The organism is Dyadobacter sp. 3J3 (assembly GCF_009801115.1).
In the GTDB taxonomy this organism is placed as follows: Bacteria; Bacteroidota; Bacteroidia; order Cytophagales; family Spirosomataceae; genus Dyadobacter.
This window is the reverse complement of record NZ_VTOL01000004.1, coordinates 288,358-346,028: the sequence shown is the minus strand read 5'-3', so window position 1 is coordinate 346,028 and position 57,671 is coordinate 288,358. Positions and strand designations below refer to the sequence as shown.

Sequence of the window (57,671 nt, the reverse complement as noted above, 5' to 3'; positions counted from 1 at the left end):
ACCGATCCAAATTAATCTTTCAAGGTTTTCACATCAACTTTTCGAAGAATTTCCTTTTTGTCAAACAACAATCGCCAAAGTGCAAAGGAAGGTGTTTTGTCGGCCAGACAAGTTTTACAAATTTGTAAATCAGCCGGAACATTGTATACAACCGTTGTATCGTTAATGGGCTGAACATTATCGCTTAATGACGAGGCGTTACTTTTTGCACTGTATAAATATGCCTTCAAAAGCTCCGTTTCTTTTTTATCAAGTTTTGCATTGGTTGTATCATCAGAACCAAGTAATGATATTTTGACTCCGTATTTTTTTTCCAAAGCACCGATAATAGGAATCTCTGATGGATTCTTACAAAGTTCGGCGGCCTTTTCAGGATTTTTCAATAAGGCTTCTTCCAGAGATTTCTGCGCCAGTTTTGAAATTTTCTTTCCCCATTCATCAACCGTATAAATAAGCTGAGTGTTGGTTACACGAATGATTTTCGATGCCTTTATTTCATTGGATAATTCCTTTGTATTTTCAACACGCGTATTGTTGCAACCAAACAAAAGCAATCCAAAAGCCAGAGAATATAGGATACGATTCATTTTATTTTTTATAAGTTAAACAGATAAAGGAATTTTAAAAGCAGATTTCAGTCAAAAAAAACCGCCATTCTCTACTTTTATTCTTCAACGTTAAATACAACTTTGTAATTCAAAACAGACAACGAACGTACGAAAAACATTCTTCAACCTAAAATGCGTATCTTTGTCGCCCGAATATGCAATGCCAAAAGACATTAACGCGATATGCTAGATAAATTAGAAGCCATAAAAGAACGTTTCGAAGAAGTTTCGCAACAAATTATACAACCTGAAATCGTTTCCGATTCTACGAAATATTCCAAACTGAGTAAGGAATATAAGGATTTGGGAAAGATTGTTGAACAATATACAATTTACCAAAAACTTCAGAAGGATATCGCAGGGACGAAAGATATGATCGTCAACGAAAAAGATGAGGAACTGCGCCAAATGGCAAAAGAAGAATTGGACGAATTGCTTCCTAAAATGGAAGAAATGGATTCAATTATCAAAGAGTTGTTGATTCCGAAAGATCCTAACGACAGCCGGAATATCATTCTCGAAGTAAGAGGCGGAACAGGCGGAGATGAAGCGGCGATTTTCGCCGGAGATATCTTCCGTATGTATCAGCGTTTCTTTGAAAAAATGGGATGGAGATCTTCTATCATGGACTTCACGGAAGGTACAAATGGCGGTTATAAAGAAATTGTCTGCAAGGTTGAAGGCGACGATGTATATGGAAAAATGAAATTTGAGTCGGGCGTTCACCGTGTTCAACGCGTTCCGCAAACAGAATCTCAGGGAAGAATTCATACATCCGCTGCCTCGGTAGCCGTTTTACCGGAAGCGGAAGAAGTTGACGTTCAAATTAATATGAATGATGTCCGGATTGATACATTTATGTCGTCAGGTGCTGGTGGACAGTCGGTTAACACAACTTATTCTGCCGTTCGTTTGACTCACATTCCGTCTGGATTGGTTGTTAGCTGCCAGGACGAACGTTCACAATTGAAAAACAAGGAAAGAGCTTTGGGCGTTTTACGTTCTCGTCTTTATGAGATCAAATTGAAAGAACATAATGATGCGATCAGCTCGCAACGTAAATCCATGGTAGGTAGCGGCGACAGATCGGACAAAATCAGAACATACAATTATCCTCAAAGCCGGATCACGGATCACCGTATCGGTTATACAGTTTACAATTTGCCTGCCGTTATGGAAGGTGATATTGGGGAATTTATTGAACGCCTGCGTATTGCGGAAAACGCGGAAAGAATGCAGGAAGGCGAAACGATGTAATTTCAAATATTTAGCTCCATAGGAGCTTCCTGTTTATAGCAATAACATTTGTTCTCCAAGGTTCTGGATCCTTCGGAGCCTCCTGAGAATATTCGTGAATTATTGACCTAAAAAGGAAAGAAGCAAATTACAGGCGACTCCTAAGGAGTCAGGATTCCGTCACGAATATTTGCTTCTATAAACAGGACATCCCTATGGGATGGATTCGCCGATTTGAAATATAACAAAAAAATGTAAAAAGGCTTAAAATGATAAGAACTCATTTTAAGCCTTTTTACATTTATAACCACATTATTTACTTGTATAAAGCTGCTTATAAGTCTTCGCTTTGTAATCTTCAAAAGACTCTTTCTTGTTGTAATTATCTCCAAAAAAAGTGATCACTTCATGAAATTCCTTTGCTTTCATATAACCTGGTAAAGGCTGGATCATTTGAAATTTGTCGTCAAGGAAAACCGTTGTTGGAAAACTTGGTTGATTGTTTTTAAGCGCCAAAGCCATTTGGTGAATTCCTTTTTGTCCTTCTGCAATAAATTCAAACTTTTGATTTCCGAGGGTTATAGCCTCTCTTTGTTCCGCATTCAATTTTACTGCGTAATATTTTTTGTTGATATAATCGATTACCTCGGCATTTTTATACGTTTCCCGATCCATAACCTTACACCAGCCACACCAATCTGTGTAGACATCCACCAGCACTTTGCGCGGTTCCTTCTGGATTTTTGCATAAGCTTCCTCAATCGTGATCCATTGAATTTCCTCTGCTTTTTTATTTACAACATCGGTTCGAAAGCCGCTTAATGTAATAAAGAGGATAAGAAAAAAAGTAATTGCGTAAGCTGATCGTTTCATGATTTTCTAGTATACATTTTTTTAAACGCAATTTTTAAACAAATAATTTTTTTCTGAATTAATATCAGTCAATTTTATATTTAAATTTTACCATCACACATATTCGGTTGCTGATGATTTTTCTGGTAACCTTAAAAAGATATCAATCGTGAAAGTAAATAAAGTTATTCCGCTTATCCGAATTTTTGATGAAGCAAAAGCAACTGAATTTTACGTAAACTGGCTTGGATTTACCGTTGATTGGACACATGAATTTGGCTCAAATTCTCCGCTTTATTTACAAGTTTCAAAAGACGAAATTATTTTGCATCTAACCGAACATCATGGTGACTGTACACCGGGAAGTAAAGTTTTTATAGACTGTGTGGGGTTGACAGAATATCATGCCGAATTAATTGAAAAAAATTACCGGTTCAATTATCCTGGATTAGAAGAAGCTCCGTGGAACGCAATCACCATGGAAGTCATAGACCCTTTTGGAAACAAATTACTTTTCAGCGAATCTAAAGAGTAATCTTTTAGCCACGGATGCACCGCGGCGGACCGTGAATTTTACACGAATAATTTTTAGAACATTCGTGAGAAATTTGTGCATTCGTGGCAAGTTTATTTTTTTATTTTGTCTTTTGAAAAAGAAACAAGTAATCCTCCACTTATAATAAGTGTCATTCCTACTAACGTGGCAATCGTTGGAACAGCCTCTCTCATTAGAAATCCAAATACCAGCGCAAAAAGAATATTAGAATAACCAACTGCTGCAATACGTCCTGCTTTGTCGAAAGTGAAGGATTGTGTCATCATGATCTGGCCTATCATGGCTGTAATGCCAATGGCCAAAAATCCAAGCCAATGCTGCCAGGTAGCCGGCCATTTGAAAGTACCTATCAGAAAATCAAGCTGATCATTTGGGAAATAGGTGCCGATAATAATTGAAAATATTGGCAAGACAATTCCACTTAACATAAAGGAAAGTACGATTGCGCGGGTATCATAAACTTGGCCTAACTGACGAATGGCCAGATAAGCAACGGCCGTTAATAATGCATTTCCTAAACCGATGACGTGATTTCGCACCGACATGGAAAGATCCGGGCGAAAAACAAAAAGAATTCCGGCGAAGCCTAGTACAATCGCAATCCATTCCGTGAGATTTAACTTTTCCCCAAGAAAAAGCCAGGATAAAAAGGCCAGAAAAATCGGATAAGTATATTGATAGGTTGAAGCGCGACCTAAGCCAAGATTTTTAATTGCGTAAAACAGCAAGTATAAAGAAAGCGTCCCAACCACTCCGCGAAAGATAAGCAAGCCCAAGCGACCACCTTTTTGCTTCATCGGTCGCTTTAAAATGCTTGTGCCTATAAATAAAACTCCGATAATGTTCCGAAAGAAAACCAGCTGGACAATATGAAAATCCCGGCTCAGCCATTTTGAAATAGCTGACATAAAGGCAAAGAAAAAAGACGCTCCCAGCATCAAAAGAACACCTCTTTGGGGCGCAGTAAGAGAAAAACGGTTCGCGATGCGGGTTACCAAATTGTCAGAATTTTAAGTAAAGATAACGCATGCGATTTTAAAGAAACGCCGTTTTTGAAAAAACGATTATATGACGCTTCTATAATTTCATTAACTTTGCCAAAGTTTTTGGTGCCAGAAGTTGAATCAAACCAACAATATGGCTTAATAGGGAATCCCGCGAAAAACGGGAGCTGTCCCCGCAACTGTAAGTCTTACGAAAAACTGATCTCATCTGCATAACCACTGTGAAAACGGGAAGGTACAGGATCAGCGAGACAAGCCAGGAGACCTGCCTGAAACATTCAGCGTTTTGATTTTCGGAGGAAAAATCATTTAATCGTTTTCTATGATGATCTTAAAGTTTTACGGTGCATAGCGGCCAAAATCGCTTTTATCTATTGCTGTTGATTCTGCTGGCCAATGCTTTCGGGAATCAATTAATGGCTCAAAAGGATTCAGTTCATCTGGATCCTGTGACTGTTTATGGTTATGCGCCCGAACGTTTTATGAGCGGATTGAAAGTTCAGAAAATTGATTCTGTTACGATGGAACAGTTTCGGTTTAGAAATATTACAGATCTACTTTCGTTGAATACCCCGATAATCATAAAAAATTACGGCCCCGGACAATTAGCAACCGTAGCATTTCGAGGAACTTCTGCAAATCATACAGCCGTACTCTGGAATGGCCTGAATGTAAATTTACCCACTTTGGGACAGACTGATTTTTCAACAATCCCGGTTGCCGGATTTGATCAACTATCGGTTCAATATGGTTCTTCTGCCAGTATTGTCGGTACGGATGCCGTTGGTGGAAGTATTTTATTGGGAAGTACGATGCCGCAGGCAGGCTTGCAAGTGCTGATAGGGCGGCAGCAGGAAAGTTTCCGAAATAACCAAACGCAGGCGACTATAAAATACGGAACAAATCTCGCTAACAAATGGATTTTTGCCGGAAAGACGGCTGCTTATGATGGTAGAATGAATAATCATTATCCCTATACCGAACGAAATAATAAAAGAATGATCCCTTCTGAAACATTCCAAAAAGGTTTGGTTCAGGATTTATATTTTACCAGAAACAAACATCAGTTATCAGCTCATTTCTGGCTGACGGATAACCAATTAACCAACAATCCTGAAAATCTTACGGGCCGGGAATATACCGCAATCAAATCGTATCGTACGATGATCAGATACCAGATTGAAAACTGGACAGTCAGAACTTCCTGGATTCGTGACATTATTGATTACGCAACAGGCGATTATTCAACGCTGGATCATGCCGTTACGGATCGAATTGGTGCAAGGGTTGAGCGTGCTTTTGAGTGGAAAATCGGGAATTTAGGAAACATTCAAATGCAGGTGGGTGGAGAATTTACACATTATAAAACTCAGGTTGTTAGTTATGAGAAACCCGTCATTACGGAAAATCGTGAGGATTTATTTCTCTTAACACGTTGGCAGGCGACTTCAAAATTATTGGTTTCCGTCAATCTTCGTCAGGCTTTTGTCACAGGTTTTAATCCACCATTTACACCTTCGCTTGGTGCTGAATATCGTTTAATTCAAACCAGTATAAATTCTTTAAAAATCAGAGGATCCGTTGGCCGAAGTTACCGAGTTCCTACGCTGAATGAGCGTTATTGGAAAAGTCTCGGTAATCCGGATATTCGCCCGGAAGATGGTTTTAACAAAGAAATTGGTTTGGAAGGAAAACATATTTTCAATGCGATTCACTCATTTTCAGCCAGTATTACAACTTATCATAACCGTATAAATAACTGGACTTACTGGAATCCGGCAAATAATTTCCGCGTGGAAAATCTGCAATTGGTCGTCGCGAGAGGTATAGAAACACAAATTGGCTGGAAAGGGAACTGGTCGCTTTGGAAAGCAAGTGGAAATATTAACTATGCTTTTACAAAAAGTACGCAGGAAAAAGTTTATGATGCTTACGCATCTGATATTGTTGGAAAGCAATTACCGCACATTCCTTTTCATTCTGGAAACGTTACCATTTTTGTACAATATAAAGGCTTTCGTCTAACGGATCAATTACAATTTGTTTCAAAAAGATATACTTTATCAGATCATGCGCAGTCTTCGCAGGGTTACATTTTGGAAAATATTCTTCTGGAAAAAACATTCAACTGGCGTGGAACCGGAGCGACTTTTCAAGGCAGAATCAATAACGTAGGTAATTCTTTTTACCAATCGATTAATGGAAATCCCATGCCCGGACGTAATTTTGCCATTAGTTTATTAGTTTCTTTAAAAACATCAGACCATTCGATATAAAATTATCATCAACACGACTAAGAAAATAAATATTTAAATGAATACCTTACTTGTAAAAACAATGAAAAAACAATTATTAAGAATTCTGACAATATCCTCTATATCAGCAATATTATGGTCATGTAATCAGAGCGACCCTATCCCAAAGGGTAGTTATGTTCAGGGAGTTTTTGTACTTAATGAAGGTAACTTCACACAAAATAACGGCGGAGTTTCCTTTTTTGCTCGTGAAAATACAACTGCTGACGCAGATGTTTTTTCCCTGGTGAATGGCAATGCACTTACTGGTGGCGTTCAAGGTTATGATATTGCAGGAGATCATGGTCTGATTCTGGTTGATAATTCCGCAGCTGGCCAGGATAAAATCCAAATCGTGAATGCCAATACTTTTGCATCCGAAGCTACAATTACCACGGATATTGAAAATCCACGTGATGTTGTAGCCGTAACAAACGATAAAGCCTACGTCACTTGCTGGAGCACACTTAATTCAGATTATTCTTATCCGGTTGGCTATGTTGCTGTTATTGATTTGGCGACTAACAAGGTGACCAAAAAAATCAGCACGGATAAAGGTCCTGAAAAAATGATTTTCTCAAAGGACAAAGTTTTTGTTGGTGATTACTCTTATAGCGACGGGAACAAACTTACCGTTATCAGTACTTCTTCCGATGCAATTTTAAGCAGCATTACTTTCAAATCCGCTCCCAACCCAATCGGAGTTGATGTTAATGGGAAATTATGGGTACAGGCAGGAATCGAATTATTTCGTTTGAATACAGAAACTTATGCCATTGAAACGACATTAAAAATCGGAACGGATGTAACCAAAACACCAGGTAATTTTGCTATGTCCTCCGATCTTTCAACAATCTATTTTGTACTTTCTTATTCGGATGCAAGTTATGTAAGCCACGGAGCTACATACAAATTCTCAATTAATGACACACAGATTAACGTAACAACTCCTTTTATAAACAGAATTTTCTCAGGTTTGGCAGTGGACCCAACCCAAGGATTAGTTTACGCGGCTGTTACTCCTTCTTATTCACAAGCTGGTTACGCTGTTCGTTACCGCGGAGATGGTACTTTGGTAGATTCTGTTAAAGTAGGTGTTGCTCCAACCGGATTTTACTTCAAACAACTTTAATTTTGTTGAATCCGATAAAATAATTTGATCAAAAAAATAAGTCAGCCTTTTCAGGTTGACTTATTTTTTTAGTTATTAAACTTAATTTTAATGTGATTTTCTTACTTGAAAAACCCTAATGGATCAGGAAGTTTTGCTTTCAAAAGTTCTACAAATTCAATATTCAACTGGCTGAAATCAAGCATTCTTCCTTTGTGAAGGCGTTCCCAGGATTTCTCCGGCTCATTGCGATTATAGTAAACCAATGCAAGATTATATTGTCCCAAAGCATAGGTTGAATCCAGCGCAACGGCTTCTTCCAATAACTTATTAGCCTCATCAAGATCGTCCTGCTGTTTGTTCATCGCATAAAGTTTCAGATCAACTGTGGAAAGATCCACCAGCAGCGGAACATTATTTGATTGCAGATTAACGCCACGGCTTAACATCCGTTTTGCATCCACCCAGTTTTCTCTCTGATAGCAAACTACACCAAGTCCCCAAAAGGCCTCTACATTTTTATCGTTTAGCAAATTCGCAAGATTGAAACGATAACAAGCTGTATCCAAAGATCCTTCCTGTAAATACTCCCAGGCGCGGGCCGAAAAAAAACTGCTGGCCTCAGGTCTGCTTGAAAATGATTTATCGCAATCACTTAAAAATTTAATTTCTTCGTCAATCTGCTCAGAGCTTTTACTTTCTTCTCCAAACAACGGCACTACACGTCTTTCTTTTAATTCCAGCGGTCTTCTGTGTGAAATATTGGTATCAGAAACAGGTGCCGCACTCGCCAAATGTTTTTCCTGGGCGAGCCCGAGAACAGGTATTAAAAGAGCAAACCAAATAACAACGGATTCTTTCATAAAATAAAAATAGAGAAACAGGTTTTTCTATTGTCCAAGTTAAACGGAATTATTGGATATCGTATTGTATTCTTATCGTTTACTTCGCTTTGTAGCTGTCTTTCTACGGCTTGTGTCTTTGCCCTTCGAAGTAGTTTTTGGTTTGAAAAGATGCGCATTCTTTTTTTCATGAAATGCACCCAGGAACGTAGGATCCTCATTTCTTTTCTGGCTATCAATTTCACGAAGCATCATTTGACTTTCATCTACTGGTGTTTTGGCAATTTCCAGTTCTTCCGGCAATTCAGCGCGTGGAATTTCCATACGAATCATTTTTTCAATTTTCGCAATGTGATATTCGTCAGCAATGGTCATAAAAGTGATCGCCTGTCCAAGCATATTCGCCCGTCCTGTCCGCCCGATTCTGTGAACGTAATCTTCATATATCAAAGGAACATCAAAGTTGATCACATGACTTACTTCAGTGATATCAATTCCCCGGGCAACCACATCAGTCGCCACCATTACCCGAACAGATCCTTCTTTAAAAGCATCCATCGCATTTGTCCGCGTATTTTGTCCTTTATTGGCATGAATCACACGAAGTTCGTTTTCTTTTACAACACCGTTCAAAAGATAGCTGTGCACTTGCCCTGCGACTTCACGGCTTCGCGTAAAAATCAACACGCGCTTAAAACCTTCCTCGTCTTTCAATAAACTCGAAAGCAAATTAATTTTTGTACGGAAATTTGGCAGTTCGTAAAGCACTTGGGTCACTCTTTCAGCCGTTGTAGCCTGCGGCGTTACTTCAATCCGGGTAGGATATTCCAAAAATTCAAAAGAAAGCTTCTCCACCTTATCCGAAAAAGTAGCTGAGAAAAGCATATTCTGGCGTTTGGTAGGAAGAATTTCCAGAAAACGACGAATCTGCGGCATAAAACCCATGTCCATCATTTTATCGGCTTCATCCAAAATCATGACATTAATATTCTTCACCACGATTTCCTCCTGTAAATAGAGATCCATAAATCTCCCAGGCGTAGCGACGATAATATCCACGCCTTTCCGGATCGCATCTATTTGCGATTTTGGTCCAACTCCTCCAAAAAGGACAACGGTGCGGATATCGGTATATTTACTCAACTCGTTAACAGCCTCTGCAATTTGCATGGCCAGCTCACGTGTAGGAGCCAAAATTAATGCACGCGGATCGTGTCCCTGTGCATATTTTATACGCATCAGCAAGGGTAAAGTATATGCTGCGGTTTTGCCGGTACCCGTCTGCGCGATCCCTAATATATCCTGTCCGGCTAATGCTAAAGGTATTGCCTGTTCCTGAATGGGTGTGGGCTCCGTGTAGCCTGCTTCTTCAATTGCATTGAGTAATTGACGGTTAAGCTTAAATAGCTCAAATTTATTTTGCGTAGTTTGCATCGCACAAAGGTACGAAAACTAAAATCAGGTTCCATATTTTAAGCTTTTATAGCTTCATCAACCATCGCAGACGAGCCCACATAAATTGCAGAACGCTGGTGAAAATCTGAGGGAACTATGTCCAGAATATCCCGGAAACCATCGCTTGCCTTTGCTCCCGATTTCTCTGCAATAAACGCCAGCGGATAACATTCATACAATAATCGCAGCTTTCCTTTTATATCTTTTGTAGTAGAAGGATATAAATAAATCCCGCCTTTTAAAAGATTCCGATGAAAATCCCCCACCAGAGAACCGATATATCTGGCGCTGTAACTTTTTAATTTACAATTAGTTATATATTTCTGTATCGATTCGGGATAACTATTATAATTTCCTTCATTGACAGAATAAATTTTTCCGTCGGACGGAGAAATAATGTTTTTATGTGATAAAATAAATTCGCCTATTGACTGGTCGTAGGTGAATCCGTTTACATCATCTCCTGTTGAATAAACCAGCATGGTAGAAGAACCATACAGAATATATCCCGCAGCGATCTGCTTTCTCCCGCCTTGTAAAAAATCATTAATATTTGCCGGGGAATTAATTGGTGTAATACGGCGGTAAATGGAAAAAATTGTACCGATTGAAACATTTACATCAATATTGGACGAACCATCCAGCGGATCCATCGCTACCACATATTTGCCGTGATCGTTCCCTGTATGGATGATATCCTCATCTTCCTCTGAAAGAATAGCGCATACTTCTCCCCCATTTTTCAGTGCTCTTATAAAACGGATATTGGCAATAATATCTAGTTTCTGCTGATTTTCACCCTGCACATTTTCTGTTCCGTTTGCACCTGTTACATCGATCAGTCCGGCTTTATTAACTTCCCTGTGAATGATCTTTCCACCCAGAGCGATGTCTCTCAATAGTTGCGAAAGTTCTCCCGTCGCATATGGGAATGCACTTTGAGAATGCATAATAAAACGGTCAAGCGTAACACCCACCGGCAAAGCCAGTTCCTGAGCAGTTTTTGATTCTGAAACACCCATTTTCTAAATTTTCAATAAGTTGTGAGATGTGAAAGGCAGTATGACTTAATCAAATCTCATACTCTTTTCGGACAAATCAACATGATTTTAACTATATTTTCAAAGTAGAAAATAACCAATATACGTCATTCAGGGTGAATCGTTTATTAGATCGTCGGAGAAATTTATTTTTTATTATATAACCCTTTTTATGTTAAGTGACGGAACACAGAACAAGGGCCCAGTGATCGTTTAGCGAAAGTTCTTGGTTTTGTACAAGGAGAAAGCACTCCTGCTTTCTTTGTTCGCTTTAAAAATGTAATTTAGTTACTTCAAGTAAAAAAATGAGATAATGGATTGGATGTTAGTTTTAATCGGCATACTTATCATTGGGTTTGGAGGTTATATTTGGCATTTTAAGCAAATCAATTTGTTAAGTAACGTGCCCAGAGGAGCTCGCATTATTGATAAGGACAAAGCTGCTCGCCTTGGTGGCAGCTATTTGATTTTGATTGGAATCTGTTTTCTGCTGTTCGGCTATGTGGTAAAGAATTTATCTAGTGCAGTGATTAGTATTGTTGTGGCTTGCTTTATTCCAATTAACATGGTTGTTTTAGTTTCTTACCTGGTAGCGCAAAGCAAAAATATGAAATAAGGTCTCATAAAACCTCGGTTTAATGAGACCAGTATTGGTCGTGATCTAAAGGCCTTAAAACCGCTCAAAAGTGTTTTAAAATGTTATCTCACAAATCAAAATATAATTTTATAGTTGCCGTGAGTTAGTGAGACTCCCGGCTAACTTTTCCCATCTCTTTCACGTCTGCGGTTGCAGCAAGTTGAGCATTAATGTCCCTTTTAGCTCTGACCTTCAATTGCCTTTGCATCTGACAATATTTAAATCGGTATCGAGTAAATCAAGGAAGTATATTTTTATCCTCATTAGAAAACTTAAATCAACTTTCCTGTTTTGTAACGTTCGGGACCAATTGCTTTTAAACACCGGCTGAAAGTCGCGCCCGTCGTTCCTAAGTATGTAGCGATGTAATGATCCGGAATTCTTCTGAAAACAGAAGATGGATGATTGATATAATATTCAATGCGCTGCTCTACCGATAAGTATTTAAAAACCTTCACTTTATCGGTAAAATTGATAAGATGTTGTTCCAGTAATTTCACAGCCAGGCCAGCCATAGTTACATCTTCTTCAATCAGTTTTCGGTAAGCGTCATAGGAAATGGAATATACAATGGTGTCTTCCAAAGTTTCTAAAACCTCGTTTGACAACTTTTGTAAAAAGAAACTTTCCGCAATGCAAACAATATCACCGTCAGAAACCAGTAATGATGTAATGTCTTCCGAACCCCGTAAATAATAAGTCCTCATAACGCCTTTGTCAATAAAATAAAGCGACGGACTTATCTGCCCCAAATCCACAAGTACTCTGCCTTTTGGAATCATAAAGGGTTTAAAAGTCTCCTTGATCCTGTCTTTTACCGAAGGTGTTAACACAAATTTTGACCCTTCCAGCATTCTTTGCAATGGTTTTATACTTTCCATTCATCAATCCGACTGAGCTGTGAGTTTTTAAAAATTGTTCTGCAACAAGTGAAAATATTGTCGTAGAACAACACGAATCCTTGTCTTACGACAAGTTAACATTTTATAGTATGTAAGTTACTTTGTATTGGATTAAAAGCATAGAGCAATCTAAATTTTTACTATCTATTTCAAAATCACTACTCACTAAAATCGCCAGGTTATGAAAAATTTATTATTGAAAATAACATTTTTAATTTTGCTTAGCTTCAACGGTTATTGTCAGGATAAAGGAAAAAGTGAAATCGGAATTAGCGCGGCAATATTGCCGACTGAAGATGTTGTCAATGAAACGCTGGTCCGGATTGTTGATTTATTTTTTCCGAGTCATCGGCATGTAAACGTGGACAACGTTTCGGTTTTTGGCTCGTATAAATACTTCGTTTCTGAAAAAATTGCGGTAGGTGGAACAATTGGCTACAACAGCAGTGCGAAACCATTTAATTACGAAACCTGGAACAGGCGTTATGATGGAATCAAAGTATTAACTGTTGCCGGAGAAGGTTCTTTTTATTATTTGAAAAGACGGGATATCAGTTTATACGCACTGAGTGGAATGGGCTATTTCATTGTTCCCTCTGACAATGACAATACGAATTATCCAAATTATAACAACTTTGGCATAACCATGCAATTAACGCCGATTGGTGTAAGATTTGGCAAAAAATTCGGTGGTTTTGCGGAGATAGGTTATGGTTATAAAGGTTTGGTAAATATGGGTATTAATTTGAAGTTATAGAAAAAAAACAGCGCTGAAACCAAAAGGAAACAGCGCTGTTTTTATATAACTTTTGATACTATCCAAGTCTTACCAAAGCTTCTTTCAGCGTCACAATTTTCGCCTCCGCATCTGTCATTTTTTGCCTTTCTTTTTCAACAACATCAGCATTTGCATTTTGAACGAAACGTTCGTTTGAAAGTTTTTTAGCGACAGAATTCAGGAATCCTTCTGTGTATGCCAGTTCTTTCGTCAGATTTTCACGTTCCGCCTCAACATCAATTTCTCCTTCCAGATTAATAAAGAATTCGTCAGAACGTATAAGAAATGACATACCTGGCGCTTGCTCCGAAACGAAATTGATTTCCGCCACATTAGCCAGTTTTCTCACCAATGCTTCCAGACCTTTATAAAGTTCGGGCTGATCAGATTTAACAGCCAACGGTAACTCAATTTTCGGACTAATATTTTTTGTATTTCTTAAATTCCGAACCGCAGAAATCAGCTCGAACAGAATCTCAAATTCACCAAGAAGATTGGTATCAACCGACCCAACGGTTGGAAAATCAGCAACACAAATACTTTCTTTTTCCTGACGCTCACGAATATTCTGCCAGATTTCTTCTGTAATGAACGGCATGAATGGATGCGCCAGACGCATCAGTTTATCAAAAAATTCAAGCGTTGCTTCAAATGTTACTGCGTCAATCGGTTGTTCAAAACCCGGCTTGATCATTTCCAGATATTGAGCGCAGAAATCATCCCAGATCAGTTTGTAAACTGAATTGAGAGAATCAGAAATACGGAATTTGGTAAAATGATCCTGAACTTCGGCCAAGGTTTGATTCAGTTTACTATCAAACCATTTTACTGCCAAAGTTGATCCTTCCGGTGCTGAAAGCGAAGTATCAACAGTCCATCCTTTAACCAGACGGAATGCATTCCAGATTTTGTTACAGAAATTCCTTCCCTGCTCAATCAGTTTTTCATCATAGGGCAAATCATTTCCTGCCGGCGAACTGAACAACATTCCGGTACGAATTCCGTCCGCGCCGTATTGTTCAATCAGGTCAATCGGATCAGGAGAATTCCCAAGCGATTTGGACATTTTCCGCCCTTGTTTATCTCTAACAATTCCTGTCAGATAGACATTTTTGAACGGATAAGTTCCTCTGTATTCATAACCGGCAATGATCATACGCGCTACCCAGAAGAATAAAATTTCAGGAGCAGTCACCAAATCATTTGTCGGATAGTAATAATTTATTTCTTCGTTATCCGGTTTTTTTATTCCGTTAAAAACAGAAATCGGCCATAACCACGAAGAAAACCAGGTATCCAGAACGTCCGCATCCTGTGTTAAATCTTCTTCGGTTAAAGCAAAAAGCTGATATTCATGCTGCGCGATATGAAGCGCTTCATTTTTCGTTTTGGCCACGATAACCGTTCCGTCCTGCAAGTAAAAAGCAGGAATACGGTGTCCCCACCAAAGCTGACGGCTGATATTCCAGTCGCGCACGTTTTCCATCCAGTGACGGTATGTATTTTTGAATTTTGGCGGAATCAGCTGAATTGTATCATTCATTACATTTTCCAAAGCTGGCTTGCTCAACCGGCTCATTTTCAAAAACCACTGCTCCGAAATCCTTGGTTCAATGACCGCGTTGGTGCGTTCCGAATGACCAACGTTGGATTTATATTCTTCACTTTTAACCAGATTTCCTGATTCTTCAAGCAATTTGACAATTTTCTTACGAGCCACAAAACGGTCTTCACCAACCAGAATCTGCGCTTTTTCATTCAGCGTACCGTCTTCGTTCAAAAGATCGATGATCGCCAGATTGTGTTTTTTACCTAATTCGTAATCATTTGTATCATGTGCAGGCGTAACTTTCAGCGCACCGGTACCGAATTCCATTTCCACATATTCATCCGCGATTACATCAATTGCGCGGTTGATCAATGGAATAATTACCTGTTTTCCAATCAGGAACTGATAGCGTTCGTCATTTGGATTCACACAAATCGCAGCATCCGCCATGATCGTTTCCGGTCGGGTTGTCGCAATAATAATTCCTTCGCCTTCTGCACCACCAACCAGATCATACCGGATATAAACAAGTTTCTGATTGACTTCTTTTGTAATTACTTCCTCATCAGAAACGGTCGTACGCGCCTGCGGATCCCAGTTTACCATACGGTGGCCACGGTAAATGTCTCCTTTTTTATACAAGTCAATGAAAACATCCATCACAGAATCATAAAGATCCGGATCCATCGTAAACGCCGTACGATCCCAGTCGCAGGATGCACCAAGTTTGCGTAATTGCTGTAAAATAATGCCGCCATATTTGTGCGTCCATTCCCAGCAATATTCCAGAAATTCGTCTCTTGAAAGATCCCTTTTGTTGATTCCACGTTCTTTCAACATCGCCACCACTTTCGCTTCCGTAGCAATAGACGCGTGATCCGTTCCCGGTACCCAGCACGCTTCCTTACCTTCCATCCGCGCCTTACGGATCAAAATGTCCTGAATTGTATTATTGAGCATATGCCCCATATGCAAAACTCCTGTCACATTTGGTGGCGGAATTACAATGGTATATGGCTCTTTATCAGGATTTGGCTTGGAATTAAAATATTTGTTTTCGATCCAGTAGCTATACCATTTATCTTCTATCTCTTGCGGCGCGTAGGTTTTGGAGATCATTCTTTTTGTAAAATATGGGCGTTGTTAACAATTTCAGTCTTAAAAAGAATGGCAAGTTATCACTTGAAACCCATATTTTCACGTGATTGATAGCAGATTAATGCTTACCGTGATAATTTTTATGCCTCAGAAGGAGCAATTGGAAGCCATATTATAAACGTACTCCCATGACCTGGCCTGCTGTGCACATTGACCGTTCCTTCATGGGCATCCACCATTTTCTTCACATAGCTCAGCCCAAGACCGAAACCCTTCACATCGTGTACATTTCCGGTTGGAACGCGATAAAAAGTTTCAAAAATACGCTGGATTTGTTCTTTACTCATTCCTAAACCGTGATCAGTTATGGCAATAGATATCCCGTTATTTTCATTTTCCGTCCTGACTTTCAGATGCAGTTTTTCGGGAGAATATTTAATGGCATTATCGACCAGATTGTTCAGTACATTGGAAATATGCAGTTCATCGCAGGAAATTATTTCACAGACCGCTTCAAATTCCAGATCAATTTCTCCTTCTTTCTGCTCAATCTGAACGCTTTGACTGTTCAGTACTTTTTCTATCAGATCATGAATATTCGCCTCGCTCCTTTTTAATTTTACATGACCTTTATCCAAAAGTGCCATTTGTAAAACCTTTTCAACATGTGTTCCGAGCCGTTTATTTTCTTCCCGGATTATTCCCAGATAACGCGTCATTCGTGGTGAAGCAGCACTCCCGGGTGACATCGAATTTTCCTGCGCCATATCTGCAGCTAACGCTATCGTCGAAATTGGCGTTTTAAATTCGTGCGTCATATTATTGATAAAATCATTCTTGATATCAGAAAGTTTTTTCTGATGCAAAATGGTTGAAACGGCCATATAAAAACAAGCCATAATCACGATGATCAAAATACCCGAACCGCCAAACATGACGCCCATATTACTCAGGATATATTTTTGTTGATCGGGAAAAAAAACAAACAGTAAATTATTCCCCTGCAAGGTTTCATTCGGAAAAAGTGATGCTTTGTAAGACCTTTGCTGCCATTCCGAAGATTTCAAACTGGCCGTTGAAAATACCAGTCCATTATTCGCATTTCCCTGAACAGCAAATTCATAGGAAAGTGTAATACCATTTTGGGCTAATTCTTTTCTTAACAAAGTATCAAGCAAAAACCGGTTTACACGCTCCTGGATCGGCCTTTTGGTATACATCAGATCCTTCATTACTTCACGAAGCAAATCGGCTCTGTCCAGATCCTGGGATTTTCCGTTAATGAGTGGTTTAGTTCCAGCGAGCTGCGGTGATTTTTCAAGAGTAGGCTTAGCTTTTCTGTATAAAATCTGAGAATTTTCTCCATTTTCTCCATCCGAGGATTGACTTTTCCCAGTAGATTTCTGACCCGGAAAAGCTTCCTGAAAAGCAGTTCCCAATTTCTTTTCCTCTTCCAGTCTTCTACGCATAAATTCATCCATTCCTTCCGCACCAAATCGTTGGGCCTGAAAAAATTCTTCAATAATCTGCTGCTGATGATCAAGAGTGACCCGAAGGTTTGGACTTAATACATCAGAAGGTGCTGCTTCGGTAGAAAACTGATAATGAATTTCATCTCCATTAGGGCCAATAAAAATCTGAACATTTGGTTGAGGCAAAACCGCAGAAACTTGTTTCTTTTCTTGTTTTGAACCCGTTTTTTTAACCGGCATTTCTCTGAGCTGGGTAATACGGTTTAATTTATCTTTCTGTTGTTCAGTTTCTATACGCTGTTGAAGCAGATACATCATTTCCTGTTTTTCAAGCCGATGCACCACTTCCTGGACCGATTCCGCTACTTTCTGGTTAAACTGTTCATTACGGATAACAATGGCTTCGCGGATCCAGTACCACTGAAAACCGATAAGCCCGATAAGCGCCAGGCACATTAACCCGATAATAATCTGAATTTTCCGTTTCGTCATTTTTATTTATTTCTCGATGCACCGCTTTCTATGCAACACCGTGCCTTTTTTCTGCGACTTTATTATGTTGAACAAATTTACTGCATCCGGAGTAGCCGTTTCTTTTTTTAACAAAATTTAACAGCCTGTCTTTTAAACAAAAATTAAATTTGTAATTATCTCAAAAACAAAACAATAGAGCATTATGAGACATACATTCCTTTTACGCGCCGCTTTGTCTTTATTCGTTGTAACAAGTCTTTCAGCTGCTGAAAAGACTTTCGCTCAATCCGAAAAAGATGATCACAAGAAAACTTCCATTCGTATTAAAGTAACGGAAGATAAAGACGGAAAATCAAGAAAGATTGAAAAAAATTATGAGCTGCCTGATATGCCCGGACCGGAAAGGGAGAATTTTGTTGACAAGGCGATTGATTCCATGAAGCTTGATCCGGATGGAAAAAAGCAGGTTACTATTACCGTTGATGATGGAAGAGGAAATAAAAATGTCCAGCGTCGTGGTAAAATGCAGAAAAGACAAAATGACAATCATGATGAATTTGCTTTTAATTTCAGAAACGATGACCTGAAAGATTTCAATCTTAACTTCGATGAACTGCGTAACCAGACAAGAAATCTTGAAAGAGAGATTCGTCCGAAGGCAAAAATCATGATGCGTGACATGGAAGATTTTGGAAATCGTATGGGTGATCGTGTGGGCGGTTTTTGGAATAATGAAATGGCAAAAGCATCTACGGTTAAGGAATTAAATGTTTACCCAAACAATCCCGACAATGGGATTATGAATCTTCGTTTTTACGTTCCCCAAAAAGGTGATGTACTTGTAACGATCTCAGATACAAAGGGAAAAGAAGTTGGCAAAAAAGAAATCAAGGATTTCAGCGGAGAGTTTGTCGGACAGATCGACATTAAGAAAAATACAAAAGGAACACTTTTCGTAACCGTTACGCAGAATGAAGACGGAGCCGTAAAGCGTGTAGTTCTTCCCTGATTTTTTGAACATTTTTACCCCGGCCCTCTTGATTAGTAATAATTAAGAGGATTTTTTATTGGAAAAAAACGAGATAATTGAACTGACATGTATTAAGTAATTGTAAATTTGCACCCAAACCATCTTATTCTCCGAAATTTATTTCATTAAGCAATATGCTGAATCTTATACTATTTGGTCCTCCGGGTGCTGGAAAAGGCACGCAAAGTGAGAAAATTATAGCACAATACAAGCTCATTCATCTGTCTACCGGAGACTTACTTCGTTCTGAAATTCAGGGCGGTACCGAACTAGGACTTCGTGCAAAAACCTTAATGGATCAGGGTTTACTGGTTCCGGATGAAGTTGTGATCGGGATGATCAACAATAAATTGAAAGAACACAAAGGGTGTCCTGGTTTTATTTTTGACGGATTCCCACGCACCGTAGCACAGTCGGAAGCGCTGGATGCTTTGCTGGAAAGTTATGGCGAAAGTATTTCTGTGATGGTCGCACTTGTGGTTGATGACAATGAACTTCTTACCCGTTTGTTAAATAGAGGAAAAACTTCGGGCCGTCCTGACGACCAGAATGAAGAACTGATCAGCAAGCGCATCCACGAATATAACAACAAGACAAAACCGGTTGCTGACTATTATCAGGCACAGGGAAAATATATTGCGATAAATGGTATCGGAGAAATCGAAACGATTTTTGAAGGAATCACCGGAGCGATTGAACAAGCATAATCTTATTAAAAAAGGTGTGGACAGCCATGGTTACAAAACCCGGTTTCTACACCTTTCTTCTGTAAATACATCAACGTAATTACACTTCTCATTTCAATTTAAGTAAAAAACGGCAGCAGGGTATGGCATCTTCAAACTTTATAGATTACGTAAAAATTAATGTTCGCTCTGGCGCAGGTGGTGCGGGAGCCTTACATTTTCGTCGTGAAAAACACGTCGAAAAAGGTGGGCCGGATGGTGGAGACGGAGGCCGTGGCGGACACGTCATTTTAAAAGGAACAACTCAGGTCTGGACACTTTTACATTTAAAATATACAAAACACATTCGCGCTTTTGATGGCAAAGGTGGTGAAGGCGGAAGAAGAAAAGGTGCGGACGGAAAGGATATTATCCTGGAAGTTCCGTTGGGAACAATCGCAAGGGATGTGGAAACGGGTGAGCAGCTTGTAGAAATCACCGAAGACGGGCAGGAAGTTATTTTGATGAAAGGCGGACGTGGCGGATTGGGAAACGATCACTTCAAATCATCAACAAACCAGACACCTCAGCATGCACAAACAGGAGATCCGGCTATTGAATCCTGGATTATTCTTGAACTGAAAGTGTTGGCAGATGTGGGTCTCGTTGGTTTCCCGAATGCCGGAAAGTCAACTTTGCTTTCTGTTGTTTCTGCTGCACGGCCTGAAATTGCAGATTATCCGTTTACAACGCTTGTTCCTAATTTAGGCGTGGTTGATTACCGTAATTATAAGTCGTTTGTAATGGCTGATATTCCGGGAATTATCGAAGGTGCTTCACAGGGAAAAGGTTTGGGACTAAGGTTCCTCCGACATATTGAAAGAAATTCGATACTTCTCTTCATGGTGCCTGGCGACAGCGAAGATATTGAAGCTGAATATAATACGCTTGTAAATGAACTTCAGTTATATAACCCATCTCTTTTAGATAAAGAACGTCTTCTGGCTATTTCAAAAGTTGATATGCTTTTGGAAGAAGAGCGGGAAGAGCTTGTCAAAAAATTACCACAGGGAATTTCTACTACGTTTATTTCTTCGTTGACCGGAGAAGGAATTGACCAATTAAAGGATAGAATCTGGGAATTACTCAATGATTCCACAGCCGCTAAATAAATTTCTGAATTATTTTATTTTGAGAGGCAACCTTTTGTACCCACTTTTGTGTCCAATAGGTTAATTCCAATTGATTTTTTTTTCATGAAACACTTTTTACGATTCTTTTCTTGCTGGGGGTTACTGGTCTGCTTATGTTCCTTCACGGCAACGGCGCAAATTTCAATAGATTATCCTTCCAACAGAGCTATTTTTCAACGTGATAAAAATAATTCCGCGACGATTTATATTGCCGGAAATTATACACAGATCATAGACCGCGTTGAAGCCAAACTGACTCCAATTAACGGCGGATCTCTCATAGACTGGCAAACCATTCAGTCAAATGTTCAGGGGGGAGTGTTTTCCGGAAGCATTGATGCAAAAGGAGGATGGTACCAGCTTGAAGTTCGCGGCTGGAATGGCAGCCAACTGGTTACCTGCCCGCCATTGGACCGGGTTGGTGTCGGAGAGGTTTTTATGATTAGTGGTCAGTCAAATGCCGGCCAGATAAATCCTGAAGATTCTAAAGGTATCACCGGCCCCGGCGCCAACGATGACCGGGTTAATTGTGTCAATTCAAACAATGCCAACAATCCCAATACGGATTTATCGTATCCGCAGTTTTCACATTTGAATGCTGATACGTACATCGCTCCAAGAGGTAATTTCGCCTGGTCGTGGGGGAAACTTGGAGATTTATTGGCTAGTCGTCTTGGTGTACCAATCTTGTTTTATAACAGTGCCTGGACTGGTTCTGCTGTAAGAAACTGGCGGGAGAGTATAAATGGCACAGCTTATAACATATACAACGGAGCACCGTACCCTGTTAATGGAGCCCCTTATGGAAACCTTCGTTCTGTAATGCAAACCTATGTTCCCATCACAGGTATCAGAGCTGTTTTATGGTTGCAGGGAGAAGCAGAAAATTTTGCCGGCACATCCACAAGTTCCTATGCGGCTGACCTGACGAAGGTTATTGAAACCAGCCGGAATGAATCGGGAAAAAGTCTTGCCTGGATGGTCAGCCTGACTTCATACAGTAATACCACTGGTGTTTATGCCAATGCAATTAACGGCCAGAAACAAGTTATATCCTCTGTACCTAATGTGTACATGGGGCCCAATACTGATGTAATCCAGATTCCAAGAGATGGAGGACCAGACGGTGTCCATTTCACAGGAAACGGATTAAGCCAGTTGGCTGATTCCTGGAATACGACGCTCAATGATGCTTTTTTTGCAAGCTCTACACCGTTTAAAGGAGTAAGCCCATTGATGGTTTCTGCCTCCTGCGCTGGTAATGGCAATATGAATCTGGCTGTAAATACAGGGGGATATTCTTCGGTAAGATGGAGTAATGGACAGTCGGTAGGAAATATTCAGGTTGGAAATGGTAATTACAGAGCTCAGGCCCGGGATGGCAATCAAAATATTATATTTTCTCCCGAAGTAAAATTCAACCAGACAATTCAACCAGCTCAGCCAATTATTACGCTTGAAGGAAGTAATCCTGTTTGTAAAGGAAATACAGCTGTGCTTATTGCAAACACTTCTTCCAACATTCAATGGAATACGGGGGCAACCAGCGACAGGATCAATATTACAGTCGCAGGCGAGTATTCAGTAACAGCCAGAAGTGCTTATGGCTGCCAGTCTACCTCGGCGAAAGTCGCTGTTAATGTTCTGACATCTCCCCTTCCCGATAAGCCAAGTATTTCCGCAGCCAGTGCACTTACTTTTTGTGACGGAGGTTCGGTCAATTTGAAATCAAGTTCAAACGTTAAAAGTGTATGGTCCAACGGATCAAACGATGGCACTATTTCTGTAAACTCTTCCGGTGAATACCGGGTAAAGGCTCAGGACAGTTTCGGCTGTCTTTCACCGGATTCCGATCCGGTGAAAGTGAAAGTTAATGCATTACCAGCTAAACCTGTTATTTCATTGAATCGCTCCCCTCTACTTTGTGAAGGAGAAAATATTACCATGACTTCCAGTTACGACAATGGAAATACCTGGAACACAAATTCGACATCAAAATCTATAACCGTCAACGTTTCCGGAGTTTTCAGTCTGAAACAAAAAGATGGTAACGGGTGTGAATCTACCTCGGATGTCGTTACAACCAAGGTGAATCCACTTCCTGCAACGCCGACGATTGCATCCTTACGCCCTACAACTTTTTGCGACCGTGACTATACCACACTTAGGGGCAGTGAATCTTTTGCTTATCAGTGGAGCAACGGCGCTACAAATCGCGAGGTGGAAATTCGTAATTCCGGAAATTATACACTTTCTGCAAAAGATGATAATGGATGTTTATCACCTCCAACGTCTGCTATCAAAGTTGTTGTAAATCCTCTACCTCCAAAACCATCCATCGCAGCCAGTGGGCCCACAACTTTCTGTGCGGATGCGAGTATCAACCTCACGGCAAACGACGCAGCCAAATATATTTGGAGCACAGGTGCCAGCACCAAAGCGATAACAACCAATACATCGGGTGACTATTCGGTTAAAACAATTAATGAGTTCAGCTGTTTTTCGGATCCCTCGGATGCAGTGAAAATTCAGGTTTTGGCTTTACCGCCAGCTCCACTTGTACAGGCATCAGGTCCAACTTCATTTTGTGATGGAGACGCTGTAACGCTGAGAGCGTCAAACGGAGCTTCGTTTTTCTGGAACACCGGCACAACTAACAGTTCATTAACCGTTAGTAAATCAGGAAGCTATTCTGCTCGTGTAAAAGATAATCAGGGTTGTTTTTCACCTTATTCTCCATCTGTACTGGTGGATGTGAAACCTTTACCTTCGAAACCTGAAATTCGTCAAATAGGTACATATACTTTATTGGCAGAAAATAATATTAATGACGGGGATCACGTATGGCAATTTAATGGCACAAATTTATCTGAAACCGGTGCAACGTTGAAAGCTATTGAAACAGGACAGTATGTAGTAAATAATACCGTTATCTACAGTCCTGTACTGACATGTTTCTCAGCCTTTTCAGATCCTTTCGTGTTTACGATGGATCCTTCGGGAGAAGAAGTGAGCGTATATCCTAATCCTAGTGATAACGGATCATTTACGATCGAAACCATCGCTAATATTAAAAATGCAACCGTTCAGATCTATGATCTCAATGGCCGTCTTCTGCGAACCTATCCTGCCCAAAACTTTAATGAGCGAAGGTTTATCAATCTGTCACCCATGGCAAATGGGACATACATCATGTCAATACGTGCAGAAGATTATAAAAAAACGAAAAAAATAATGATCAACCAGTAAAAACTGATCAGTTACAAAAGAGAACAGAAAGTCAGCTTTCTGTTCTCTTTTTTTTATTTATTTTCATGTAATTTAGCAATCTGAAATACGTTTTCTTTGCAAAAGGCACACTAAGTCAATATGGTACTGCGGGATATTTTATTTTTACAGCCCTTATTTATTCAGTAACATCGAAATAGACAATATTTTAATACAACATCAATTAAATGCCCTGAGGATAAAAGAAGTACTTCAAAAGCCAAACTAATATTTTAAATTTGCCAGAATTTTGGCCTCAGGCTCACACTATTTATAAATTTATTCACGGGAATAATGCTTAAACATATACTAATGCTTGATAAACTTTTTACTTCTTATTTTCTTCGGGCCTGGCTGTTTCTTACTTTAATCCCTTTAGGCTTAAGTGCCCAAATCAAAATTACCTCCCCAGTAGAAAGAGCCGTTTATCAGCGTGAAATGAACGGACAAGCTACTGTTTCAGTTACAGGAAATTTTACAGTGCCAGTTGATAAAGTTGAAATTCGTGCAGTACCCGCTGCTCCGGGACAGGCTGTTGATACCTTCTCTGCATGGGTCCTTTTGCAGGACAAACCGGCAGGAGGTGTTTTTAGCGGCACTATCCGGCTTTTGCAAGGCTGGTACACTTTAGAAGTAAGAGGATCTAAAGATGGCAAACTGGTTGGTCCTCCGTCAGTAATTTCCAGAATGGGTGTCGGAGAGGTTTTTATAATCGCAGGCCAGTCAAATGCACAGGGAATTGATTACACAAGCCCTCCGGCAACGGACGATAGAGTTAATTATATTGATCAGGACAATTCAGTAAACTCGGTAAATAATCCGCCCTATCCAATTTTCAAAAAAGTAGATTCCAAGATAGTAACCATGGGGCCAAGAGGAAAAGGAGCCTGGTGCTGGGGAATATTGGGCGATTTGCTTACCAAAAAACTTAACGTCCCTGTGTTGTTTATCAATACTGCCTGGGAAGGAACCGCAATCAAAAACTGGCAGGAAAGTAGTCAGGGATTGAAAACCCAAAATTCTTTTGGATTTATTTATCCCCCGCAAATGCCTTATGGAAACCTCAGAATTTCCATGCAGAACTATGGCAAAGAATTTGGTGTTCGCGCCATATTATGGATGCAGGGAGAAACCGATACTTATCCGCTCGCAACTACTTATGATGATTACAGAACGCGTTTGCAGGCATTAATAGACAAACTTAGCGCAGATATCGGAGGGCCTGTGACCTGGGTCATTGCCCGTACTTCAAGAATTGCCAATGACAGTGGCGCATCCATTACAAGTCCGGCTGTTATAGGTGCACAAAATGCCGTAATTAACCGTATTTTCAGCTCTGCATATCCTGGCCCTGAAACGGATGCGTTATTTCCGCAAAGAGCAGATGGAACCCACTTTGCAGGAACTGCTGGCGTAACGATTCTTGGAAATGCATGGAATGACGTTCTTTCAAATAATTTCTTTGCAACCGTAAGCCCACTTGCACTGGCACCCGTTCCGATATTGACAAGTGTTTGCGGCTCTAATAATACTTCACTCGTTTTGAGCTTGCCGGAAGGATATTCATCTTATTCATGGCTGCCGGGAGGTTCCACAGGAAGAACCTTAACAGTAACAAATCCGGGAGAATACAGCGCATTGGTAAAAGACGCTTCCGGGAATATTGTACATAGCCAAAAGCTGGTGGTTGAATCATCCATCAAACCAGTTACACCAACGATCTTACAGTCTGGCTCGCAACAGGCTTGTGCGGATTCAGCGTTTACGTTTTCAGTAAACGGGAATGATGCATATAGCTGGTACAAACAAGGGACGACAGCAGTTCTGGCAACAGGTTCAGCTTATGCGGTATCCGAAGCCGGAAGCTTTTTAGTAAAAAGTCAGAATGTATTCGGGTGCGTTTCTGATAACTCCGCAGTTGCATCACTCATTATACGTCCGGCACTTCCAAAACCAACCATTACAAAATCAGGACCTTTTACGATTATGGCTTCTGTTTCACAAGCTGGCCTTAATGAGCAATACGACTGGAAAAGAGGTGAGAAAATTTTATTAAGCCATTCCAATATTATCAAAACCGATACTTCCGGTAAATATGCGGCCCGTGCAAAAGTGAATTACACATTAGGAAGTAATTCCAAGACCTGCTACTCAGCATATTCAGATTCGGAAGAAATTGTAACAAATGAAAAAAATGACGTTGTGATTTTCCCGAATCCAGGATTGGTTGATGAACTTTACATTGAGTCGCGTGACAACATGAAAAATGCAGAAATCACGGTTTATGACATTTCAGGAAGGATTGTGATCACACAAACACAGGATTTAACAAGCCGTGTAAGAATTCAGGTTAAAAATCTTTCAACAGGTAAATATATCATTCGCGTGAAAAACGATGAAGTTGATTTGAAGAAACAAATTATGATTAAATAAATATTTTTTCTTTGATATTTACTAAATAAGCCATGAGCAATCGTGGCTTATTTAGTATGATACTAATTTGGTAAAAGAAAAAGTAAAGAATTTGATTGATAAATTTGCAAAGGCTAATTTTGACAGTAATAATGGTTTCCCAATTTGCAATCTTCCGGGTTGTCAAAAGCAGACCACAAATTGAAATCCAAAATCAATGAATAATAACTATCTTCCTTCGGACTATTTACCCATTATTGTTCAGTTTCTTCTGGCTGCGGGATTTATTGGCGGCACGATGATTGTAACGCATATGATCGGGCCAAGCCGCAAAAGCAAACTCAAGGACGATCCTTTTGAATGCGGGATTCCATCTGTTGGGGATGCAAGAACACCAATCTCCGTTAAGTACTTCTTAATAGCTATTTTATTTGTACTTTTTGACGTTGAAGTGATTTTCATGTACCCCTGGGCAGTCAATTTCAAACAATTGGGAATGTTTGGGTTTGTAGAGATGTTGTTGTTTATGGCATTACTTCTTTCCGGGTTTTATTACATTATCCGCAAAGGCGTTTTGAATTGGGAAGAGTAGATTATAAATCATTGTAATCAAAAAGGTTATGAAAGAAGTAACAATAGCGGAAGCACCGCAAGGACATAGCGGATCAGGATTTTTTGCAACATCATTTGACGAAGCAATCGGTCTTGCCCGGAGTTACTCCCTGTGGCCATTACCATTTGCAACTTCTTGCTGTGGTATTGAATTTATGGCTACCATGGGTGCTCATTATGATATATCACGTTTCGGATCGGAACGTCCAAGCTTTTCACCACGTCAGGCAGATTTGCTTATGGTGATGGGGACTATTGCTAAAAAAATGGCCCCTGTCGTTAAGCAGGTTTACCTTCAGATGGCAGAACCTCGTTGGGTTTTGGCTGTTGGGGCTTGTGCATCAAGCGGTGGGATTTTTGATACATACAGCGTTTTGCAGGGAATTGACAGAATTATTCCTGTTGATATCTATGTACCTGGCTGCCCTCCCCGTCCCGAACAAATCATTGACGGATTGATGGGAATCCAGAAACTGGCTCAAAACGAAAAACTTCGCCGTAGAAATACCGACGAATATCAGGAACTGTTAGCATCCTACAACATACAATAATTACCTATGCTAAGCAATCAGGAAGTAGCCGAAGAGCTATTAGGGAAATTTGGTGATCAGGTATTTGACTTCGAGGAGCCTTATGGAATGCTGACACTCTCGACAACCCGGGAACAAATTATTCCGGTCCTTGACTATTTGAACAAGCATAAAAATTACCAGATAAACTTCCTTACGGATTTGACAGGTGTGCACTATCCTGACAATACCGACAAGGAATTTGCTGTTGTTTATCACGCGCACAGCTTTATCCATAATTTCAGGATCCGTATTAAGGTTTTCATCGCCGAAGCAGATATTCATATTCCAACCGCAACGGTACTTTACGCCAGCGCAAACTGGATGGAGCGTGAAACTTATGACTTCTACGGAATTCTTTTTGACGGTCATCCCAATCTGGTACGTATTCTGAACATTGAGGAAATGGATTATTTCCCGATGCGTAAGCAATATGCGCTTGAAGATGCTACACGTGAAGATAAAATTGATGCGCTTTTTGGTCGATGACCCTATCAGGAAAAGAGTAAGTTATGGCAGATATCGAATTATTACCGCATAATGTTCCAACTCAATCAGAATTACCTGAATTGATAGAGGAACTTACTACCCTAAACCTTGGTCCTACCCACCCGGCAACCCACGGTATTTTTCAGAACATCCTGCAAATGGATGGAGAAAAAATCGTTTCCGGCGAACAGACCATTGGTTATATACACAGAGCTTTCGAAAAAATTGCTGAAAGACGTCCGTACTATCAGCTGACTACGCTTACCGACCGCATGAACTATTGCTCGTCGCCAATCAATAATTTTGGATGGCATATGACGATGGAAAAGTTTTTGCAGATAGAAGTTCCAAAACGTGCGCAATATATCCGCGTCATCATGATGGAGCTTGCCCGTATTTCGGATCACCTGATTTGTAATAGTATTTTGGGTGTGGATTCGGGTGCGTTTTCAGGTTTCCTTTACGTAATGCAAAAACGTGAGGATATTTATGAAATCTACGAAGAAGTCTGCGGTGCGCGTCTGACAACAAATATGGGACGTATCGGTGGTATGGAGCGTGACTTGTCAAGTACAGCGATCCGTAAGATTCGTGAATTTATCACGACATTTCCACCCGTTTTGCGTGAGTTTGAAAAACTGATGAGCCGTAACCGTATTTTTATGGACCGGGTTATTAATGTTGGACCAATTTCACTGGAACGAGCACTTTCATACGGTTTTACAGGACCAAATTTGCGTGCAGCCGGGTTGGATTATGACGTTCGTGTGATGAATCCTTATTCGTCTTATGAAGATTTTGATTTCAGCATCCCTATCGGACAAAGCGGTGATACTTTTGACAGGTATAATGTACGCATTGAAGAAATGTGGCAAAGTCTGAAAATAGTAGAACAGGCTTTGGAAAATCTTCCAGTTGGCCCTTATTTCGCTGATACCCCTGAATATTATCTTCCTGCTAAAAAAGAAGTTTATAGCAATATGGAGGCACTGATCTACCATTTTAAAATTGTAATGGGAGAAATAGATGCGCCAATTGGGGAAGTTTACCACGCAGTGGAAGGCGGAAACGGAGAACTTGGTTTTTACATGATCAGCGATGGTGGAAGAGCTCCTTATCGTTTGCACTTCCGTCGCCCGAGTTTTATATATTACCAGGCCTTCCCTGAAATGTGCAAAGGAAGCACGCTTTCAGATGCTATTCTTACAATGAGTAGCCTGAACGTTATTGCAGGAGAATTGGACGCATAAAATCAGATTGATTATTTGATTTTCAAAAGATCGCATTAGAAATGACTGAAACACCAAATCCCGTTGCGTTTACCCCGGAACGACTTGCGAAAGTAAAAGAAGTAATTACACGTTATCCGGAAGGTCGCCAAAAATCGGCCTTACTTCCTGTTTTACATATTGCCCAGGAACAATGGGGGTGGGTTAGCAGTGAAGTGATGGATTACGTTGCTGAAATATTAAGTATCGAACCGGTAGAAGTTTATGAGGTAGCATCATTTTATACGATGTATCACCTTGATCCGGTTGGGAAACATGTAATTGAATATTGCCGTACGGGCCCTTGTTGCCTGATGGGTGGTGAAGAAATATATGATTATCTGAAACAAAAACTGGGTATTCAGGCGGGAGAAACAACGGCTGATGGTCTGTTTACGATCAAAGAAGTAGAATGTCTTGCAGCTTGTGGCTGGGGACCGGTTTTCCAGATTCGTGAGCAGTTCTACATGAACCTGACCCGCGAACGTGTTGATGAGATCATTGAAGAGTTGAGTAAATAAGCCTTTTATAAGCTGAAAATAGTATTCTGAAAATGGCTACAAAAATATTAACGGAGCATATCAATGTTCCAGGTATTGAAACCTTCGAGGTATACCGCAAACAAGGCGGTTATGCTGCTGTTGAAAAAGCAATAAAAACCATGTCCTCGGAAGAGGTTGTGGAAGAAGCTAAGAAATCCGGTATACGCGGACGAGGTGGTGCAGGATTTCCAATGGGGATGAAATGGGGCTTTTTGGCAAAACCAGAAGGGGTTCCCCGTTATTTAGTTTGTAATGCTGATGAATCAGAGCCTGGTACTTTCAAAGATCACCACCTGATGAAATCGATTCCTCACTTACTTATTGAAGGAATGATCGTTTCCAGCTATGCTTTGGGAGCGAATAAGTCTTTTATATATGTTCGTGGCGAACTTATGTATGTGATCAGAATCCTTGAAAAGGCCATCGAAGAAGCGAAAGTAAATGGTTTTTTGGGTAAAAATATATTAGGAAGCGGTTATGACCTTGAACTTGTCGTTCAGTCAGGTGGTGGCGCTTACATCTGTGGAGAAGAAACTGCCTTGCTGGAATCCTTGGAAGGCAAAAGAGGAAATCCTCGTAACAAACCACCATTTCCTGCGGTAAAAGGCTTGTATCAAAGTCCAACGGTGGTAAATAACGTTGAATCCATCGCGAATATGCCCTGGGTTATCAACCATGGTGGTGATGCTTATGCTGCCATTGGAATTGGTCGCAGTACTGGTACGAAACTTATTTCTGCTTCGGGTCATATTCAAAAACCCGGCGTTTATGAAATCGAATTGGGACTTGGTGTTGACGAATTCCTTAATTCAGATGAATATTGTGGAGGTATCCGCAAAGGACATTATTTGAAAGCATTGGTCGCCGGAGGTTCCTCAGTTCCTATTTTACCTGCACATTTGATTACAAAAACAGCAGCTGGTGAAGATCGGTTGATGAGTTATGAATCACTGTCTGACGGCGGTTTTGCAACTGGAACCATGATGGGCTCAGGTGGTTTTATTGTTTTTGATGAAACAGCTTGTATCGTTCGTAATACCTGGAATTTCTCCCGTTTTTATCACCACGAATCATGTGGACAATGCAGCCCTTGCCGTGAAGGTACAGGCTGGATGGAGAAAGTTCTTCACCGTATTGAACATGGTCACGGAAGTTTGCATGATATTGATCTGCTTGTTGATGTGGCTAAAAAAATCGAAGGGAATACAATTTGTCCGTTAGGTGATGCAGCTGCCTGGCCAATCGCCAGTGCAATCCGTCATTTTCGCGAGGAATTTGAATGGCATATCAACAGCCCGAAAGAAGCTACCCAGCCAGGTGCTGTATTTATGGGTGCTGTATTGGCCTGATTTTAAGAGGTTAAAATACCAAATGTCCTGTTTTATTTATTCTTTTAAAACAGGATCGGATATAGATTAAGTAACTAAGACGATTATTGAAGTCTTGATATGGAAGAAGTAAAACCTCAGTTAATAAAAATAACTTTCGACGGCATTGAGGTCGAAGTGGAACCGGGAACTACCATCATGCAGGCGGCACGTAAAATTGCCGAAGCAGATGAGAGCCAGGGACATTTGGTACCTCCTGCCATGTGTTATTACAAACCGCTTCCGACATCAGGCGGTAAATGCCGTGCTTGTCTGGTTCGTGTGGCCGCAGGTTCTGCAAAAGATCCTCGTCCGATGCCTAAGCTGGTTCCGTCATGTATTACGCAGGTTCAGGAAGGAATGATCGTTGAAAATACAACGAATCCGTCTGTACTTGATACGCGTAAAAGCATTGTTGAATTCCTGTTGATTAACCATCCGCTTGACTGTCCGGTTTGTGACCAGGCTGGTGAATGTCATCTTCAGGATTTCTCTTTTGAGCACGGTTCGGTAAAAACACGCTACGAAGAAGACCGCAGAACTTTCGACAAAATAGATATTGGACCATTTGTTCAGCTTCACATGACACGTTGCATTTTGTGCTACCGTTGTGTTTACACAGCTGACCAGATTACAGACAAACGTGTGCACGGGGTAATGAACCGCGGGGATGCTTCTGAAATCAGTACTTATATCGAAAAAGCAATTGATAATGATTTCTCAGGAAACGTAATCGATGTTTGCCCGGTGGGTGCGTTGACAGATAAAACGTACCGTTTCAAAAGCCGTGTGTGGTTCTCAAAACCGGAAGATGCACACTGCGATTGCGACAAATGCAGCGGAAAAGTTACACTTTGGTATCGTGGTGATGAAGTGATACGTGTTACAGCCCGCAAAAATATTTGGGGTGAAGTGAACGAGTTCATTTGCAACAAATGCCGTTTCGAGCGTAAAAAAACAAGCGACTGGGTTATCGAAGGACCAACCAAAGTGAAACGCAGTTCGGTTATTTCTGCCAATAAGTATCGTAAAGATCTTATCGCAAAACCTGATTTCTCACTTAGACTTGCCGCAAGTCAATTCAAGCCAATTGACGATGAGCGTGAGTATACAACGGATATTGAAACAGTTCGCCATCAGAGCATAGAAAATAACGATAAGGCAAATCATCGTTCGCTATTAACAGATAACAGAAATTAATTTCTGCCATCATTATTTAACTGTGAAGTAAAAAAATGGAATTAACGGAGTTTATTATCAAAACAATAACAATTCTGGTTGTTTTTGTTCTAACACTGGTAATCGCAATGTACTCGACCTGGGGAGAGCGCAAAGTGGCTGGTTTTATTCAGGACCGGATGGGACCAAACAGAGCGGGACCGGGCGGATTATTACAACCTTTGGCGGATGCTGGTAAAATGTTCTTTAAAGAAGATTTTATTCCTGCGCTTGCTAACAAATGGTTATTTATCTCCGGACCAAGTTTAGCGATGTTGACAGCTTTACTTGCCAGTGCGGTAATTCCTTTTGGTAGCACTTTCCGTTACGGCGGCGTTGAAGTTGTTCTTCAGGGCGTTGAATCCAATATTGGTATACTTTACGTTTTTGGCGTTGTTGCCTTGGGCGTTTATGGAATTATGATTGGTGGCTGGGCTTCGAACAACAAGTTTTCGCTACTTGGAGCGATTCGTGCAGCTTCTCAAAATATTAGTTACGAGGTGGCAATGGGACTTTCCCTGATTGCTATTCTGATGATGAGCAGCTCTTTATCACTTGGTGATATTGTTGCCCAGCAACATGGTGGAAACTGGAATATCTTCTATCAGCCATTGGGTTTCATCATTTTCCTTACCTGTTCTTTTGCAGAATGTAACCGCGTTCCTTTCGATTTACCGGAATGTGAAACGGAGCTTGTAGGTGGATACCATACAGAATACGGAAGTATGAAACTTGGATTTTACCTGTTCGCAGAATATATTAACATGTTTGTTTCGTCTGCTATTATTTCTGTCCTTTATTTTGGAGGCTATAACTATCCCGGAATGGATTGGGTATACAACCAATTGACTGCGTCATTGGGTACAACAACAGGCCACAACATTGCTACCTTGATCGGTACGGGCGTATTCTTTGGAAAAGCTTTATTCTTCATCTTCTTCTACATGTGGGTTAGATGGACACTTCCACGTTTCCGCTATGACCAGTTGATGAATTTAGGCTGGAAAAAACTGATTCCATTGGCTATCTTTAATATTATCATCACCGGAGCAAGTGTGCTTTTCCTGAAGCCATTTATTACTGCTTTGTTGAAATAAGTAACAAAAAATCCCTATTGCCATGCAATTGACAAATCGCTCTAAGCAAGTAAGCAATAAAGAAATGACGCTGATGGAACGCGCTTACATACCTGCTATTGCAACAGGTCTGGCGATTACCTTGAAGCACTTTTTCGCCAAGAAAGTAACGATACAATATCCCGAAGTAAAACGGTATTTAGGTCCGGTTTTCCGTGGGAGGCATATACTTAAAAGAGACGCCGAAGGTCGTGAGCGTTGCACAGCCTGTGGATTATGTGCAGTGGCCTGCCCTGCAGAAGCAATTTCTATGGTTGCCGCTGAACGTGAAAAGGGAGAGGAAACACTTTACAGAGAGGAAAAATACGCTGCGGTTTATGAAGTAAACATGCTTCGCTGCATTTTCTGCGGATTATGTGAGGAAGCTTGTCCAAAACAAGCAGTATATTTACGTCATGATGAGTTTATACCTGTGTTCAATGACCGTAATCAGGTGATCTGGGGGAAAGATTTATTGGTAGAAGATATGAACAATCGCTATACCCGTGAAGCCTGGACCAAAGAAGAAGCTCACATCCTGGATGCTAAAAGAGCAAATGGTGAAGTTACTAACGTTGTTCCAAGAGCTATTCCCTGATTTCTGAAAATATCGAATCAGCAATTCAAAAATATTATGAATCCGACGCTATCATTTTTTTACTTTTTGTCTTTTCTAACTGTGCTTAGTGCCTTGATGGTTATTCTGTCAAAAAACCCTATTCACAGTGTTCTTTACCTGATTTTGACGTTCTTTACGCTGTCAGGACATTATATTTTATTGAATGCTCAATTCCTTGCCGCAGTAAATATTATTGTTTACGCAGGTGCAATCATGGTATTATTCCTTTTTGTGATCATGTTCCTTAATGTGAAGGATATTCATGAAGAATCAAAAAATAGTCTGACCAAGATTGCGGCCGCAATTGTAGGTGGAACAGTATTCGTTATTCTTTTCGGAGCGTACCGCAAAACAATCATTGCCCCGGCAGATCCAAATACGTTCGATTCTCAGGTCGGGATGATCGAAAGTTTGGGGAAACTTCTTTTCCGTGAATATTTACTTCCTTTCGAATTAGCTTCTATTTTACTTTTAGTAGCGATGGTAGGTGCGGTGATGTTGGGTAAGAGAGAAATTGGGGAGAGACATTTCTGATAAAAAAACGAGATACACTAGTAAACAAAAGCGGATCGTAACTGATTCGCTTTTTGTTTACGACTCTTATTTTTTCAATTTATCTTCAAGATCTTCAATGGGAAAAAAGATCATCTTTCTTCCCATTGTTCTCACTTTGATATATCCTTTATCTACTAAATCCAGTAAATCTGTTCTTGCGGTTTGATTAGCAATTCCGAATTTTGATTCGATTTCCTTAATACTGATAGTTTGATCCTTGTCTCGTAAAAAGTCCTTAATAATATCTATTTGTCTTTCATTAAAATCTTGATTAACAATAAGAGAAAATACTTTTCTTCGATCTTCAACTGTCCAATTTATATATGCCTGGAGCTCAGTCAACGATTGTTTCAAGGTTTTCAAATTAAAATCGATAAAGTAGGTAAGATCATTGTTGTCAAATTCTGAATGCAAATATGCCTTTGCGTATTGACTTGGGGCTTGTAAAAGTATTCGGGAAATAGATAAATATTCAATAAGCCAATATTTTCTTGACAATAAAAACCAATAAAATAATGCACGGGCAGTCCGGCCATTTCCGTCAACGAAGGGATGGATATAACCAATCAAAAAGTGCAAAATGATTCCACGAATAATTGGATGAATAAACTCGCTTTCATTATCTTCATTTGCAAAATTACAAACTGCTTCCATTAATTTTTCAAGCAATTCGAAATCAGGCGGTGTATAAAATACTTCTCCCGTAATAGAGTCTACTATCTGAACTTCGTTGTTACTTCTAAAATTTCCTTCATTTGCTTCATTTTTCAAAGTTCCTTTTGTAACTGTTGCATGAATATCACGAATTAGATCAACACTAAGCTCTTCATTCTTTAACTCCAATACCCTACGAATTGTTAAGTAATTATTCAAAACCATTTTTTCAGCTTCGTTTCTAGGCTCACGTTGGCTTCTAAGCATTTGTTTGGCCTTTTCCCGTGTAGTAGCTGCTCCTTCCAATAAACTTGAAGCTATCGCTTCTTCCATAATAGAACTTATCAGATACCTATTTTTATTCTCCTGCGGAATTATTCCCACCCCCTGCATATTTCCACCAAGGTTCATATCAAATTCATGAAGTAACCTCAATGACCGTTCCGTTGAAGTATAACTAAACTCAAATCCAGTAACAGAACTGATTACCACTCTTGAAGAGGATTGACTTCTTCTTAACTTTACGATCTTCCAAAGTGATACTGGATTAACATCTTTTAGTTTAGAATCTCCCTTTACTTTATATTTAAAGGTTTCCCAATAAGGATAATCCTTTTCTATTAAATTTAATGAAGCCTGAACTGCAACATCTGTCATAAGTGTTACTATTTCCTTAGCATCTTTATCAAAATCTATTACACTAACTGGTGTTGGCTCTGGCTTTTTCATAAGTAATGTATTACTAGTTATTACTAATTCTTTTAAAATTAGTAATAACTAGTAATAGAATGTAATACTTTGAAATAATATCTTAATACATATTCTACAATCAAGATAATTTACAGCTAACGTTCAATAAAAAGGAGCTACTTCTTTCGAAATAGCTCCTTTCCAAATCTTCTATACTTAATTATCTAATCTTCTACTCCACCTCAGCATAAGCCTCAACCGGAATACAAGAACAAATCAAATTTCTGTCTCCAAAGGCACTGTCGACACGACTAACACTTGGCCAGAATTTATTGAAACGTAAATGAGGTAATGGGAAAGCAGCTTTCTCACGTCCGTAAGCATGTTCCCAAATATCCGCTAAAACGACACGTGATGTATGAGGAGCATTTTTAAGCACGTTATCAACTCTATCGGCAATACCTTCTTCCACTTCACGAACTTCATTTCTGATCGCGATCATGGTATCGCAGAAACGGTCCAGCTCCGCTTTTGATTCTGATTCCGTTGGTTCGATCATTAAAGTACCAGCCACCGGGAAAGATAATGTCGGTGCATGGAAACCGTAATCCATCAAACGTTTTGCAAGATCTTCTGCTTCAACACCAAATGCTTTAAAAGGACGACAGTCCAAAATCATCTCATGGGCGCAACGTCCGTTGGTTCCTGTGTAAAGAACTTCGTAATGACCTGCAAGACGTTCCTTGATATAGTTAGCATTCAGGATTGCATATTTCGTAGCGTTGGTAAGTCCTTCACTACCCATCATTGCAATGTACGCGTACGAGATGGTAAGAATACTAGCACTACCATAGGGCGCTGCAGAAACTGCTCCTGCTTGTCCGGCTACTAAATGTTCTGACTGTTTTCCAAGATTCACGTGTCCAGGAAGGAATGGAATTAAATGCTCTCCAACACCAATTGGCCCAACACCTGGTCCGCCTCCTCCGTGAGGAATACAGAACGTTTTATGAAGGTTCAAGTGACAAACGTCAGCCCCGATCGAAGCTGGACTTGTCAAGCCAACCTGTGCATTCATATTGGCACCATCCATATAAACCTGTCCGCCAAATGAATGGATCATTGAACAGATTTCAATGATACTTTCTTCGTAAACACCGTGTGTGGAAGGATATGTCACCAATAGACAAGAAAGTGAATCTTTGTATTGTTCCGCTTTTGCTTGTAAATCCGCAACATCGATATTTCCACGTTCGTCACATTTTGTAACAACCACTTTCATGCCCGCCATAACAGCTGACGCAGGATTTGTTCCGTGTGCAGAAGAAGGAATCAAGGCTACATTACGGTGGTGATCTCCTCTGCTTTCATGGTAACCACGAATAGCCATCAATCCTGCATATTCTCCTTGCGCTCCCGAATTTGGCTGCATTGACATGGCTGCAAAACCAGTGATTTCACATAACCATGCGCTTAATTCAGCAACTAGTTGTCCATATCCTAATGCCTGATTTGCTGGAACAAATGGATGCAACGATCCAAATTCCGGCCAGGTCAAGGGAATCATTTCAGCCGTTGCATTCAGTTTCATTGTACAGCTTCCCAAAGAAATCATCGAATGAACCAAAGAAAGATCTTTGCTTTCAAGTGATTTCAGGTAACGAAGCATTTCATGTTCCGTATGGTAAGAACTGAAAACAGGATGCGTCAAATAACTTGATGTACGAACGAGATTTTCAGGAATGTTAAAATCCATTTCTTCATCAATCACCATCTCTCCCTGAAATCCGGAAACTTCGGCAAACAGGTTAAGAAGCGCGATCACATCGTCAAAACTTTTAGCCTCATCGAAAGAGACACTGACACTATCGTCTTTATTATAACGAAGATTAATCGCCCACTTCAATGCATTCTCTCTAAGCTTGGCCGAAAGAGATGTTTTGATAGTAACCGTATCAAAATAATTTGTCGTAACGACATCATAGTGGAATTTCTTGATCGTCTCCACAAATAAACGTGTCAGTCCGTGTACACGGGAAGCAATGTTTTTAATTCCTTCCGGACCGTGGTAAACGCTGTATGCTCCTGCAATTACCGCCAATAAAACCTGTGCAGTACAAATATTAGAAGTTGCTTTTTCACGACGAATATGTTGCTCACGTGTTTGAAGCGCCATTCTCAACGCACGATTTCCCTCTGCATCAACAGAAACTCCAATAATACGCCCAGGAATACTGCGTTTAAATGAATCTTTTGTAGCAAAAAATGCTGCATGGGGCCCACCATAACCCATCGGAACCCCAAAGCGCTGAGAAGAGCCTACAACAACGTCAGCGCCCATTTCACCAGGCGCCTTTAATAATGTCAATGCGAGCAAGTCAGCTGCAACTGCAACAGTAATGTTCACATCATGTGCCGCAGCTATGAAATCTGTATAGTCAATAACTTCACCATTGGTTGCCGGATATTGTACCAATACGCCATATAGATTTTCGTCTGTCAAATCTACGGTTGCGTGGTTTCCAACAATAACTTTAATCCCAATTGGATTAGCTCTTGTATAAACTAAATCGATTGTTTGTGGATGACAAAGTTCGGAAACGAAAAATGTGTCTGCTTTTTTCTTCGCACCCGGACGAAGGCTATGAAGCATCGTCATCGCTTCTGCCGCTGCGGTTGCTTCATCCAAAAGAGAGGCATTTGCAATTTCCATCCCCGTAAGATCTGTAATAACAGTCTGGAAATTCAGAAGCATTTCCAATCTTCCCTGGGCAATTTCCGCTTGGTAAGGCGTATACGCTGTATACCATGCTGGATTTTCAAGAATATTTCTTAGGATTACATTCGGCGTGATCGTATCGTAATAACCCGTTCCGATATAAGTTTTCAGGATCGCATTCTTACGCGCCAGTTTCTTGATCCCGTCCAAAAAATCTTTTTCAGATTTTGGATTCGGCAAATTCAAAGGCTTTTGCAGGCGAATGGCTGCCGGAAGCGTTTGTGCGATCAATTCATCCAGAGAAGATGCTCCAACCGTGCGCAACATTTCCTGTAATTCCTGCTCATTCTTACCGTGATGACGGTTTTCGAATTTATCCTGGCTTCGAAGATTGATTTTCATTATTTGGGCTAACGAGACCGTTATATAGTTGGTTATAAAATACAAAAGTAAGCAAATCCAAGCAAATCTCAGAGAGATTGTCGGGAATGCTTACTCTTGAATATGTTCAAAAATCAATAAATTTTTCTTTTTAATGTTTAGGACACCCGCAGTCTGTTTTGCGCTTGAATATTCCAAGGAATTTTTTGGATTTCGGTTTTTGATATCCTCTGTTTTTCTTCCTGTTATTAGAAAACATTTCTGACTTAACATGCTTCGGAGAAGCCTTCACTTCCTGAACACCAGAAAAGCCCAAAAGAAATCCCGACAGGAGAAATAATGCAACAAATTTTTTCATAACTCTATAAATTAAACCCTTTAACCTGAATATTGAACGAGTTTAGTCGTCTTGCAAGTATGTAAAACAGAACATTAAAATCCTGATTTACAAAGATCTTTATTATTCTTAACCTTTAACCAACTCAATGATCGTAATCTCAGGCAAAATACCTACACGCCCGGGGTATCCCAAATAACCGAATCCCCGATTTACATAAAGATGCTGGTTGTTTTCAGTGTATAAACCTGCCCATTCCTTGTAACGATATTGAACAGGACTCCATTTTATTCCTGCCACTTCAACCCCAAACTGCATTCCATGGGTATGACCGGCAAATGCTAAATCAATATCATTATACTTTGGCAAAACCTGAGCGCGCCAGTGACTTGGATCATGGGAAAGTAATATTTTAACAGGGTAATCTTCTGTACCCTGACAGGCTTTGTCAAGATTACCATATTTAGCAAAATTTCCTGCTCCCCAGTTCTGAATTCCGATTAATCCGATTTCTTCATTATCGACGCGAATCGCGCGGTTCTCATCCAGCATCAGATTCCAACCCAACAATTGATGTGCTTTTTTCAAATCAGCAAGGTTACGATCTTTTTCCTGTTGTGAGCTCCATTGATAATAATCTCCATAATCGTGATTACCCAGGGTCGAGTGCACACCAAGCGGTGCTTTCACTTTTTCAAAAATGTTGATATAATCCTTTACTTCAACGGCGCGGTCATTTACTAAGTCACCGGTAAAAAATGCAATGTCCGGTTTTTCTCTGAGCAACATTTCAACACCACCTTTTACGGCAGTTTTATTGAAAAAACTACCCGAATGAATATCAGAAAGCTGAGCGATTTTCATTCCATGGAATGCTTTTGGCAGATTTTTCAATACAACCTTCACGCGGCGTATCCGGTAGTCATGAGCGCCGGATAAAATTCCGAATGCAAAAGTGCCCATCAAAGCCGTTCCTGCCACCAAAGCAGTAGTCTCCAAAAATTGAGAACGGGGAATTCCAGGCTCCGCCATAGTTGTTGGAGTAACCGGCGCAACGGATGGAATAAAATGACCAACAATCCATTGGATCAAACGTCGAACGTCATCAATCAACAAAAAGAAAACCACAAGCAGTTTCGACAAATAAGGGATTGCGATGCCTGCGATGATGAAAGTTCTGGTGATTCGGTTAAAAAAGTCAGCAGGCAAAAACTGCATCATCACGTAAGCAAACAAGGTTAAAGAAGTAAATCCCCAATAGGCAAGGGTAATCCACCTTTGCGTCGGCTGGGAAAGATTCCGGATTACAAAACGTAAAGCCTGCCAGACATACCAGTCGATGCCAAAAAGCACAACTGTTAATAGTATAAAAAAAAGAGTGCGATTCATTCCAGTCAAAAAGGTGTATATGACGAAATTAACATCCAATCCGTTTTTCTCGTTCGTATACAGAAAACTTTATTGATTAAAATAGTTTTGAAGGAAAAAAATTAACGTTGAACGGTAAGGATATTTACGTAAAAGATGGAATTTTGTACTTTTGGACTTCATTAAAATTTTCTGTTATGCCTGATTTCGATTTTAAACGTTTCCATATCCGTTCCATGAACGCCGCTTCGGGCGAAGAGCGTGCCGCTATAAATCAGGAATTGAAGGATATTTACGCGTCACTTTCCGAGGAAGACAAAACGGTTTTCAACGAACAACTTCAAAAATTTCTTATTAGTGAAACTGCTCGTGTGAAGTCAGATTACGAATCTATTCACGGTTTGAATAGCCCTAATTAATTCTCTGGCTATTAGCTTAAAACACAAAACCCAAGGCTGGCAGCATGTTATAATGTCAACAGATTCCGCAGCTACTTTCTAATTTAAAGTTGGATCAATCGGATAATGCGCAATTGAGCGATACTCACCTCCCATATTTTTCAGAATTTCCCGCCAGAAATTAGCCGGTGGTGTTGTAAATAAAAAATCAGCCGTCGTTTGCGTTATGATCCATGAATTCTGGGATAACTCATCTTCAATCTGTCCACCACCCCATCCTGAATAGCCGATAAAAAACCGGACATCATCTGCTTTCAGTGAATTTATATTCAGTAGTGTTTTTACCTGATCAAAATCTCCGCCCCAAAAAACATTGGGCATGATTTCCGCCCCGCCAGAAATTAAATCAGGTTTCCGGTGAATAAAATGCAACGTATTTTTCTCAACCGGCCCGCCTAAATGCAAAGGAATATCCTGATAAATTGTATCGTCGAGAACGTCTCCTAAGAACAAGTCTGTCACTTGGTTAAGTACAAAGCCGAAACTTCCCTGGCCATTATATTCACACAACAGGATGACGCCCCGCTCAAAATTTGGATCTCCCAAATAGGGCTTGGCAATCAATAAAGAGCCTTTGGATAGATTTTCTGTCATGGCCATGATGCGTGAATTTAATTAATTAAAAAACGAAATATATTTATTTTTAAGTAACATTACCCAAGTTTTATATTTCTCGTTGATTAACGAAAAAAGGAAATATTAATTAGAAAAACGAATATATACTTATTTAAATATGGCACTGATCAGATCAGTTCGTGGAAATCATCCTGCGTTTGGAGAAAATTGCTGGCTGGCAGAAAATGCAACGGTCGTTGGAGATGTGATTATGGGCGAACACTGCACCGTTTGGTTCAATGCTGTTGTTCGGGGTGATGTCAACAGCATCCGGATTGGCAAGTATTCAAATGTTCAGGACGGAGCCGTTATTCACTGTACCTATCAAAAAAACGGGACCTATATCGGAGATTATGTTTCGATTGCACATAACGCAATCGTGCATGGCTGTACAATTGAAGATCACGTGCTGATCGGAATGGGCTCGATTGTGATGGATGGCGCCGTTATTGGTACAGGTTCCATTATAGCTGCCGGGGCTATTGTTACGCAAAACACAAAAGTGCCTCCGGGAACCATTTATGCCGGAAATCCTGCGAAATATTTGAAAGATGTTTCACCGGATTTAGGATCAATTATTGACAGAACGGCGAATAATTATATTACATATTCGGGTTGGTTTAAGGAGGAAGAATAGCATCCTGCCGATTAGTCTTCTTTCCCAATAAGAATATCCGGATTATTTTGTGTTTTCTTAAAGGATATCGTTCCAAAAAATAAAGTCATAAGCAGTGACTGAACCAAGGATGCCCAAAACCAATAGGTTGTTGGGTCAAAACTTTCCCGACCGTGAATAGCCATCAACCCTAACGCCATGACAACGACTGATCCAATGTTGAAATTTCGCTGTTTCTTGTTATAATAAACTTTCATAGTGTGTACTTTTTAGTTTCTAATTAAAAAGCTTATTCCTCAACCATTCCCTTTCTTGCGTTGAAATATCCTTTTATTACAGTAAAAGTGGTAATTGCCAAAAAGAATAAAATAATGTAATGAACATAGTCAACAATCCAGGGGAAACGCTCCCCGAATAAAAATCCACCACCAGTAAGTGCGCCAATCCAGACTGCTCCGCCAATTACGTTATTCAATAAAAACGCGGGAAATGACATTTTCGCAACACCCGCTAAAATTGGGGCAAAAGTCCGGACGATTGGTAAAAACCGGCTAACGATTAACGTCCTGCTACCATATTTATCAAAATATTTACGGGTAGTATCCAGATGTTTTTTCTTAAAAAAGAAGGAATCAGGGCGATTTTCAAACATATCCCCAAAATATTTCCCAAAAATATATCCGGTCAGCGAGCCAAGCACAGCCGCAGCAAACATACAAAGCAATAACATTCCTATTGGTACCTGCAAAATTCCGGTTCCACAAAAGACGCCTGCGAGAAATACCAGATAATCTCCAGGAAGAAAAAACGCAAAGAACAGTCCGTTTTCTGCAAAGACAATAAAAGTGATAACAAGCAAACCGCCGGTCCGGATTAATTCTTCCGAATTTAAGAGGTATTGGAAAAAATCTACAATTGAATTCATACGGTTTCACTCTAAGTATCCATTACTTTTCAGACAATGAATCACTGTATTTACGAAATGGCGGGTCTATTTACTTCGTAGCAATCATTTAATTTATTTCGATTCCTTCTGAACGAATATTTCTGTAAAGCGGCATAGTGCTATCTTCAAATTTTTTACGACTTGTTGGTACAACACTAAATACCTTCTGGTAATGACTTAAAATTCCCCCAATACAGGGGAAATTTTTGATATTTCAGTTAATGGACGAACCTCATCCTTATTTAAGACAACCAGAAAATCGACATCAGAATCATCACGAAAATCATTGCGGGCAAATGAACCAAATAAAATCACCTTATATAGTGCATCACCATACAGGCCTATCATTTCATTTTTAAATTCCTTTGAAACCATTTTGATATTCATGACTATCGCTGATTATCTTTTTCAAAACTAAGCATTTTCCGACAGTTCCAGCCAACGCATTTCTTTGTCAGACTGTGTCTGTGTTATCTCTTCAATTTGCATTGCCCATGAAGTGACTTCCACGTGAGACCCGCCATTTTCCAGTTTTTCAATCAACTGCGCTTTTTTCTTTTCCAATGAAGCCATTTCTCCTTCAAGGGTTTCAAATTCACGCTGTTCCTTAAAACTTAACTTTTTCTTTGGAGCAGCCGGAGTTACCACAACTTCTTTAACCGGAGCCGGTGCAGCGGACGGCTGGCTTTTCCCCGATGCTATATTTTTTCTCTCAGCCTCAACATCATCCTGATAATCACGAAGCTCCGTATAGTTTCCAGGGAAATCGCTTATTTTTCCTTCTCCTTCAAAAACAAAAATATGCTCTACCAAACGATCCAGGAAATATCTATCGTGAGATACGATCATGATACAGCCCGGGAAATTCATTAAAAATTCTTCCAGAACATTCAAACTCGCAATATCCAGATCGTTGGTAGGCTCATCCAGAATCAGGAAGTTTGGTTGTTTGATCAGGATCAGAAGAAGCTGTAATCTTCTCTTTTCTCCTCCGCTTAGTTTTGATATAAAATCGTATTGTTTGGAAGGAGAAAACAAAAATGCCTGTAACAAATGACCAACCGTTACCGTTTCGCCTGTTCCCAGCTGCACAACTTCCGCAACATCCTTAACGATATCAATAACGCGTTGTGTTTCATCAAAAACCAAATCCGTTTGTTTGTAATATCCAAACTGAACAGTTTCTCCTTTTGTAATTTTTCCGCTATCCGGTTCAAGTTCGCCGGTGATCATGTTCAGCAACGTGGATTTACCCATACCATTCTGACCAACAATCCCGATCCGGTCACCTTTACGGAAAGTATATTCAAAGTTTTTGATCAGCTCCCGCTCTCCAAATCCTTTGCTGACATTTTCCATTTCAATGATCTTGCTTCCCAAACGCGCCGTGCGTACGTTAAGCTCCATCTGCGTATCGAATTTCTTCTGGCTCGCCCTTTCCTTTAATTCCTCAAAAGCATCCACACGGTATTTCGCTTTTGTACCACGGGCTTTCGGCTGTTTTCTGATCCAGTCAAGTTCCTTACGCATCAGGTTCCTTGCTTTATCGATTCCTGCTGCTTCCGATTCTTCGCGTTCTGCTTTCTTTTCAAGGAAGTAAGAATAATTTCCTTTGTAAGAATAAGCCGAACCATGATCCAGTTCCAGCACCTGATTACAAACCGTGTCCAGGAAATACCTGTCGTGGGTTACAACCAGAAGCGTAGTATTTTGTGTATTCAAATATTTTTCAAGCCATTCAACCGTGTCAAGATCCAAATGGTTGGTAGGTTCATCCAGAATCAATAATTCAGGATCTTCCAAAAGTATTTTTGCCAGAGCGACACGTTTTTTCTGTCCCCCGGAAAGATTGCCGTATAAGTTTTCAGTATCATGAATTCCCAAACGCCCTAAAACCTCTTTTACCTTATATTCAAAATCCCAGGCTTTGTAAGTATCCATATCTTCCATCGCCGTGGCCAACGCATCATGATCGTCAGTTTCAATCGCGTGTTCGTATTTTTTAACAGCAATCGCAACGGGGTTATTTGAAGAAAAAATAACTTCTAAAACCGGTAATGTTACGTCAAATGAAGGGCTCTGATCCAGATAACCCACACGAATGTCTTTACGAATGCTAACGGATCCTTCCTGCGGTGGAATTTTACCTGTTAAGATGTTAAGGAAAGTTGTTTTTCCGGTTCCATTTGTTCCGATAAGTGCCACTTTATCACCACGACTGATCCCGAAATTGATATTTTTAAAAAGCCATTGGTCTCCAAAGGACTTCGCAATATTTTCTGCTGAAAGGTAATTCATAGGTAAATTTTGGATTCTATAACTACAAAGGTAGGATAGATATTAGAGAAGAAAGAAAAAATTCGTTTTCATAGGGTAAATACCATAATATTGCTACTTATTCTTTGTTATATGGTTCAATGAGAACACATTTTTAAAAATTATGCACAAAAAAATCCTTAACCTAATCCCCGTTTTTTTTCTTTGTTTAAATGCATCTGCGCAAGACAATTTCAAGAGTTATACGCAGGTAATCGGCGGAAGCCCACAAGTTTATGACATGGTTGCCATTCCGGGCGGCGAATATACCATGGGTAGCCCTGCTACCGAAAAAGGCCGCAGACCGGATGAAGGTCCTCAGCATAAAGTTAAAATTGAGCCCTTCTGGATGGGAAAAGTTGAATTAAGCTGGGATATCTACGATTTGTACGCTTTCAAAAATATGGAAAAAGAAATGGCTCTGCGCCATCCCGATCCTGAAAAAAGCGTTGCAAAAACAGATGCAAGTACACGTCCTAGCCCTCCTTATGTAGATATGTCATTTGGCATGGGTCGCGCAGGATATCCTGCTATTAACATGACACAATATGCTGCCATTCTTTTTTGCAAATGGATGTATGAAAAAACAGGCATTTTCTATCGCCTTCCAACAGAAGCAGAATGGGAATATGCTTGCAGAGCAGGATCAAAAACTGCTTATTCTTTTGGAGATGATGTTTCAAAAATTGACGAATACGCCTGGTACCGTAAAAATAGTAACTCGGCCTACAAAAAAATCGGCACCAAAAAACCGAATGCATGGGGCTTATATGATATGCATGGCAATGTGATGGAATGGACGCTTGACCAATATATTCCTGATTATTATGCCAAACAACCAGCGGGAGAAAAATTTGCACCGGTAACAGAACTTTATCCTACTGCGGTTCGCGGTGGATCATGGGATGATGAACCAGCTGATTTAAGAAGTGCGGCTCGTACGCCTTCAAAACCGGAATGGAAAGTGCTTGATCCGCAGCTTCCAAAAAGTGAATGGTGGATGACCAGCGCTTCTTTTGTAGGTTTTAGATTGGTAAGACCAGTCAAAGTGCCTTCGGCAGAAGAAATCACAAAGTATTACAGTCCTGCATTGATAGAAGATTACTGATATTTAAACTCTTAATTAAACTTTAAAATGGAACAAAACAGACGCGAATTCCTTAAAGCATCTGGCCTGGTTGCAGGCAGTGTAATCCTGAATCCTTTCACTGGTTATGGTTATAACAGTGCTGTTGGTGACACTATTCGGGTTGCATTAATTGGCTGTGGCGGGCGCGGAACGGGTGCTGCGGCACAGGCGCTAAGCACAAAACAAAATGTACAGATCGTAGCGATGGCGGATGCTTTCAAAGACCGACTGGACGAATCTTACAGAAGCCTTACTGCTAAGAAATATAAAAATGCAGCAGGTGCAACGGTGGATATCAAAACAAAAGTAGATGTTCCTGATGATCGTAAATTTGTAGGGTTTGATGCCTTCAAAAAAGCAATTGCTTTAAAAGATGTGGATGTTGTTATTTTGGCAACACCTCCGGGATTCCGTCCTTCTCATTTTGAAGAGGCTGTTAAGAATAACAAACATATATTTATGGAAAAACCGGTTGCAACTGACGCGCCAGGTATCCGTAAAGTTTTAGCGATTGCAGAAGAAGCTAAGAAAAAGAAATTAAATGTTGTCGTAGGTCTTCAGCGTCGTTATCAGGCTAATTACCGTGAAGCGATCAAAAGAATTCACGACGGAGCTTTGGGCGATATCGTTGGCGGACAGGTTTACTGGGTTGGCAGCAGCCCATGGATGAAAGAACGTCAGCCAAATCAGACTGAGATGGAATACCAAATGAGAAACTGGTACTATTTCAACTGGCTTTGCGGTGATCACATCACAGAGCAGCACGTTCACAATATTGATGTGGCAAACTGGGTAAAAAATGCTTATCCTACGCAAATTCAGGGAACTGGCGGCCGTGAAGTCCGTACAGGAAAACAGTATGGCGAGATTTTTGATCACCATACACTGGATCTTGTTTATGCCGATGGAACGACAATTTCAAGCCAGTGCCGCCAGTTTGAAGGTACGTACAATCGCGTTGACGAAGCTTTTGTAGGAACCAAAGGACGTATTGACAGCTTTGACGGCAAGAAAACAATTCTTAAAGATTACAAAGGCGGTGTGATGTATGCGCACGATGACAAAGCTGATATCAATCCGTATCAGGTTGAACACGACGAACTATTTGATGCAATCGCAAAAGGTGAATACAAATTTGCAGATGCTGAAAGGGTAGCAAAAAGTACCATGACTGCTATTATGGGCCGTATGGCTACTTATTCAGGAAAAGTGATCAAGTGGGATGAGGCTTTAAATTCGGATATTAACTTATTCCCTGACAAGCTTGCCTGGGATGCAAATCCAAAATTAATGCCTGGACCGGATGGTTTATATCCCGTTGCAGTGCCTGGAAAAACAGTAGTTATCTAAGTTTCTACTTTTACATATTAATCAAGAAAGGCTGCGATTCCAAAACGCAGCCTTTCTTGTTTTTCTAAGTTAAAAAATTATTTTATTGTATTCCAGGTTTGAATCTTATTATCTTTTGTCTCTACGAGCCAGACTTTATTGTTTGGAAATCTTTTTAAATATCTTTTACCTTCCTTGATTCCGGATACACTAAATGCCGTCGCTAGCGCATCAGCCTCAACCGATGTAGGAGATATTACCGTGGTTCTTACATGGTATAAAAGGCCAATCCCGGTTTTAGGATCAACAATATGAGAGTACCTTTTTCCATCATATTCCAAATACCGATACGTTGGGCCGGAAGTTGCCATGCCAACATTTGAATATTCTATGGTTTCAATGGAGTCACGTCCTGACGAAATTAAGATTTTCCAACCTTTCTCCCCCGGAGGTCCGTCCATCAAAGCAAGTTTTCCACCTGCATCGATCATGCCCGATTTTATACCATAACTTTTTAAAACTTTCACTGCTTCGTCAGCCGCATATCCTTTTCCCAATCCACCGATATCCAGCCGCATGCCTTTATCTTTAAGCTGAATGCTCTGTGTTTTTTTATCAAATTTAACTTTTTGATACCCGGTTTTATCCAGAGCATTTTTAATCAGATCCTCATCCGGGAAATATCCCTTACGCGTAGCACGTCGCCATTCCTGAACAATGGGTCCAAGCGTTGCATCAAAAGCCCCGCTGGTCTTTTTGCTAATATCATCGGAAATAAAAAGAATATCAAAAAGGTCTTTACTTACAGGAATCCATTTATCCGTACCAGATTGCGCCGAAACAGCGTTTATTTCACTATCATCCCGATAGTCACTTAATAAAGCGTTAAGGTCCTCAATACGTTTAAAAGCACTTTGGGCTGCCTTGTTTGCTGTTGAATCATCCCCCGAATAAATGATGATACGGAAAGGAGATCCCATAAGGCCCCTTTCAAAGGTGTAGCGATTCTCCTGGGCAAAAGTTTGGGAAGAAAAATAGCAAAGTAAAAATAGAAACCCTATATTCGATAGATAGTGCTTCTTTAAACCGAAGTTGTTTATTAAGTGGAACGAACGATAAAATCGGGTGAAACTGAATCTACTAAATGCTATTATCATCTTATCAGCAGGTCTGCTATTAATTGTAACAGGTGTAGTTGTTAAACCCACACATGTGCATTATAGTAATCCCGCCATGTTGAGCGGGATTACCGTAGAATTTATAGGAACGATCTGGCTGGTGCTAAGCTTAAATCGTAGGCGGAAAAAAAATTAAAGTTTGCTGGCTTTATTTCTTAAATAAAAATCGGCCAGAACCAGAGCTGCCATTGCCTCAACAATGGGTACAGCGCGTGGTACAACACAAGGATCATGTCGCCCCTTTCCCTGCACAACAGCGGTATCTCCATTTGCATCCACACTTTCCTGATCCTGCATAATGGTGGCTACGGGTTTGAAAGCAACTTTGAAATAAATATCTTCTCCATTAGAAATCCCACCTTGAATTCCCCCCGAGTGATTTGATCTTGTGTGAACGTCTCCTTTATCATCAATAAAAAAGGCATCGTTATGTTCTGATCCTAACATGGCCACACCGTCAAAACCGCTGCCATATTCAAAACCTTTCACAGCATTGATACTTAACATTGCTTTGCCAAGTTCAGCATGCAGTTTGTCAAAAACAGGCTCTCCCCATCCTGCGGGAGCACCTTTAATAACACAATTCACAACACCTCCAATAGAATCTCCCTTTTTGCGGACATCGTCGATATATGTAAACATTTTCTCCGCCATTTCCGGATCAGGACAGCGCACAGCATTATTTTCTGTTTGGGACAAATCAAGTTCTGTGTAAAATTTATCCAGTTTCATAGCGCCAACCTGAGAAACATAGGCCTGAATATTTACCCCAAAATTGGCGAGAAGCAATTTTGCCAAAGCACCTGCCGCTACCCTGGCAGCCGTTTCCCTTGCCGAACTTCTACCTCCGCCGCGATAATCTCTCACACCATACTTAACCTGATAGGTATAATCTGCATGAGATGGACGAAATTGTGCTGCAATGTGTGAATAGTCTTTGCTACGCTGATCTTCATTTCTAATAATCAAAGCAATCGGAGTACCTGTCGTTTTTCCTTCAAAAACGCCTGACAAAACTTCAAATTCATCTGCCTCTTTTCTTTGCGTTGTAATACGTGACTGCCCCGGTTTTCTTCGGGTCAATTCGCTTTGAATAAAATCGGTATTAAACTCAACACCCGCAGGACAGCCCTCTACAATTACCCCGATCCCTATTCCATGTGATTCCCCGAAAGTGGAAATCTTAAATATTTTTCCGTATGTACTACCCATGAAATTATTTTCTTAATACCCAAACCATCGTAAACAACAACAGAATTACAATGGCGTTGGTTAATTCTTTTAGTATTTGTTTAAAATCAAAATATTCGGAGCTGCTGTCTAACCTTTCAAGGTTGTCATACAATCCCGTGGATCCGTGTAACGATATATTTCCTAACTTATAATCTTCTCCTTTTACCTGAAGTGTTTTTTGAGAAATCAATGTATCATATTTTGCAGCCACAGGATCAAAATAAACCCATTGAAAATATCTTCCCAGTGGAAAAGTCCCATCCTGACGTGGCACTACAAAGTAATCAAAACTTTTTTCTCCGCTAACATTCTGGTTACTTCTCTTTATAAGCTGACTAATATCTGGCGGATAAAAATCAAATGAAGAATTCGTGATAATTTCTGGTGTCGGAATCGCAGCAATGTTTCCTTTTCCTTCAATCCTGAACAAATATCTGATACTTTCTCCCGGATAAACCAAAGCACTTGAAAGACGTTCAACAAGTTTGTATTGGCCCACCGCCACCTGATCTTTTAAAGGATGCTGAGGCAAAGGTTTTACAGTCACTTTAACAACTTTTGAACGGAAACTTTTAAGTACTTTTCCCTCCCCGACCTTCCCACTACCCACAAGCATTTCCAAAGTTACCGAAGGAAAAATAATATCCTGTAATGTCATCGGGAAAAACTGCGCCTGGTATAAATTGAATTCTGTATATTTTCTGCCCCCAATTTCAATACGGCGCTTTATAATCTCCTCAATACCTAAATTTTCCTCCCAACAGCCAACCGGCCTTATTTTTTTCAAAATTGCCTGTAATTGAACATTTACCTGATAAAAATCCATTTGTATTGGAGCATTCTCAGCTACGTACAATGAAATTCCAAGCGCAAATCCTTCTCGCATGAAGACGTTTTTTTTATTTGCACCCACTGAAAGAAAGACGTCTTCCTCATTATTTTCAATTTCGGGTAGCAGTGCAAGATCTTCTTCACTAATCACTTCCGGATTAATCAATACTCTCGTATTGTACTCAACTGTAATACCTTCGGATTTAATTTTCAAGCCATTTACTGTGACAAAAAAGGATGGAATTACATAAGTTCCCTCCTTTAAAGCAAAATATTGCTGGCTTATTGTTTGCACAACAACTTTTTCTCCGCTTACCATGTTTATCGAACTAGTTGCAGATTTACTTCGCTTCTCTAGTCCGTTAAGTTCAGGAAAGCTGACCGATGGACGGTTTTCTTCACCGGGAACAACAACCGAAATCGTAAATGGCTCGTCCATTTTGAGATTTTTTGGCCCAATTTCAATTGTTGCATCATTATTTATTATTTGCGCATGAATAGTACAAGAAAAACACAAAATTATGCTTAAAATTACATATAATTTCATGGGGAATATTCGTTACACTTACTGTTGACACTAATATGGACTAATAATCTGTTAAAGTTTTATTTAACGCTGAATCTTACCTAAACCGCAAAACTACATAATACTATGGCCTCTATGCTTGAATACATTAAAATTATTCTGCAAAAGGTCAGTTTCGACCGCAGATTGTTCGAAAAAGAATTAAGAAAAGCAATCCGCATGTTAATGCCTGCCGAAGTAAAACGTTTAAGAAACTGGTGTTATGAGAATTACAGCTCTGTACATTTATCAACGCTAAACAATTGCTTCCCGCTTCCATCTACACTTGGCTGATCCCTTATACCAGATAATATTAATTAAAATGAAAAGACCCGCCGAAATCGGCGGGTCTTTTCATTTTAATTTTACTAAACCCTGAATTATTTCTTCGGAGCTGGTTTTTTAGCAGCCGCAGGTTTAGCAGATTTAGCAGGGGTAGCAGTCGCCTCAGCAGCAGCCGGTGCCATACCTAAGGCTTCTTTCGCAGCTGCGCTGTTAGGATCAATCGCTAGCAATTTAGTCCAGTATTCTTTTGACTTGGCTTCATCTTTCAATGTAGTTTGGCTATAAAAGGCAAGATAGTTATAAGCCAATTTTAAATAAGACTTGTACTTAGAAGGATCCGGATCCTTCTCTGCAAGTTCAGCGAGTTTCAAATAATAAGGCGCTGAAATTCCTTTATCGATATTTTCTTGTTTATCATATGCGTTATAAAGCGCACTTGCTCTCCAATAGTAACCGTATGGCCAGTCTGGCAGTTTTTGCGTAACAGTTGCAAATGTAGAATCCGCAGATAAATACATATTTCTCTTATCAGTTGCAATTTGAGCACTGTCACCCGCAGCATTATCCAAAGATCCCAATGCACCAGCCAACTGGAACTTAGAAAGACCTAAATAATAATAGTCATTTGCAGATGCCTTTGCTGTATCCAATGCTATACCCTTGTAATATGTCGATGCTGAATTACCAAAATCCTTTGCAGCATAGTATAAGGCACCAACTTCTTTGTAAGTAGTCGCAGCTTCTGCTTTACTTGTGTCCATATCAGCACCCTTCAGGATGTAAAGTACACCTGTGGAATCGTATCCTTTTCCGTCAGTTACTTTTGCATTGTATGCACGGCCAAGATATTTGTAATCATCTCCGATTACTTTGTCCGGAGCCACTTTGATAAACTCATTCAAGTTTTGAATAGCCATGTCAGGATTATTTGTTTTGGCATAAGACCAACCGTACATACGAAGTGTGATCGGGTTATTGATCTTTCCTTTCATTTCATCCAAAATCTGTAATGACTTAGTATAATCATCAGCTGTAAATGCAAACTGAGCAGCACGAAGTTTTGTTTCAGGATCAGACGCAAGACTTTTCTGCATATAAAGGTCATAATTTTCTGCTGCTTGCTTATACTTACGAGCAAAGAAATAAAGCTCTGCAAGATCCTGGTAAGCAGGAGCAAAGTTTGGATCTGCTTCTAGCGCTTTTTTGTAATTTTCAAGAGCAAGATTATAGTTCTTACCTCTCAAATAAACCGAACCGATTCTGTTATGTGCAACAGCATAATTAGGTTTTGCTGTCAATGCGTATTCGTAAGCTGTCACCGCAGCACCACCCTCGTTACGCAACATCAAAGCATCACCTTTTACAATATATGCGTCAGCAAGATTTTTATCTCTTTTGATAGCTTCATCAGCCAATCTGATTGCTTCTGCGGGATCATTATTTTTTTCGAAAAGAGTATAAGCCTCAGCTATTCGAAATAGAATTTCGGCATCTTTACCTTTTTTCTTTTCAGCAGTCGCAAACAATTCTTTTGCTTTGGCCATATCGCCTTTTCCAAGCGCAACAGTTCCAAGACCAACCTGGTTAAGATATGATTTCTCGTCTAGTTGAGCACCTTTTTCAAAAGCCTTTTGAGCTTCATCTAACTGCTTATTAATTACATAATAGTAACCAAGATAATATTGATTATCAGCAGAAGGAGTACCCGTGGCCAGTTTTGTAAACAATTCGCCCGCTTCCTTACTACGTTCAGCATGTATTAAGGCCAAACCGTCCTGCACAGTTTGTGCATGCACATTTACTACTGAAAAAATGCATAATACCAGTGCTACTAACTTCATTCTCATGTTTCTGTTCATTTTTACCCGGTTAATATAATGACAAAAAATTTGGTTTTTCAATAAACAAGTTCCAAATGTAATAAATTGTATAAGAAGACTAAAGATTTTGTCCAGTCCTTATTTCCAGCTCTCTTGGATACACATTTGTTGGTATCAAACCCATTTTCTGAATAATGAGTCCACCGACATCTCTGGTTATATAATTTACCATACCGTTACCAAGACCTGCATATCCTTCCCTGATAATGATATACACATCACGGGAAAGTGGATAATTCTTTAATTCCAATCCGTTCTGGAAAGGCTGATAGTACTCTTTAACCGAAGCAGGATTAGAACTTTTGGAAACACCCAAAACTCTTATTCCTTCTGAAAGCTCTCTAGCCAAAGCATCATGCCCGTCACTGATCCAGTTTACGCCAATAAAACCAAGGCTTAAAGGATTCTTTTTTATTTCACTGATAACGTTTTGGTTTGAACCCGCCGAAGTAATTCTAAGTTTCTGAATACTCTTTAAGCCAAACTTACTCATTACAAAGTTTAAATTACTCGAGTTTGCGTTATCAAAGACCAACGTTATAGGACCTGTCTGGCTACTGCCTTTCAACTGCGACCAATCTGTGATCTTACCCTCCACAATGGACTTAACTTCATCCATCGTAATCAAACTGTCCCTATTACTACCATTTACCACAAGTGCAAGGCCATCAAGTGCAATATGATGTGCTTTCTGGATTCCCTGCTGCTGCTTAACCATGGCAATTTCGTTTTCGCTCAATTGCCTGGCAGCAAACACCATTCTCACACTATCCTTCAACAATTCCAGGATTGCCTGCTGTTCCGGCTTATAAACCACATTGAAGTGAGCTCCTGGATATATCCCCTCATATGCTTGTGTTAAAGCATGAACAAGAGGTTTGAAAGACTCATCAGCTCCAATCGTGATTGTTCCCCTTACAGGATTATCTCTTTCTTTCGAAGACTCTTTTGAACATCCTGATATCAGGACTATAATACACAGGAGTATACCTATGCCTGCACTGAAGAAATATTTCATGCTTATTGTTAGATAACTCATTTCTTCCAAACCCTGTAACCACGGTAAAAACCGTACAAAATAAGTATGCCAGCAAATGCATATCGCTGTATACTTCCAACAGGAAGCAAGCTAAAAGATAAGGAGGAGGAGATCAAGTAGACCCCTCCTCCCATGTATATCAGAGCCATTAACAAAGAAGCAACAAGAATCACTTTCTCATGCAATGGTTTTTCCTTCATGAGTTACTCAAGTTGGAAATTAATAGGCAAGTTGTACTTAACCCTTACTGCACGTCCTGATTGTTTACCTGGTTTCCACTTTGGCATTGCTTTCACAACACGGATAGCTTCTTCATCACAACCAAAACCTAAACCTTTAAGTACCGCAACATCCTGAATACTTCCATCCGTATTAACAACGAATGACATAAATACTCTTCCGGATACGTTGGCACGTGAAGCTGCACTTGGGTATTTAATATTTTTACCTAAATATTTGTACATCTCAGCAGTTCCACCTGGAAATTCCGGCTGTTGCTCTACAACTGTGAAGACTTTTTCCTCAGCAGGAGCGGCTTCAACAACTGTTCCCTTACTTGGGGCAGCTACTTGTTCCGGTGCTACGATTACCTCGTTTGCATTTGGATCACCTTCAACTGTTTTGTCAGCAATTACTGCTTCCTTCAAATCCTCAACCGTTGGTGGAGGCGTTTCTTCAGGAACTTTTTCATCCATTTTTACCTCGGGAGGCAAAAACTTCACCGTTGCTACTTTAGGCTGCTCAATTGGCGGCGGAGGTGGCGGTGGCGGTTCAGTAGGATCAATTGGCGGTGGCGGCAAGTTCATTAAATCCACGTTAACCATTACTTCCTCTTTTACTTCATCGCCTTTCAGTGCATTAATAAGAGCAGGTGAAAACATTGCGAAAACAAAAAGAGCAGCGCCGATCAAAGTTGATTTGGTAATATCTGCACGATATCCCTGTCTCAGTGAAAATGCACCATACGCCTTATTACGATTGGCAAACACTATATCATCCAGTGTCGCATTCGGGCTAACTTCTGCCATGGCGTTTAAATTAAATGTTAAAAATATTTACTACTACCCCGAAAAATCAAGGTTTTACTTTGTCTCCAAGTAACTTCTTTTCCGAATCCGTAAGTTCGTCTACAAGTGCATACTTTTTAGACTTGGTAATGGCCATTTCATCCAGCACATCAACCATATTTTTATAAGTAGATACGACCGTAGGCTTTATTACGCAAACGAAGGCACCATATCCCTTATCATCTTTTGGATAAGCTGCGTTGATACGTTTAGCAGATTCAAAAATAACACTTCTCAAATCGGGACCGAAACGAGTGGTTTTCATTGATTCTTCTGCTTTTGGATCATCTGCTGCGATACCGTCCAAATAATAAACATCATCATTTTTACCCATAAAAAGAGTCAAAACTTTTGATGCCTTTAATGGTTCTGTTTCTTTTACCTCTGTTTTGTCTGGCACGTTCAATGTCATAGACGTAGGTTTAGACATTGTTGTTGCAAGCATAAAGAACGTAATAAGCAAGAAACCCAAATCCACCATCGGGGTCATATCAACATTGGTGTTCAATTTCTTGCCGCGAACTTTACCGTCGCCTTTACCACCACCACCGGTTTCTACTATTGCTGACATATTAGTCTTTTATTTCAAGTGAAATACTTAATCCATCTTAAAACCGGCAGGCGCTTGTTCGCTAGCGGTAATCAGATTGAAACGGTTAATATTCTGCGACTGAAGATTTCCTAGCACATCCTTGAAAACAGGGAATTTAGCAAGATTATCTCCTTTCAAAGCGATTCTCAATCCAGGATCCGCTTTTCTCGCAGCATACACCCAATCAGCCAACTGACTTGTCCCTGTGGAATCCACTGGAATACCTGGTTGTTTGATCTGTGCCATTTGTGCGTCCGGTGTGTTCAAGAAAGCCTTCAACTGATTAAGAGGAACACCAAAGCTCGACTGAAGCGAGAACTTCTTTTTTTCCAAATCTGTAAAAGTAATTCCTTTTGACTGAGCGATGTTGTCCAACATAGAAATCCTAGTTGACTGAGCATCCACACCAAAGAAAACTTTACCATCTTTGTCAATACTAATGATCATAATTTTATCATCCGGCACTTTAATCGTCGATACCGAACTTGGAGTAGTAACCTCCGCGTCATTGGTTTTGAACGTCGCCGTCATAATAAAGAATGTCAGTAGCAAGAACGCCAGATCCACCATGGGCGTCATGTCCATGTGAGGCGGATGTTTCTTGGGCTTAACTA

At 40.1% G+C, this 57,671-nt stretch carries 52 protein-coding genes and 1 riboswitch (1 of these 53 running past the window's edge); of the genes, 26 read left to right on the top strand and 26 right to left on the bottom strand.

Annotated features, from left to right (window positions below):
* Window positions 1–11: 11 nt before the first annotated feature.
* A complete protein-coding gene (locus tag FZF08_RS11070; protein WP_159468699.1) occupies window positions 12–587 on the bottom strand; it encodes a hypothetical protein in 576 nt (191 codons plus the stop codon).
* 204 nt (window positions 588–791) lie between these two features.
* Between FZF08_RS11070 and prfA the strand changes: the two genes are divergently transcribed.
* Window positions 792–1,865: a peptide chain release factor 1 gene (gene prfA, locus FZF08_RS11065; protein ID WP_159468698.1), complete on the top strand. Its 1,074-nt coding sequence runs from the start codon at window positions 792–794 to the stop codon at window positions 1,863–1,865.
* Window positions 1,866–2,156: 291 nt separating this feature from the next.
* Here prfA and FZF08_RS11060 read toward each other — a convergent pair whose 3' ends face one another.
* A complete protein-coding gene (locus tag FZF08_RS11060; RefSeq protein ID WP_159468697.1) occupies window positions 2,157–2,717 on the bottom strand; it encodes a DUF255 domain-containing protein in 561 nt (186 codons plus the stop codon).
* Between the two features lie 148 nt (window positions 2,718–2,865).
* On the opposite strand from FZF08_RS11060, the gene FZF08_RS11055 reads away from it, so the two are divergent.
* Window positions 2,866–3,231 carry a glyoxalase superfamily protein gene (locus tag FZF08_RS11055; RefSeq protein WP_159468696.1) on the top strand — a complete coding sequence of 122 codons (366 nt, stop codon included), beginning with the start codon at window positions 2,866–2,868 and terminating at the stop codon, window positions 3,229–3,231.
* A 92-nt stretch (window positions 3,232–3,323) separates the two neighbouring features.
* On the opposite strand, the gene FZF08_RS11050 is transcribed toward FZF08_RS11055, so the two are convergent.
* Window positions 3,324–4,250 carry a DMT family transporter gene (locus FZF08_RS11050; protein ID WP_229216494.1) on the bottom strand — a complete coding sequence of 309 codons (927 nt, stop codon included), beginning with the start codon at window positions 4,248–4,250 and terminating at the stop codon, window positions 3,324–3,326.
* Between the two features lie 92 nt (window positions 4,251–4,342).
* Window positions 4,343–4,544, top strand: a riboswitch (cobalamin riboswitch).
* A gap of 86 nt (window positions 4,545–4,630) precedes the next feature.
* Here FZF08_RS11050 and FZF08_RS11045 point away from each other — a divergent pair.
* A complete protein-coding gene (locus FZF08_RS11045; RefSeq protein WP_229216493.1) occupies window positions 4,631–6,532 on the top strand; it encodes a TonB-dependent siderophore receptor in 1,902 nt (633 codons plus the stop codon).
* Window positions 6,533–6,593: 61 nt separating this feature from the next.
* Entirely contained in the window at window positions 6,594–7,682 is a 1,089-nt protein-coding gene (locus FZF08_RS11040) for a DUF5074 domain-containing protein (RefSeq protein ID WP_229216492.1), read from the top strand.
* 101 nt (window positions 7,683–7,783) lie between these two features.
* Here the strand turns inward: FZF08_RS11040 and FZF08_RS11035 are convergent, their stop codons facing one another.
* The 3 genes from FZF08_RS11035 to fbp all read right to left on the bottom strand — a co-directional run bounded on the left by FZF08_RS11035 (window position 7,784) and on the right by fbp (window position 10,980).
* Window positions 7,784–8,524, bottom strand: a complete 741-nt coding sequence (locus tag FZF08_RS11035; protein WP_159468694.1) for a M48 family metallopeptidase — start codon at window positions 8,522–8,524, stop codon at window positions 7,784–7,786.
* A 72-nt stretch (window positions 8,525–8,596) separates the two neighbouring features.
* Complete coding sequence (locus FZF08_RS11030; protein ID WP_159468693.1) at window positions 8,597–9,937, bottom strand: DEAD/DEAH box helicase; 1,341 nt, start codon at window positions 9,935–9,937, stop codon at window positions 8,597–8,599.
* A 38-nt stretch (window positions 9,938–9,975) separates the two neighbouring features.
* Window positions 9,976–10,980 (bottom strand): class 1 fructose-bisphosphatase, encoded by a 1,005-nt coding sequence (gene fbp, locus FZF08_RS11025; RefSeq protein WP_159468692.1) that lies wholly within the window; start codon window positions 10,978–10,980, stop codon window positions 9,976–9,978.
* A 331-nt stretch (window positions 10,981–11,311) separates the two neighbouring features.
* Between fbp and FZF08_RS11020 the strand changes: the two genes are divergently transcribed.
* A complete protein-coding gene (locus tag FZF08_RS11020; RefSeq protein ID WP_159468691.1) occupies window positions 11,312–11,614 on the top strand; it encodes a hypothetical protein in 303 nt (100 codons plus the stop codon).
* A gap of 293 nt (window positions 11,615–11,907) precedes the next feature.
* Here the strand turns inward: FZF08_RS11020 and FZF08_RS11015 are convergent, their stop codons facing one another.
* A complete protein-coding gene (locus FZF08_RS11015; RefSeq protein ID WP_159468690.1) occupies window positions 11,908–12,516 on the bottom strand; it encodes a Crp/Fnr family transcriptional regulator in 609 nt (202 codons plus the stop codon).
* Between the two features lie 202 nt (window positions 12,517–12,718).
* Between FZF08_RS11015 and FZF08_RS11010 the strand changes: the two genes are divergently transcribed.
* Window positions 12,719–13,294, top strand: coding sequence for a hypothetical protein (locus tag FZF08_RS11010; protein ID WP_159468689.1), 576 nt, complete (start codon window positions 12,719–12,721; stop codon window positions 13,292–13,294).
* 58 nt (window positions 13,295–13,352) lie between these two features.
* On the opposite strand, the gene FZF08_RS11005 is transcribed toward FZF08_RS11010, so the two are convergent.
* Together FZF08_RS11005 and FZF08_RS11000 are read right to left on the bottom strand one after the other, a co-directional pair.
* Entirely contained in the window at window positions 13,353–15,983 is a 2,631-nt protein-coding gene (locus tag FZF08_RS11005) for a valine--tRNA ligase (RefSeq protein WP_159468688.1), read from the bottom strand.
* Between the two features lie 119 nt (window positions 15,984–16,102).
* Window positions 16,103–17,926, bottom strand: a complete 1,824-nt coding sequence (locus tag FZF08_RS11000) for a sensor histidine kinase KdpD (protein ID WP_159468687.1) — start codon at window positions 17,924–17,926, stop codon at window positions 16,103–16,105.
* 184 nt (window positions 17,927–18,110) lie between these two features.
* On the opposite strand from FZF08_RS11000, the gene FZF08_RS10995 reads away from it, so the two are divergent.
* The 15 genes from FZF08_RS10995 (at window position 18,111) to FZF08_RS10925 (ending at window position 34,808) form a co-directional block, all read left to right on the top strand.
* Window positions 18,111–18,917 (top strand): T9SS type A sorting domain-containing protein, encoded by an 807-nt coding sequence (locus tag FZF08_RS10995; protein ID WP_159468686.1) that lies wholly within the window; start codon window positions 18,111–18,113, stop codon window positions 18,915–18,917.
* 155 nt (window positions 18,918–19,072) lie between these two features.
* Window positions 19,073–19,645 (top strand): adenylate kinase, encoded by a 573-nt coding sequence (locus tag FZF08_RS10990; RefSeq protein ID WP_159468685.1) that lies wholly within the window; start codon window positions 19,073–19,075, stop codon window positions 19,643–19,645.
* A 122-nt stretch (window positions 19,646–19,767) separates the two neighbouring features.
* The gene (obgE, locus tag FZF08_RS10985) at window positions 19,768–20,775 is read left to right on the top strand and encodes a GTPase ObgE (RefSeq protein ID WP_159468684.1); all 1,008 of its coding nucleotides are present in this window, start codon (window positions 19,768–19,770) and stop codon (window positions 20,773–20,775) included.
* Window positions 20,776–20,859: 84 nt separating this feature from the next.
* Window positions 20,860–24,045 carry a T9SS type A sorting domain-containing protein gene (locus FZF08_RS10980; RefSeq protein ID WP_159468683.1) on the top strand — a complete coding sequence of 1,062 codons (3,186 nt, stop codon included), beginning with the start codon at window positions 20,860–20,862 and terminating at the stop codon, window positions 24,043–24,045.
* 330 nt (window positions 24,046–24,375) lie between these two features.
* Complete coding sequence (locus FZF08_RS10975; RefSeq protein ID WP_159468682.1) at window positions 24,376–26,496, top strand: sialate O-acetylesterase; 2,121 nt, start codon at window positions 24,376–24,378, stop codon at window positions 26,494–26,496.
* 196 nt (window positions 26,497–26,692) lie between these two features.
* The gene (locus tag FZF08_RS10970) at window positions 26,693–27,067 is read left to right on the top strand and encodes an NADH-quinone oxidoreductase subunit A (protein ID WP_159468681.1); all 375 of its coding nucleotides are present in this window, start codon (window positions 26,693–26,695) and stop codon (window positions 27,065–27,067) included.
* A 28-nt stretch (window positions 27,068–27,095) separates the two neighbouring features.
* Entirely contained in the window at window positions 27,096–27,638 is a 543-nt protein-coding gene (locus FZF08_RS10965; protein WP_137338216.1) for an NADH-quinone oxidoreductase subunit B, read from the top strand.
* A 6-nt stretch (window positions 27,639–27,644) separates the two neighbouring features.
* Window positions 27,645–28,145, top strand: a complete 501-nt coding sequence (locus FZF08_RS10960; protein ID WP_159468680.1) for an NADH-quinone oxidoreductase subunit C — start codon at window positions 27,645–27,647, stop codon at window positions 28,143–28,145.
* 23 nt (window positions 28,146–28,168) lie between these two features.
* Window positions 28,169–29,395 carry an NADH dehydrogenase (quinone) subunit D gene (gene nuoD, locus FZF08_RS10955; RefSeq protein ID WP_159468679.1) on the top strand — a complete coding sequence of 409 codons (1,227 nt, stop codon included), beginning with the start codon at window positions 28,169–28,171 and terminating at the stop codon, window positions 29,393–29,395.
* 41 nt (window positions 29,396–29,436) lie between these two features.
* Window positions 29,437–29,934, top strand: a complete 498-nt coding sequence (gene nuoE, locus FZF08_RS10950; protein ID WP_159468678.1) for an NADH-quinone oxidoreductase subunit NuoE — start codon at window positions 29,437–29,439, stop codon at window positions 29,932–29,934.
* 32 nt (window positions 29,935–29,966) lie between these two features.
* Window positions 29,967–31,304: an NADH-quinone oxidoreductase subunit NuoF gene (nuoF, locus tag FZF08_RS10945; RefSeq protein WP_159468677.1), complete on the top strand. Its 1,338-nt coding sequence runs from the start codon at window positions 29,967–29,969 to the stop codon at window positions 31,302–31,304.
* Window positions 31,305–31,403: 99 nt separating this feature from the next.
* Window positions 31,404–32,522, top strand: a complete 1,119-nt coding sequence (locus FZF08_RS10940; protein ID WP_159468676.1) for a 2Fe-2S iron-sulfur cluster-binding protein — start codon at window positions 31,404–31,406, stop codon at window positions 32,520–32,522.
* A 35-nt stretch (window positions 32,523–32,557) separates the two neighbouring features.
* The gene (gene nuoH / locus FZF08_RS10935; protein WP_159468675.1) at window positions 32,558–33,637 is read left to right on the top strand and encodes an NADH-quinone oxidoreductase subunit NuoH; all 1,080 of its coding nucleotides are present in this window, start codon (window positions 32,558–32,560) and stop codon (window positions 33,635–33,637) included.
* A gap of 22 nt (window positions 33,638–33,659) precedes the next feature.
* Entirely contained in the window at window positions 33,660–34,253 is a 594-nt protein-coding gene (locus FZF08_RS10930; RefSeq protein WP_137338209.1) for an NADH-quinone oxidoreductase subunit I, read from the top strand.
* Window positions 34,254–34,289: 36 nt separating this feature from the next.
* Window positions 34,290–34,808 (top strand): NADH-quinone oxidoreductase subunit J, encoded by a 519-nt coding sequence (locus FZF08_RS10925; RefSeq protein ID WP_137338208.1) that lies wholly within the window; start codon window positions 34,290–34,292, stop codon window positions 34,806–34,808.
* A gap of 66 nt (window positions 34,809–34,874) precedes the next feature.
* Here the strand turns inward: FZF08_RS10925 and FZF08_RS10920 are convergent, their stop codons facing one another.
* The 3 genes from FZF08_RS10920 to FZF08_RS10910 form a co-directional block, all read right to left on the bottom strand.
* The gene (locus tag FZF08_RS10920; RefSeq protein WP_159468674.1) at window positions 34,875–36,212 is read right to left on the bottom strand and encodes a Fic family protein; all 1,338 of its coding nucleotides are present in this window, start codon (window positions 36,210–36,212) and stop codon (window positions 34,875–34,877) included.
* Between the two features lie 193 nt (window positions 36,213–36,405).
* Window positions 36,406–39,294 carry an aminomethyl-transferring glycine dehydrogenase gene (gene gcvP / locus FZF08_RS10915; protein ID WP_159468673.1) on the bottom strand — a complete coding sequence of 963 codons (2,889 nt, stop codon included), beginning with the start codon at window positions 39,292–39,294 and terminating at the stop codon, window positions 36,406–36,408.
* 445 nt (window positions 39,295–39,739) lie between these two features.
* Window positions 39,740–40,999: a metallophosphoesterase gene (locus tag FZF08_RS10910; RefSeq protein WP_159468672.1), complete on the bottom strand. Its 1,260-nt coding sequence runs from the start codon at window positions 40,997–40,999 to the stop codon at window positions 39,740–39,742.
* A 176-nt stretch (window positions 41,000–41,175) separates the two neighbouring features.
* On the opposite strand from FZF08_RS10910, the gene FZF08_RS10905 reads away from it, so the two are divergent.
* Entirely contained in the window at window positions 41,176–41,397 is a 222-nt protein-coding gene (locus tag FZF08_RS10905) for a hypothetical protein (RefSeq protein WP_200837063.1), read from the top strand.
* A 78-nt stretch (window positions 41,398–41,475) separates the two neighbouring features.
* Here the strand turns inward: FZF08_RS10905 and FZF08_RS10900 are convergent, their stop codons facing one another.
* Complete coding sequence (locus FZF08_RS10900; RefSeq protein WP_159468671.1) at window positions 41,476–42,036, bottom strand: YqgE/AlgH family protein; 561 nt, start codon at window positions 42,034–42,036, stop codon at window positions 41,476–41,478.
* Window positions 42,037–42,169: 133 nt separating this feature from the next.
* Between FZF08_RS10900 and FZF08_RS10895 the strand changes: the two genes are divergently transcribed.
* Complete coding sequence (locus tag FZF08_RS10895; protein WP_159468670.1) at window positions 42,170–42,688, top strand: gamma carbonic anhydrase family protein; 519 nt, start codon at window positions 42,170–42,172, stop codon at window positions 42,686–42,688.
* An 11-nt stretch (window positions 42,689–42,699) separates the two neighbouring features.
* On the opposite strand, the gene FZF08_RS10890 is transcribed toward FZF08_RS10895, so the two are convergent.
* The 4 genes from FZF08_RS10890 to FZF08_RS10875 all read right to left on the bottom strand — a co-directional run bounded on the left by FZF08_RS10890 (window position 42,700) and on the right by FZF08_RS10875 (window position 45,911).
* On the bottom strand, window positions 42,700–42,924 hold the full coding sequence (locus FZF08_RS10890; RefSeq protein WP_159468669.1) for a hypothetical protein: 225 nt from the start codon (window positions 42,922–42,924) through the stop codon (window positions 42,700–42,702).
* Between the two features lie 32 nt (window positions 42,925–42,956).
* The gene (locus FZF08_RS10885; RefSeq protein ID WP_159468668.1) at window positions 42,957–43,592 is read right to left on the bottom strand and encodes a DedA family protein; all 636 of its coding nucleotides are present in this window, start codon (window positions 43,590–43,592) and stop codon (window positions 42,957–42,959) included.
* A gap of 198 nt (window positions 43,593–43,790) precedes the next feature.
* A complete protein-coding gene (locus tag FZF08_RS10880; RefSeq protein WP_159468667.1) occupies window positions 43,791–44,000 on the bottom strand; it encodes a nucleotidyltransferase domain-containing protein in 210 nt (69 codons plus the stop codon).
* Window positions 44,001–44,027: 27 nt separating this feature from the next.
* On the bottom strand, window positions 44,028–45,911 hold the full coding sequence (locus tag FZF08_RS10875) for an ABC-F family ATP-binding cassette domain-containing protein (RefSeq protein ID WP_159468666.1): 1,884 nt from the start codon (window positions 45,909–45,911) through the stop codon (window positions 44,028–44,030).
* A gap of 142 nt (window positions 45,912–46,053) precedes the next feature.
* On the opposite strand from FZF08_RS10875, the gene FZF08_RS10870 reads away from it, so the two are divergent.
* Window positions 46,054–47,037, top strand: a complete 984-nt coding sequence (locus FZF08_RS10870) for a formylglycine-generating enzyme family protein (protein WP_159468665.1) — start codon at window positions 46,054–46,056, stop codon at window positions 47,035–47,037.
* A gap of 27 nt (window positions 47,038–47,064) precedes the next feature.
* Window positions 47,065–48,408 (top strand): Gfo/Idh/MocA family protein, encoded by a 1,344-nt coding sequence (locus FZF08_RS10865; protein ID WP_159468664.1) that lies wholly within the window; start codon window positions 47,065–47,067, stop codon window positions 48,406–48,408.
* A gap of 77 nt (window positions 48,409–48,485) precedes the next feature.
* Here FZF08_RS10865 and FZF08_RS10860 read toward each other — a convergent pair whose 3' ends face one another.
* The 3 genes from FZF08_RS10860 to FZF08_RS10850 form a co-directional block, all read right to left on the bottom strand.
* Window positions 48,486–49,367 (bottom strand): FAD:protein FMN transferase, encoded by an 882-nt coding sequence (locus tag FZF08_RS10860; RefSeq protein ID WP_229216491.1) that lies wholly within the window; start codon window positions 49,365–49,367, stop codon window positions 48,486–48,488.
* A gap of 330 nt (window positions 49,368–49,697) precedes the next feature.
* Window positions 49,698–50,777 carry a chorismate synthase gene (gene aroC, locus FZF08_RS10855; RefSeq protein WP_159468662.1) on the bottom strand — a complete coding sequence of 360 codons (1,080 nt, stop codon included), beginning with the start codon at window positions 50,775–50,777 and terminating at the stop codon, window positions 49,698–49,700.
* Between the two features lie 4 nt (window positions 50,778–50,781).
* Window positions 50,782–52,176 carry a BatD family protein gene (locus FZF08_RS10850; RefSeq protein ID WP_159468661.1) on the bottom strand — a complete coding sequence of 465 codons (1,395 nt, stop codon included), beginning with the start codon at window positions 52,174–52,176 and terminating at the stop codon, window positions 50,782–50,784.
* A gap of 105 nt (window positions 52,177–52,281) precedes the next feature.
* Here FZF08_RS10850 and FZF08_RS10845 point away from each other — a divergent pair, with 105 nt between their 5' ends.
* Complete coding sequence (locus tag FZF08_RS10845; RefSeq protein WP_159468660.1) at window positions 52,282–52,488, top strand: hypothetical protein; 207 nt, start codon at window positions 52,282–52,284, stop codon at window positions 52,486–52,488.
* A gap of 86 nt (window positions 52,489–52,574) precedes the next feature.
* Here the strand turns inward: FZF08_RS10845 and FZF08_RS10840 are convergent, their stop codons facing one another.
* The 6 genes from FZF08_RS10840 to FZF08_RS10815 form a co-directional block, all read right to left on the bottom strand.
* The gene (locus tag FZF08_RS10840; RefSeq protein ID WP_229216489.1) at window positions 52,575–54,326 is read right to left on the bottom strand and encodes a tetratricopeptide repeat protein; all 1,752 of its coding nucleotides are present in this window, start codon (window positions 54,324–54,326) and stop codon (window positions 52,575–52,577) included.
* Between the two features lie 91 nt (window positions 54,327–54,417).
* Window positions 54,418–55,377: a PstS family phosphate ABC transporter substrate-binding protein gene (locus tag FZF08_RS10835; protein ID WP_159468659.1), complete on the bottom strand. Its 960-nt coding sequence runs from the start codon at window positions 55,375–55,377 to the stop codon at window positions 54,418–54,420.
* Window positions 55,378–55,394: 17 nt separating this feature from the next.
* Window positions 55,395–55,598 carry a hypothetical protein gene (locus FZF08_RS10830; RefSeq protein ID WP_159468658.1) on the bottom strand — a complete coding sequence of 68 codons (204 nt, stop codon included), beginning with the start codon at window positions 55,596–55,598 and terminating at the stop codon, window positions 55,395–55,397.
* A 3-nt stretch (window positions 55,599–55,601) separates the two neighbouring features.
* Window positions 55,602–56,426, bottom strand: a complete 825-nt coding sequence (locus FZF08_RS10825) for an energy transducer TonB (RefSeq protein ID WP_159468657.1) — start codon at window positions 56,424–56,426, stop codon at window positions 55,602–55,604.
* A 46-nt stretch (window positions 56,427–56,472) separates the two neighbouring features.
* Window positions 56,473–57,036 carry a biopolymer transporter ExbD gene (locus tag FZF08_RS10820; RefSeq protein WP_159468656.1) on the bottom strand — a complete coding sequence of 188 codons (564 nt, stop codon included), beginning with the start codon at window positions 57,034–57,036 and terminating at the stop codon, window positions 56,473–56,475.
* Between the two features lie 27 nt (window positions 57,037–57,063).
* Window positions 57,064–57,671, bottom strand: the 3' portion of a protein-coding gene (locus FZF08_RS10815) for a biopolymer transporter ExbD (RefSeq protein WP_159468655.1). Its footprint extends 7 nt past the window's final position; 608 of the gene's 615 nt are visible here — the last part of the coding sequence; its start codon lies off the right edge, out of view; the stop codon is at window positions 57,064–57,066.

Coding starts and splice junctions, on each gene's coding strand:
- FZF08_RS10840 (WP_229216489.1), bottom strand. CDS start 54,326: ATGAGAATGAAGTTAGTAGCACTGGTATTATGCATTTTTTCAGTAGTA.
- FZF08_RS10890 (WP_159468669.1), bottom strand. CDS start 42,924: ATGAAAGTTTATTATAACAAGAAACAGCGAAATTTCAACATTGGATCA.
- nuoH (WP_159468675.1), top strand. CDS start 32,558: ATGGAATTAACGGAGTTTATTATCAAAACAATAACAATTCTGGTTGTT.
- FZF08_RS11000 (WP_159468687.1), bottom strand. CDS start 17,926: ATGACGAAACGGAAAATTCAGATTATTATCGGGTTAATGTGCCTGGCG.
- FZF08_RS11010 (WP_159468689.1), top strand. CDS start 12,719: ATGAAAAATTTATTATTGAAAATAACATTTTTAATTTTGCTTAGCTTC.
- FZF08_RS10990 (WP_159468685.1), top strand. CDS start 19,073: ATGCTGAATCTTATACTATTTGGTCCTCCGGGTGCTGGAAAAGGCACG.
- FZF08_RS10895 (WP_159468670.1), top strand. CDS start 42,170: ATGGCACTGATCAGATCAGTTCGTGGAAATCATCCTGCGTTTGGAGAA.
- FZF08_RS10825 (WP_159468657.1), bottom strand. CDS start 56,426: ATGGCAGAAGTTAGCCCGAATGCGACACTGGATGATATAGTGTTTGCC.
- FZF08_RS10995 (WP_159468686.1), top strand. CDS start 18,111: ATGAGACATACATTCCTTTTACGCGCCGCTTTGTCTTTATTCGTTGTA.
- FZF08_RS10960 (WP_159468680.1), top strand. CDS start 27,645: ATGCTAAGCAATCAGGAAGTAGCCGAAGAGCTATTAGGGAAATTTGGT.
- FZF08_RS10905 (WP_200837063.1), top strand. CDS start 41,176: ATGCCTGATTTCGATTTTAAACGTTTCCATATCCGTTCCATGAACGCC.
- FZF08_RS10865 (WP_159468664.1), top strand. CDS start 47,065: ATGGAACAAAACAGACGCGAATTCCTTAAAGCATCTGGCCTGGTTGCA.
- FZF08_RS10880 (WP_159468667.1), bottom strand. CDS start 44,000: ATGAATATCAAAATGGTTTCAAAGGAATTTAAAAATGAAATGATAGGC.
- FZF08_RS10975 (WP_159468682.1), top strand. CDS start 24,376: ATGCTTGATAAACTTTTTACTTCTTATTTTCTTCGGGCCTGGCTGTTT.
- FZF08_RS10875 (WP_159468666.1), bottom strand. CDS start 45,911: ATGAATTACCTTTCAGCAGAAAATATTGCGAAGTCCTTTGGAGACCAA.
- FZF08_RS10860 (WP_229216491.1), bottom strand. CDS start 49,367: ATGGGATCTCCTTTCCGTATCATCATTTATTCGGGGGATGATTCAACA.
- FZF08_RS11030 (WP_159468693.1), bottom strand. CDS start 9,937: ATGCAAACTACGCAAAATAAATTTGAGCTATTTAAGCTTAACCGTCAA.
- FZF08_RS10870 (WP_159468665.1), top strand. CDS start 46,054: ATGCACAAAAAAATCCTTAACCTAATCCCCGTTTTTTTTCTTTGTTTA.
- FZF08_RS10970 (WP_159468681.1), top strand. CDS start 26,693: ATGAATAATAACTATCTTCCTTCGGACTATTTACCCATTATTGTTCAG.
- FZF08_RS10830 (WP_159468658.1), bottom strand. CDS start 55,598: ATGAAGGAAAAACCATTGCATGAGAAAGTGATTCTTGTTGCTTCTTTG.
- FZF08_RS10980 (WP_159468683.1), top strand. CDS start 20,860: ATGAAACACTTTTTACGATTCTTTTCTTGCTGGGGGTTACTGGTCTGC.
- prfA (WP_159468698.1), top strand. CDS start 792: ATGCTAGATAAATTAGAAGCCATAAAAGAACGTTTCGAAGAAGTTTCG.
- FZF08_RS10885 (WP_159468668.1), bottom strand. CDS start 43,592: ATGAATTCAATTGTAGATTTTTTCCAATACCTCTTAAATTCGGAAGAA.
- FZF08_RS10910 (WP_159468672.1), bottom strand. CDS start 40,999: ATGAATCGCACTCTTTTTTTTATACTATTAACAGTTGTGCTTTTTGGC.
- fbp (WP_159468692.1), bottom strand. CDS start 10,980: ATGGGTGTTTCAGAATCAAAAACTGCTCAGGAACTGGCTTTGCCGGTG.
- FZF08_RS10925 (WP_137338208.1), top strand. CDS start 34,290: ATGAATCCGACGCTATCATTTTTTTACTTTTTGTCTTTTCTAACTGTG.
- FZF08_RS10965 (WP_137338216.1), top strand. CDS start 27,096: ATGAAAGAAGTAACAATAGCGGAAGCACCGCAAGGACATAGCGGATCA.
- FZF08_RS11060 (WP_159468697.1), bottom strand. CDS start 2,717: ATGAAACGATCAGCTTACGCAATTACTTTTTTTCTTATCCTCTTTATT.
- FZF08_RS10940 (WP_159468676.1), top strand. CDS start 31,404: ATGGAAGAAGTAAAACCTCAGTTAATAAAAATAACTTTCGACGGCATT.
- nuoD (WP_159468679.1), top strand. CDS start 28,169: ATGGCAGATATCGAATTATTACCGCATAATGTTCCAACTCAATCAGAA.
- obgE (WP_159468684.1), top strand. CDS start 19,768: ATGGCATCTTCAAACTTTATAGATTACGTAAAAATTAATGTTCGCTCT.
- FZF08_RS11035 (WP_159468694.1), bottom strand. CDS start 8,524: ATGAAAGAATCCGTTGTTATTTGGTTTGCTCTTTTAATACCTGTTCTC.
- FZF08_RS10850 (WP_159468661.1), bottom strand. CDS start 52,176: ATGAAATTATATGTAATTTTAAGCATAATTTTGTGTTTTTCTTGTACT.
- FZF08_RS10820 (WP_159468656.1), bottom strand. CDS start 57,036: ATGTCAGCAATAGTAGAAACCGGTGGTGGTGGTAAAGGCGACGGTAAA.
- FZF08_RS10845 (WP_159468660.1), top strand. CDS start 52,282: ATGGCCTCTATGCTTGAATACATTAAAATTATTCTGCAAAAGGTCAGT.
- FZF08_RS11040 (WP_229216492.1), top strand. CDS start 6,594: ATGAAAAAACAATTATTAAGAATTCTGACAATATCCTCTATATCAGCA.
- aroC (WP_159468662.1), bottom strand. CDS start 50,777: ATGGGTAGTACATACGGAAAAATATTTAAGATTTCCACTTTCGGGGAA.
- FZF08_RS11020 (WP_159468691.1), top strand. CDS start 11,312: ATGGATTGGATGTTAGTTTTAATCGGCATACTTATCATTGGGTTTGGA.
- FZF08_RS10920 (WP_159468674.1), bottom strand. CDS start 36,212: ATGAAAAAGCCAGAGCCAACACCAGTTAGTGTAATAGATTTTGATAAA.
- gcvP (WP_159468673.1), bottom strand. CDS start 39,294: ATGAAAATCAATCTTCGAAGCCAGGATAAATTCGAAAACCGTCATCAC.
- nuoF (WP_159468677.1), top strand. CDS start 29,967: ATGGCTACAAAAATATTAACGGAGCATATCAATGTTCCAGGTATTGAA.
- FZF08_RS11015 (WP_159468690.1), bottom strand. CDS start 12,516: ATGGAAAGTATAAAACCATTGCAAAGAATGCTGGAAGGGTCAAAATTT.
- FZF08_RS11005 (WP_159468688.1), bottom strand. CDS start 15,983: ATGATCTCCAAAACCTACGCGCCGCAAGAGATAGAAGATAAATGGTAT.
- nuoE (WP_159468678.1), top strand. CDS start 29,437: ATGACTGAAACACCAAATCCCGTTGCGTTTACCCCGGAACGACTTGCG.
- FZF08_RS10835 (WP_159468659.1), bottom strand. CDS start 55,377: ATGAAATATTTCTTCAGTGCAGGCATAGGTATACTCCTGTGTATTATA.
- FZF08_RS11070 (WP_159468699.1), bottom strand. CDS start 587: ATGAATCGTATCCTATATTCTCTGGCTTTTGGATTGCTTTTGTTTGGT.
- FZF08_RS10900 (WP_159468671.1), bottom strand. CDS start 42,036: ATGGCCATGACAGAAAATCTATCCAAAGGCTCTTTATTGATTGCCAAG.
- FZF08_RS10930 (WP_137338209.1), top strand. CDS start 33,660: ATGCAATTGACAAATCGCTCTAAGCAAGTAAGCAATAAAGAAATGACG.